The sequence below is a fragment of the Nocardioides luteus genome, from assembly GCF_000960475.2.
Classification (GTDB): domain Bacteria; phylum Actinomycetota; class Actinomycetes; order Propionibacteriales; family Nocardioidaceae; genus Nocardioides; species Nocardioides luteus_A.
The window spans coordinates 112,758-167,934 of record NZ_JZDQ02000010.1; the positions used below are offsets into that span (position 1 = coordinate 112,758).

Annotated in this window: 51 protein-coding genes and 1 tRNA gene (1 of these 52 running past the window's edge); 34 read left to right on the plus strand and 18 right to left on the minus strand. The window is 71.1% G+C overall.

Annotated features, from left to right (window positions below):
• The 16 genes from ald to der all read left to right on the plus strand — a co-directional run.
• Nucleotides 1-1,015 carry the 3' portion of an alanine dehydrogenase gene (gene ald / locus UG56_RS09015; RefSeq protein WP_045551482.1) on the plus strand. The gene continues 101 nt to the left of window position 1, outside the view, so only the last 1,015 of its 1,116 coding nucleotides appear in the window; its start codon lies beyond the left edge, outside the window; its stop codon occupies nucleotides 1,013-1,015.
• Nucleotides 1,016-1,208: 193 nt separating this feature from the next.
• A complete protein-coding gene (xerD, locus tag UG56_RS09020; protein WP_045551481.1) occupies nucleotides 1,209-2,105 on the plus strand; it encodes a site-specific tyrosine recombinase XerD in 897 nt (298 codons plus the stop codon).
• A complete protein-coding gene (locus tag UG56_RS09025) occupies nucleotides 2,102-4,708 on the plus strand; it encodes a DEAD/DEAH box helicase (RefSeq protein ID WP_045551480.1) in 2,607 nt (868 codons plus the stop codon). Before xerD ends, UG56_RS09025 begins: the two co-directional genes overlap by 4 nt.
• 30 nt (nucleotides 4,709-4,738) lie before the next feature.
• Nucleotides 4,739-4,885, plus strand: a complete 147-nt coding sequence (locus tag UG56_RS28295) for a hypothetical protein (protein ID WP_160146579.1) — start codon at nucleotides 4,739-4,741, stop codon at nucleotides 4,883-4,885.
• Between the two features lie 303 nt (nucleotides 4,886-5,188).
• Nucleotides 5,189-6,127, plus strand: coding sequence for an AAA family ATPase (locus UG56_RS09030; protein ID WP_442756962.1), 939 nt, complete (start codon nucleotides 5,189-5,191; stop codon nucleotides 6,125-6,127).
• On the plus strand, nucleotides 6,109-6,480 hold the full coding sequence (locus UG56_RS09035) for a hypothetical protein (RefSeq protein ID WP_045551719.1): 372 nt from the start codon (nucleotides 6,109-6,111) through the stop codon (nucleotides 6,478-6,480). Before UG56_RS09030 ends, UG56_RS09035 begins: the two co-directional genes overlap by 19 nt.
• Nucleotides 6,481-6,491: 11 nt before the next feature.
• Nucleotides 6,492-7,376, plus strand: coding sequence for a segregation and condensation protein A (locus UG56_RS09040; protein WP_045551720.1), 885 nt, complete (start codon nucleotides 6,492-6,494; stop codon nucleotides 7,374-7,376).
• Entirely contained in the window at nucleotides 7,369-8,052 is a 684-nt protein-coding gene (gene scpB, locus UG56_RS09045; RefSeq protein ID WP_045551721.1) for an SMC-Scp complex subunit ScpB, read from the plus strand. Before UG56_RS09040 ends, scpB begins: the two co-directional genes overlap by 8 nt.
• Nucleotides 8,049-8,816 (plus strand): pseudouridine synthase, encoded by a 768-nt coding sequence (locus UG56_RS09050; protein ID WP_084100769.1) that lies wholly within the window; start codon nucleotides 8,049-8,051, stop codon nucleotides 8,814-8,816. Before scpB ends, UG56_RS09050 begins: the two co-directional genes overlap by 4 nt.
• 200 nt (nucleotides 8,817-9,016) lie before the next feature.
• Nucleotides 9,017-10,249 carry a threonine--tRNA ligase gene (thrS, locus tag UG56_RS09055; protein ID WP_045551722.1) on the plus strand — a complete coding sequence of 411 codons (1,233 nt, stop codon included), beginning with the start codon at nucleotides 9,017-9,019 and terminating at the stop codon, nucleotides 10,247-10,249.
• Nucleotides 10,250-10,439: 190 nt separating this feature from the next.
• The gene (locus UG56_RS09060) at nucleotides 10,440-11,222 is read left to right on the plus strand and encodes a helix-turn-helix domain-containing protein (protein WP_071326975.1); all 783 of its coding nucleotides are present in this window, start codon (nucleotides 10,440-10,442) and stop codon (nucleotides 11,220-11,222) included.
• A gap of 16 nt (nucleotides 11,223-11,238) precedes the next feature.
• Nucleotides 11,239-11,622 (plus strand): VOC family protein, encoded by a 384-nt coding sequence (locus UG56_RS09065; protein ID WP_045552211.1) that lies wholly within the window; start codon nucleotides 11,239-11,241, stop codon nucleotides 11,620-11,622.
• A 103-nt stretch (nucleotides 11,623-11,725) separates the two neighbouring features.
• Nucleotides 11,726-12,826, plus strand: a complete 1,101-nt coding sequence (locus UG56_RS09070; RefSeq protein WP_071326976.1) for a prephenate dehydrogenase — start codon at nucleotides 11,726-11,728, stop codon at nucleotides 12,824-12,826.
• Nucleotides 12,827-12,836: 10 nt separating this feature from the next.
• The gene (gene cmk / locus UG56_RS09075) at nucleotides 12,837-13,556 is read left to right on the plus strand and encodes a (d)CMP kinase (RefSeq protein ID WP_084100772.1); all 720 of its coding nucleotides are present in this window, start codon (nucleotides 12,837-12,839) and stop codon (nucleotides 13,554-13,556) included.
• On the plus strand, nucleotides 13,553-14,263 hold the full coding sequence (locus UG56_RS09080) for a lysophospholipid acyltransferase family protein (RefSeq protein WP_045550454.1): 711 nt from the start codon (nucleotides 13,553-13,555) through the stop codon (nucleotides 14,261-14,263). The genes cmk and UG56_RS09080 overlap by 4 nt, the downstream gene beginning before the upstream one ends.
• Nucleotides 14,256-15,641, plus strand: a complete 1,386-nt coding sequence (der, locus tag UG56_RS09085; protein WP_045550455.1) for a ribosome biogenesis GTPase Der — start codon at nucleotides 14,256-14,258, stop codon at nucleotides 15,639-15,641. The genes UG56_RS09080 and der overlap by 8 nt, the downstream gene beginning before the upstream one ends.
• Before the next feature lie 77 nt (nucleotides 15,642-15,718).
• Here the strand turns inward: der and UG56_RS09090 are convergent, their stop codons facing one another.
• Nucleotides 15,719-16,210 (minus strand): MarR family winged helix-turn-helix transcriptional regulator, encoded by a 492-nt coding sequence (locus UG56_RS09090; protein WP_045550456.1) that lies wholly within the window; start codon nucleotides 16,208-16,210, stop codon nucleotides 15,719-15,721.
• A 122-nt stretch (nucleotides 16,211-16,332) separates the two neighbouring features.
• On the opposite strand from UG56_RS09090, the gene UG56_RS09095 reads away from it, so the two are divergent.
• Nucleotides 16,333-16,827 carry a VOC family protein gene (locus tag UG56_RS09095; protein WP_045550457.1) on the plus strand — a complete coding sequence of 165 codons (495 nt, stop codon included), beginning with the start codon at nucleotides 16,333-16,335 and terminating at the stop codon, nucleotides 16,825-16,827.
• Between the two features lie 44 nt (nucleotides 16,828-16,871).
• Here UG56_RS09095 and UG56_RS09100 read toward each other — a convergent pair whose 3' ends face one another.
• From UG56_RS09100 to UG56_RS09110, 3 genes are all read right to left on the minus strand, one after another.
• Nucleotides 16,872-17,468: a hypothetical protein gene (locus UG56_RS09100; protein ID WP_143054964.1), complete on the minus strand. Its 597-nt coding sequence runs from the start codon at nucleotides 17,466-17,468 to the stop codon at nucleotides 16,872-16,874.
• A gap of 81 nt (nucleotides 17,469-17,549) precedes the next feature.
• On the minus strand, nucleotides 17,550-18,938 hold the full coding sequence (locus tag UG56_RS09105; RefSeq protein WP_045550458.1) for a GntP family permease: 1,389 nt from the start codon (nucleotides 18,936-18,938) through the stop codon (nucleotides 17,550-17,552).
• Complete coding sequence (locus tag UG56_RS09110; protein WP_045550467.1) at nucleotides 18,935-19,435, minus strand: gluconokinase; 501 nt, start codon at nucleotides 19,433-19,435, stop codon at nucleotides 18,935-18,937. Before UG56_RS09110 ends, UG56_RS09105 begins: the two co-directional genes overlap by 4 nt.
• Nucleotides 19,436-19,558: 123 nt before the next feature.
• On the opposite strand from UG56_RS09110, the gene UG56_RS09115 reads away from it, so the two are divergent.
• Nucleotides 19,559-20,278, plus strand: a complete 720-nt coding sequence (locus UG56_RS09115) for a FadR/GntR family transcriptional regulator (protein ID WP_256206519.1) — start codon at nucleotides 19,559-19,561, stop codon at nucleotides 20,276-20,278.
• Between the two features lie 77 nt (nucleotides 20,279-20,355).
• Nucleotides 20,356-20,429: transfer RNA gene (locus UG56_RS09120), tRNA-Pro, on the plus strand.
• Between the two features lie 71 nt (nucleotides 20,430-20,500).
• Here the strand turns inward: UG56_RS09120 and UG56_RS09125 are convergent.
• The 3 genes from UG56_RS09125 to UG56_RS09135 all read right to left on the minus strand — a co-directional run bounded on the left by UG56_RS09125 (nucleotide 20,501) and on the right by UG56_RS09135 (nucleotide 22,928).
• Entirely contained in the window at nucleotides 20,501-21,217 is a 717-nt protein-coding gene (locus UG56_RS09125) for a hypothetical protein (RefSeq protein ID WP_045550460.1), read from the minus strand.
• A 71-nt stretch (nucleotides 21,218-21,288) separates the two neighbouring features.
• Nucleotides 21,289-22,470 (minus strand): FAD-dependent monooxygenase, encoded by a 1,182-nt coding sequence (locus UG56_RS09130; protein WP_045550461.1) that lies wholly within the window; start codon nucleotides 22,468-22,470, stop codon nucleotides 21,289-21,291.
• On the minus strand, nucleotides 22,467-22,928 hold the full coding sequence (locus tag UG56_RS09135) for a GbsR/MarR family transcriptional regulator (protein ID WP_218145172.1): 462 nt from the start codon (nucleotides 22,926-22,928) through the stop codon (nucleotides 22,467-22,469). Before UG56_RS09135 ends, UG56_RS09130 begins: the two co-directional genes overlap by 4 nt.
• A 461-nt stretch (nucleotides 22,929-23,389) precedes the next feature.
• Between UG56_RS09135 and UG56_RS09140 the strand changes: the two genes are divergently transcribed.
• Nucleotides 23,390-24,283, plus strand: a complete 894-nt coding sequence (locus UG56_RS09140; protein ID WP_143054965.1) for a hypothetical protein — start codon at nucleotides 23,390-23,392, stop codon at nucleotides 24,281-24,283.
• Nucleotides 24,284-24,429: 146 nt separating this feature from the next.
• Here UG56_RS09140 and UG56_RS09145 read toward each other — a convergent pair whose 3' ends face one another.
• A complete protein-coding gene (locus tag UG56_RS09145) occupies nucleotides 24,430-26,523 on the minus strand; it encodes a HelD family protein (RefSeq protein WP_045550463.1) in 2,094 nt (697 codons plus the stop codon).
• 186 nt (nucleotides 26,524-26,709) lie between these two features.
• Here UG56_RS09145 and UG56_RS27850 point away from each other — a divergent pair, with 186 nt between their 5' ends.
• Nucleotides 26,710-27,234, plus strand: coding sequence for a hypothetical protein (locus tag UG56_RS27850; RefSeq protein WP_045550464.1), 525 nt, complete (start codon nucleotides 26,710-26,712; stop codon nucleotides 27,232-27,234).
• Complete coding sequence (locus UG56_RS28300) at nucleotides 27,234-28,229, plus strand: ArsR/SmtB family transcription factor (RefSeq protein WP_045550465.1); 996 nt, start codon at nucleotides 27,234-27,236, stop codon at nucleotides 28,227-28,229. Before UG56_RS27850 ends, UG56_RS28300 begins: the two co-directional genes overlap by 1 nt.
• Nucleotides 28,230-28,251: 22 nt before the next feature.
• Here UG56_RS28300 and UG56_RS09160 read toward each other — a convergent pair whose 3' ends face one another.
• The 3 genes from UG56_RS09160 to UG56_RS09170 all read right to left on the minus strand — a co-directional run bounded on the left by UG56_RS09160 (nucleotide 28,252) and on the right by UG56_RS09170 (nucleotide 31,541).
• Nucleotides 28,252-29,871, minus strand: coding sequence for a helix-turn-helix transcriptional regulator (locus UG56_RS09160; protein ID WP_071326986.1), 1,620 nt, complete (start codon nucleotides 29,869-29,871; stop codon nucleotides 28,252-28,254).
• A gap of 32 nt (nucleotides 29,872-29,903) precedes the next feature.
• On the minus strand, nucleotides 29,904-31,004 hold the full coding sequence (locus tag UG56_RS09165) for a flavin-containing monooxygenase (protein ID WP_045551867.1): 1,101 nt from the start codon (nucleotides 31,002-31,004) through the stop codon (nucleotides 29,904-29,906).
• A gap of 96 nt (nucleotides 31,005-31,100) precedes the next feature.
• Complete coding sequence (locus UG56_RS09170) at nucleotides 31,101-31,541, minus strand: hypothetical protein (protein ID WP_045551868.1); 441 nt, start codon at nucleotides 31,539-31,541, stop codon at nucleotides 31,101-31,103.
• A 65-nt stretch (nucleotides 31,542-31,606) separates the two neighbouring features.
• On the opposite strand from UG56_RS09170, the gene UG56_RS09175 reads away from it, so the two are divergent.
• The 6 genes from UG56_RS09175 (at nucleotide 31,607) to UG56_RS09200 (ending at nucleotide 38,073) form a co-directional block, all read left to right on the plus strand.
• Nucleotides 31,607-32,704, plus strand: a complete 1,098-nt coding sequence (locus UG56_RS09175) for a threonine aldolase family protein (protein ID WP_177191447.1) — start codon at nucleotides 31,607-31,609, stop codon at nucleotides 32,702-32,704.
• 88 nt (nucleotides 32,705-32,792) lie between these two features.
• Nucleotides 32,793-33,017 carry a heavy-metal-associated domain-containing protein gene (locus UG56_RS09180; RefSeq protein WP_045551870.1) on the plus strand — a complete coding sequence of 75 codons (225 nt, stop codon included), beginning with the start codon at nucleotides 32,793-32,795 and terminating at the stop codon, nucleotides 33,015-33,017.
• An 18-nt stretch (nucleotides 33,018-33,035) separates the two neighbouring features.
• On the plus strand, nucleotides 33,036-34,214 hold the full coding sequence (locus UG56_RS09185) for an aminotransferase class V-fold PLP-dependent enzyme (RefSeq protein WP_071326977.1): 1,179 nt from the start codon (nucleotides 33,036-33,038) through the stop codon (nucleotides 34,212-34,214).
• A 3-nt stretch (nucleotides 34,215-34,217) separates the two neighbouring features.
• On the plus strand, nucleotides 34,218-35,432 hold the full coding sequence (locus UG56_RS28655) for a hypothetical protein (protein WP_045552125.1): 1,215 nt from the start codon (nucleotides 34,218-34,220) through the stop codon (nucleotides 35,430-35,432).
• Nucleotides 35,429-36,793 carry an alanine racemase gene (locus UG56_RS09195; RefSeq protein ID WP_071326978.1) on the plus strand — a complete coding sequence of 455 codons (1,365 nt, stop codon included), beginning with the start codon at nucleotides 35,429-35,431 and terminating at the stop codon, nucleotides 36,791-36,793. Before UG56_RS28655 ends, UG56_RS09195 begins: the two co-directional genes overlap by 4 nt.
• A 2-nt stretch (nucleotides 36,794-36,795) precedes the next feature.
• Nucleotides 36,796-38,073: a pyridoxal-phosphate dependent enzyme gene (locus UG56_RS09200; RefSeq protein WP_045551772.1), complete on the plus strand. Its 1,278-nt coding sequence runs from the start codon at nucleotides 36,796-36,798 to the stop codon at nucleotides 38,071-38,073.
• Between the two features lie 10 nt (nucleotides 38,074-38,083).
• Here UG56_RS09200 and UG56_RS09205 read toward each other — a convergent pair whose 3' ends face one another.
• The 5 genes from UG56_RS09205 to UG56_RS09225 all read right to left on the minus strand — a co-directional run bounded on the left by UG56_RS09205 (nucleotide 38,084) and on the right by UG56_RS09225 (nucleotide 42,927).
• The gene (locus tag UG56_RS09205; protein WP_045551771.1) at nucleotides 38,084-38,686 is read right to left on the minus strand and encodes a DUF5134 domain-containing protein; all 603 of its coding nucleotides are present in this window, start codon (nucleotides 38,684-38,686) and stop codon (nucleotides 38,084-38,086) included.
• Between the two features lie 165 nt (nucleotides 38,687-38,851).
• On the minus strand, nucleotides 38,852-39,109 hold the full coding sequence (locus UG56_RS09210) for an HPr family phosphocarrier protein (RefSeq protein WP_045551770.1): 258 nt from the start codon (nucleotides 39,107-39,109) through the stop codon (nucleotides 38,852-38,854).
• Nucleotides 39,110-39,152: 43 nt separating this feature from the next.
• Nucleotides 39,153-41,207: a PTS fructose transporter subunit IIABC gene (locus UG56_RS09215; protein WP_218145177.1), complete on the minus strand. Its 2,055-nt coding sequence runs from the start codon at nucleotides 41,205-41,207 to the stop codon at nucleotides 39,153-39,155.
• Nucleotides 41,204-42,163 (minus strand): 1-phosphofructokinase family hexose kinase, encoded by a 960-nt coding sequence (locus UG56_RS09220; protein ID WP_071326979.1) that lies wholly within the window; start codon nucleotides 42,161-42,163, stop codon nucleotides 41,204-41,206. The genes UG56_RS09215 and UG56_RS09220 overlap by 4 nt, the downstream gene beginning before the upstream one ends.
• Entirely contained in the window at nucleotides 42,160-42,927 is a 768-nt protein-coding gene (locus UG56_RS09225) for a DeoR/GlpR family DNA-binding transcription regulator (RefSeq protein WP_045552145.1), read from the minus strand. Before UG56_RS09225 ends, UG56_RS09220 begins: the two co-directional genes overlap by 4 nt.
• 121 nt (nucleotides 42,928-43,048) lie before the next feature.
• On the opposite strand from UG56_RS09225, the gene UG56_RS09230 reads away from it, so the two are divergent.
• Together UG56_RS09230 and UG56_RS09235 are read left to right on the plus strand one after the other, a co-directional pair.
• Entirely contained in the window at nucleotides 43,049-44,725 is a 1,677-nt protein-coding gene (locus UG56_RS09230) for a putative PEP-binding protein (RefSeq protein ID WP_071326980.1), read from the plus strand.
• 24 nt (nucleotides 44,726-44,749) lie between these two features.
• Entirely contained in the window at nucleotides 44,750-45,184 is a 435-nt protein-coding gene (locus UG56_RS09235) for an SRPBCC family protein (RefSeq protein WP_045551792.1), read from the plus strand.
• Here the strand turns inward: UG56_RS09235 and UG56_RS09240 are convergent.
• On the minus strand, nucleotides 45,181-46,356 hold the full coding sequence (locus tag UG56_RS09240; RefSeq protein ID WP_045551791.1) for a L,D-transpeptidase: 1,176 nt from the start codon (nucleotides 46,354-46,356) through the stop codon (nucleotides 45,181-45,183). The genes UG56_RS09235 and UG56_RS09240 overlap by 4 nt on opposite strands.
• 99 nt (nucleotides 46,357-46,455) lie before the next feature.
• Here UG56_RS09240 and UG56_RS09245 point away from each other — a divergent pair, with 99 nt between their 5' ends.
• From UG56_RS09245 to UG56_RS09255, 3 genes are read left to right on the plus strand one after another with little or no spacing between them, the layout of a single operon-like run.
• Entirely contained in the window at nucleotides 46,456-47,979 is a 1,524-nt protein-coding gene (locus UG56_RS09245; protein ID WP_045551790.1) for a DUF3375 domain-containing protein, read from the plus strand.
• Nucleotides 47,972-48,712, plus strand: a complete 741-nt coding sequence (locus UG56_RS09250; protein WP_045551793.1) for a DUF4194 domain-containing protein — start codon at nucleotides 47,972-47,974, stop codon at nucleotides 48,710-48,712. Before UG56_RS09245 ends, UG56_RS09250 begins: the two co-directional genes overlap by 8 nt.
• 2 nt (nucleotides 48,713-48,714) lie before the next feature.
• The gene (locus tag UG56_RS09255; protein ID WP_256206523.1) at nucleotides 48,715-52,071 is read left to right on the plus strand and encodes an ATP-binding protein; all 3,357 of its coding nucleotides are present in this window, start codon (nucleotides 48,715-48,717) and stop codon (nucleotides 52,069-52,071) included.
• Between the two features lie 8 nt (nucleotides 52,072-52,079).
• On the opposite strand, the gene UG56_RS09260 is transcribed toward UG56_RS09255, so the two are convergent.
• The gene (locus tag UG56_RS09260) at nucleotides 52,080-53,201 is read right to left on the minus strand and encodes a calcium:proton antiporter (protein WP_045551389.1); all 1,122 of its coding nucleotides are present in this window, start codon (nucleotides 53,199-53,201) and stop codon (nucleotides 52,080-52,082) included.
• A gap of 66 nt (nucleotides 53,202-53,267) precedes the next feature.
• Here UG56_RS09260 and UG56_RS09265 point away from each other — a divergent pair, with 66 nt between their 5' ends.
• On the plus strand, nucleotides 53,268-55,058 hold the full coding sequence (locus UG56_RS09265; RefSeq protein WP_177191448.1) for a gamma-glutamyltransferase: 1,791 nt from the start codon (nucleotides 53,268-53,270) through the stop codon (nucleotides 55,056-55,058).
• Nucleotides 55,059-55,177 lie beyond the last annotated feature (119 nt).

Genomic DNA, 55,177 nt, shown 5'->3' on the forward strand with positions numbered 1-55,177 from the left:
CGTCGAGGCCGGCGCCGGTGTCGGCTCCTCGATCTCGGATGGTGAGTATGCCGCGGTGGGCGCCAAGATCCTGGGCGATGCGGATGAGACCTGGGGTAACGCCGAGATGGTGTTGAAGGTCAAGGAGCCGGTGGCGGAGGAGTACCACCGGCTGCGGGAGGGCCTGACGCTGTTCACCTACCTGCACCTGGCCGCCGACAAGCCGTTGACGCAGGAGCTGTTGGCCAAGAAGGTCACCGCGATCGCCTATGAGACGGTCGAGCTGCCCAACCGGGCGCTCCCGTTGCTGTACCCGATGTCCGAGGTCGCCGGCTGCCTCGCGCCCCAGGTCGGCGCCTACAACCTCCTCAAGGCCCAGGGCGGCCGGGGCACCCTGATGGGCGGTGTCGGCGGTGTCGCCAACGCCAAGGTCGTCATCATCGGCGCCGGTGTCTCCGGCCAGAACGCCGCCAACATCGCCCTCGGCATGGGCGCCGATGTGACGCTGCTGGACACCGACCTGGAGAAGCTGCGGATGTCGTTCTGGCGCTACTCCAACCAGGTCCACGGGCTGGCGTCGAACAAGCTGGCGCTGGAGGAGCAGGTGCTCCAGGCCGACCTGGTCATCGGCGCCGTGCTGATCCCCGGCGCGGCGGCACCGAAGCTGGTCACCAACGACCTGGTCTCGCGGATGAAGCCCGGTTCGGTGCTGGTCGACATCGCCATCGACCAGGGCGGCTGCTTCGAGGACTCCCACGCCACCACCCACGCCGACCCGACCTACCAGGTCCACAACTCCACGTTCTACTGCGTGGCCAACATGCCGGGCGCGGTCCCGAACACCTCGACCTATGCGTTGACGAATGCGACCATGCCGTACGCCGTCGCGCTGGCCAACAAGGGCTGGAAGCAGGCCCTGCGTGACGACGCCGCGCTCGCCAAGGGCCTCAACACCCACGCCGGCGAGCTGACCAACGCCCCGGTCGGTGAGGCCGTGGGCATCGACTCGGTCGCCCTGGAGACGGTTCTCGGCTGATCGCCTCAGGGGTCACAGGAGTCACAGCGCTCAGGTGTTTCCTGCACTTCTCGGGTGTTGCAATGCCCGACAAGTGCAGGAATACCCGGTTCACCGGGTATTCCTACCCGTCGGCGTCCACCACCCCTGGTTGGATGGACCCGTGACGGCTGCATCGGTTGCTTCAGGGTCCGCCCCCGCGGTGGAGCACGCGATGCGTACCTATCTCGACCACCTGACCGTCGAGCGGGGCCTGGCGGCCAACACGCTGTCGTCCTACCGGCGCGACCTGAGGAGGTACGCCGAGTTCCTCGCGCAGCAGGAGGTCGACGACCTCGCCGGGGTCTCCGAGGCGACGGTGTCGGCGTTCCTGGCCCACCTGCGCGAGGGCAGCGAGGAGCATCCGGCGCTGAGCGCGACCTCGGCGGCTCGGACGGTGGTCGCGGTGCGCGGGTTCCACAAGTTCGCGGTGGCCGACGGCCTGGTCGAGGCCAACCCGGCCGGCCACGTGAAGCCGCCGCGGGCGGAGAAGCGGCTCCCGAAGGCACTCCCGCTGGCCGACGTCGAGGCGATCCTGGAGGCAGCCGGGGCGCCCGGCACCCCGCTCGCGCTGCGTGACCGCGCGCTCCTCGAGGTGCTCTACGGCACCGGCGCCCGCATCTCCGAGGCGGTCGGCCTCGACGTCGACGACCTCGACCGGGTCGACCACGTCGTGCTGTTGCGTGGCAAGGGCGGCAAGGAGCGGATCGTCCCGGTCGGCTCCTACGCGATCGAGGCGGTCGAGGCCTACCTGACCCGCGCCCGTCCCGACCTGGCCTCCGCCCGATCAGGAGGCGCGCTCTTCCTCAACGCCCGCGGCGGCCGGCTCTCGCGCCAGTCGGCCTGGACGGTCCTGACCCGCGCCGCCCAGCGCGCCGGGATCGACAAGGACGTCTCGCCCCACACCCTGCGCCACTCGTTCGCCACCCATCTGCTGGACGGGGGCGCGGACGTACGTGTGGTGCAGGAGCTGCTGGGCCATGCGTCGGTCACGACGACGCAGATCTACACTCTTGTCACCGTGGACAATCTCCGAGAGGTCTTCGCGACCGCGCACCCGAGGGCCCTGTGACCGACACCAGCTGGATCCCGAAGGTCGGAGCGAGCCCTGACGACGTCTACGAGGCGATCGTGGAGTGGGCCGAGGCGAGCGGCCGCAGCCTCTACCCCCACCAGGACGAGGCGATCATGTCCATCCTGGCCGGCGACAACGTCATCCTGGCGACGCCGACAGGCTCGGGGAAGTCGCTGGTCGCAGCGGGCGCCCACGCGGCGGCGCTGGCCGAGGACAAGGTCTCCTTCTACACCGCGCCGATCAAGGCCCTGGTCAGCGAGAAGTTCTTCGACCTGGTCGAGACCTTCGGCGCCGAGAACGTCGGCATGCTCACCGGCGACGCATCGGTCAACGCCGACGCCCCGATCATCTGCTGCACCGCCGAGGTGCTCGCCAACCTCGCGCTCCGAGAAGGCAGCCACGCCGACGTCGGTCTCGTCATCATGGACGAGTTCCACTACTACGGCGAGCCCGACCGCGGCTGGGCCTGGCAGGTGCCGCTGCTCGAGCTCCCGCAGGCACAGTTCCTGCTGCTCTCCGCGACCCTGGGTGACACCAGCGCCCTCGCGAAGGACCTGACCAGGCGAAACGGCCGCGACACCGTGCTCGTCGATCAGGCGGAACGACCCGTTCCGCTCACCTTCGACTGGCGGCTCACGCCGCTCCCGGAGACGCTCGAGGAGCTCGTCACCACCGGGCAGGCGCCCGTCTATGTCGTCCACTTCACCCAGAAGGACGCCGTCACCCACGGCACGTCGCTGCTCAACGCGGGCTGGCTGAAGCTCTCCACCGAGGAGAAGGACCAGATCGCCCAGCGGCTCGAGCCGGTCCGCTTCGCCGCCGGCTTCGGCAAGACGCTGGCCAAGCTGCTGCGCAAGGGCATCGGCGTCCACCACGCCGGGATGCTGCCCCGCTACCGGCGACTCGTGGAGCAGCTGGCCCAGGCCGGCCTGCTCAAGGTCATCGCCGGCACCGACACCCTCGGCGTCGGCATCAACGTCCCGATCCGCACCGTGCTCTTCACCGGCCTCGCCAAGTTCGACGGCCGCCGCCAGCGCATCCTGCGCACCCGGGAGTTCCTGCAGATCGCCGGGCGGGCCGGCCGGGCCGGCTTCGACACGCAGGGCTACGTCGTCGTCCAGGCGCCCGAGCACATCATCGAGAACGAGAAAGCCAAGGCGAAGTCCGAGGAGCGCCGCAAGGCCGGCAAGAAGAACTCCAAGGCCCAGCTCAAGAAGCCCCCCGAGGGCACGGTCGTGTGGACCGAGGCGACCTTCACGAAGCTCGTCGACGGCGCGCCCGAGCCGCTGCAGAGCCGGATGAAGGTCGACAACTCGATGATCCTCAACGTGGTCGCCCGCGACGAGGACGCGTTCGCGGTGATGCGCCGGATCACCATGGACAACCACGAGGACCGGCGCACCCAGCTCAAGCTCGCCCGCCGGGCCCTGCGCCTGACCCGCTCACTGGTCCACAGCGGGGTCCTCACGAGGTTGGAGACACCCGATGCGTACGGGCGCCGTTATGTCCTCACCGAGGACCTTCCCGCCGACTTCGCGCTCAACCAGCCGCTGGCCCACTTCGCCCTCGCGGCTCTGGACACGCTCGACCCCGAGTCGCCCGAGCACACCCTCGAGATCGTCTCGGTGATCGAGTCCGTCCTCGAGCCGCCGCGCCAGATCCTCTTCGCCCAGCAGCACGAGGCACGCGGCAAGGCGATCGAGAACCTGAAGGCCGACGGCGTCGAGTACGACGAGCGGATGGCGCTCATCGAGGAGATCACCTGGCCCAAGCCGATGGCCGAGCGGCTCGAGGCCCTCTTCGAGGTCTACCGCGGCACCCATCCGTGGCTGCCCGAGGACGCCCTCGACCCGAAGTCGATCCTGCGCGAGATGTACGAGCAGGGCATGACCTTCACCGACGTCGTACGCCGCTACCAGCTCGCCCGCTCCGAGGGCCTGGTGCTGCGCTACCTGACCGACGCCTACCGCACCTTCCGGCACACGGTCCCCGAGACCTACAAGAGCCCCGAGGTCGAAGACCTGATCGAGTGGCTGGGGGAGACCATCCGGCAGACCGACTCGAGCCTGCTGGACGAGTGGGAGGCGCTCTCCGACCCCGAGCACATCCCCTCGGCGGTGGCCCACCACGAGGCGCCGCCGCCCCCGCGCTCCCTGTCGCAACAGCTTCGGGCCTTCGAGATCATGGTCCGCAACGCGATGTGGGCCCGGGTCGACGCGGTCTCGCGCGACGACCTCGACGGCCTGATGCGCCTCGAGCGCGCGGCCGCGGACCGGTTCGAGCCCGCGCGCGAGGTGGTGATGACCCGGTCGCGCTGGGACGACGCCCTGGAGGCCTACTTCGCCGAGCACGACGACGTCGGCATCTCCGCCGACTCGCGCTCCCCGAAGCTGCTCACCTGGACCGCCGAGCGCGGCGCTCCGGCGGGCGTGGACGAGGACGACGAGACCTATGACGACACCCGGATCTGGCGGATCACCCAGACCATCGACGACCCCGCCGGCGACCACGACTGGGTGATCGAGGCGGTGGCCGATCTGGATGCGAGCGACGAGGCCGGCGAGCTGGTTATGGCGACCGTGTCGATGCGTCGGCTGTGACGGGTTGCTTGCTTCCGCTAGCGTTGGGGCGTGCGCAAGCTACTGAAGAACCCGGTCGTCGTGGCGGCCATCGCCAAGATCGCCGACGAGGCTCGCAAGCCCGAGAACCAGAAGAAGATCAAGGACGCTGCGAGCAAGGCGTACGACCAGTTCCAGAAGCGCCGTCGGTCGCGCTGAGGGCGGCCGATCGAGCGGAGATCCGTCCACAGGTTTCTCCACATCGAAGGCCGGTCCTGTGGGCTTGGCACGGCGCCAAGTGCACAGGTCATCAACAGATTCGGATCGCGTAGCAGAATCACCAGGATTTGCCTTGTGACACGCCCGGCGCGGCTCCTAGAGTCGCGCAGATCTGGGTCTTAGAGTCGCCGTGTCGACATATAGACCCGCATGCCGTGATCGTTCCAGGGCCGCGGCAACTGAACCGGGGGTGGAGGAATGGAAGACAGCTATTTCGGAGCAGGTGGTGCGACCGCGCCGCAGATGCCTCCGCAGACGTCGGCACCGCCGGCCTATCCGCCGTCGGCCCGGCTGCGCGCCAACGCCCCCGAGCCCGACGCGGGCGACTCCCCGGGCAAGAACAAGCTGGGCCCGACCGGCCGGCCCTGGCCCCACCTCCCCGAGCCCGGCCCCGCGACCGGCGGCCCGGCGCGTACGGTCGCGATGGTCAACCAGAAGGGTGGCGTCGGCAAGACCACGACGACCATCAACCTGGGCGCCGCGCTGGCCGAGCACGGCCGCAAGGTCCTCCTCGTCGACTTCGACCCGCAGGGGTCGCTCTCGGTCGGTCTCGGGCTCCAGCCCAACGAGATCGAGCTGACCGTCTACAACCTGCTGATGGAGCGTGACATCACGCTCGAGGACGTGGTCGTCCCCTCCGGCATCGACGGCGTCGACCTGCTGCCGGCCAACATCGACCTCTCCGCCGCCGAGGTGCAACTGGTCCAGGAGGTCGCTCGCGAGCAGACCCTGGCCCGCGCCCTGGCTCCGGCCGTCGCTAACTACGACGTGATCCTGATCGACTGCCAGCCGAGCCTCGGGCTGCTGACCGTCAACGCGCTGACCGCCTCCGACTCCGTGGTCGTGCCGCTGGAGTGCGAGTACTTCGCGCTGCGCGGCGTCGCGCTGCTCAAGGACACCATCGACAAGGTTCAGGAGCGGCTCAACCCGCGTCTGAAGATCGACGGAATACTGGGCACGATGTATGACAGCCGCACCATGCACAGCCGCGAGGTCATGGAGACCCTGGTCAATGGCTGGGGCGACCGGGTCTTCCACAGCGTCATCCGTCGCACCGTGAAGTTCGCCGACTCGACCGTCGTCGGTGAGCCGATCACCGAGTACGCCTCGAGCTCGACCGGCGCCGACTCCTACCGGATGCTCGCCAAGGAGGTGCTGGCCCGATGGCAACGAGGCGAGTGAGGGTTCCCGCCGCTGACGACCTCTTCCGGCGTACGTCCGACGGTGCCGCCCCCTCGGCGGCTGCCGAGGCGAAGGCCCGCCCGGTGCACGCCGTGCCCGAGCCGGCCGAGGAGGCCCCGGCCGCGAAGAAGCGGTCCAGCGGCCGCGTACGTCATGACGAGAAGATGACGGTCTACATCACCTCCGAGGAGCTGCTCGACCTCGAGCACGCCCGGCTCAACCTGCGCGCCAAGCACAGCATCGCGGTCGACCGTGGCCGGCTGGTGCGCGAGGCGCTCGCGATCGTGCTGGCCGACCTGGAGGAGTACGGGGACGACAGCGCCCTCGTGCACCGGCTCGCCGATCCACGGTGACGGCCACACAGATGACACAAGCCCCGGACGGGGCCGAGGAGCAGGAGTCGAGCGGCGCCGGAGGATTCGAGGTGCGCCTCGAGAACTTCGAGGGTCCCTTCGACCTGCTGCTCAGCCTGATCGCCAAGCACAAGCTCGACATCACCGAGGTCTCGCTGGCCACGGTGACCGACGAGTTCATCGCCTTCGTCAAGAAGGGCGCGGGGGAGGAGGGCACCTGGGACCTCGAGCAGACCTCCAACTTCCTGCTGGTGGCGAGCACGCTCCTCGACCTGAAGGCGGCTCGGCTGCTGCCGCAGGGAGATGTCGAGGACGAGGAGGACCTGGCGCTGCTCGAGGCGCGTGACCTGCTCTTCGCCCGGCTGCTGCAGTACAAGGCGTTCAAGCAGGTCGCGGCCGTCTTCGGCGAGCGGCTGGCGAAGGAGTCGAAGCGTCATCCGCGCTCGGTGCAGCTCGAGCCGCGCTACGCCGGCCTGCTGCCGGAGGTGCTCATCGGGATCGGGCTGGAGCAGTTCGCCCAGCTCGCCGCGGCGGCGATGGCGCCGAAGCCTGGGCCGCCGGAGATCGGGCTGGCCCACATCCACGGCTCGAAGGTGTCGGTCAAGGAGCAGGCGGCCCTGGTCATCGAGCGGCTCCGCGCCTCGGGACAGGTCACCTTCCGCAGCCTGTGCTCCGACTCGCCCGACACGCTGACCACCGTGGCCCGGTTCCTCTCGCTGCTGGAGCTCTTCCGTGAGGGTGCGGTCGCGTTCGACCAGGTCACCGCGCTGGGCGAGCTGACCGTACGCTGGACCGGCGACGAGGCGCTCGATGTCGACGAGCTGATCCAGGACGAGTTCGAGGGGCAGCCGCCCGCGGAGGACGGCGCCGAGGATGGGGAGAAGGACGATGACTGAGGTCTCGACAGGCTCGACCGACGATAGCGAGACGCTGCCGATCGAGCTCGCCGACCTGCGGCCCGCGCTCGAGGCCGTGCTGATGGTGGCCGACGAGCCGCTCGAGGCGTCCGCGCTGGCCTCGGCGGTCGCTCATCCGACGGCCGCGGTGGTCGAGGCCCTGGAGGGTCTCTCCGCCGAATACACCGAGCAGGGCCGCGGCTTCGACCTGCGCAACGTCGCCGGCGGCTGGCGGTTCTACACCCGCGAGGAGTACGCGGACGTCGTCGGGGGCTTCGTCCTCGAGGGCCAGCAGGCCCGACTCACTCAGGCGGCCCTGGAGACGCTCGCTGTGGTGGCCTACAAGCAGCCCGTCTCGCGCGCCCGGGTCTCCGCCATCCGCGGCGTCAACGTCGACGGCGTGATGCGCACACTGCTCACCCGCGGTCTCGTCGAGGAGGCCGGCCAGGACCACGAGACCGGCGCCAACCTCTACCGCACCACCGGCTACTTCCTCGAGCGGATCGGCATCACCGACCTGGGCGAGCTGCCCGAGCTGGCTCCCTACCTGCCGGACCTCGCCGACATGGAGGAGGAGCTGACCGAGCAGGTCAGGCAGGAGGCGCTCGCCGCGCAGCCCGAAGAAGCTGCGGCGAATGGGCCCGACTCCGAGGATGCGGGAGAATCGAATCCGTGAGCGACCTACCTGAGCGAGACGACCTGCCGCTGGACGACGAGGGCCTGATCCGGCTCCAGAAGCTGCTGGCCCTGGCCGGCATCGCGTCGCGCCGCGGCAGCGAGATCCTGATGCTCAACGGTTCGGTCGAGGTCAACGGCGAGGTCGTCACCAGGCTCGGGACCAAGGTCGACCCCGCCAAGGACGTCGTACGCGTCGACGGCAAGCGCCTCCCGCCGATCTCCGGCAAGGTCTACCTCGTCCTCAACAAGCCGCGGGGTGTGGTCTCGACGATGAGCGACCCGGAAGGCCGGCGCAACCTGTCGGACCTGGTCGCCGACCGCCCGGAGCGGCTCTTCCACGTCGGCCGGCTCGACACCGACACCGAGGGCCTGATCATCCTCACCAACGACGGCGACTTCGCCCACCGACTGGCCCACCCCAGCTACGAGGTAGACAAGACCTACGTCGCCGAGGTCAAGGGTGAGATCTTCCCCAACGTACGCAAGCGGCTCCTCGCCGGCGTCACCCTCGAGGACGGGCCGGTCACCGTGACCAAGGCCCGGATCATGGAGACCCGCAAGGACAAGTCGATCATCGAGCTGGTCATCCACGAGGGCCGCAACCGCATCGTGCGCCGCCTCCTCGACCACGTCGGCCACCCGGTCACCCGCCTGACCCGCACCCGGATCGGTCCCGTCCGGCTCGGCACGATGAAGCCGGGCGAGATGCGCGACCTCTCCCGCGAGGAGCTGGGCGAGCTTCTCGACAACACCGAGCTCTGAGACTCGGATCCTGGATGCGTACGCCATCGTGAACCGCTAAGGTGAATGACATGCAGCAGCGCGCGATGAGCACGACGACGCCGGACCCACTCCGGCGCTGACCTGCTGTCACCTCTTTCGCAGACCGTCCCGGAGCAGTGCTCCGGGGCGGTTCTTCGTCTTCGGTGGCGGTGCTCCGGGCTTCACCCCAAGGAGCACCCATGAACCTCGATCATCGCGACCTCAACCGTGCCCTCGACATCTTCGCCACCGACCCGCTGGCCGGCTCCGGGCTGCCGTTGTGGCTGCCCGACGGCGCCATCGTCTTCGCCGAGTTGGAGCGGCTGGCCGCCGAGCTGGCCAGGGCCGACGGCTGCGTACCGGTCAAGACTCCGGTGCTCGGCAAGCGCGCCCTCTTCGAGCGCTCGGGGCACTGGGCGAAGTTCGCCGACGACATGTTCCCGCCGATGGTGGTCGCCTCGGGGGCAGGGGAGGAGGACGACCTGGTTCTTCGTCCCGCCAACTGCCCGCATCATGCGCTGGTCTACAAGGCGCGCCCGCACTCCTACCGTGAGCTCCCGCTCCGCCTCCACGAGCTCGCCCCGATGTTCCGCGCCGAACGGTCCGGTGTGCTGTCCGGACTGAGCCGGGTGCGCCAGATCAACCTCGACGACACCCATGTCTTCTGCCGGCCCGACCAGGTCGCCGAGGAGGCGGGCAAGGCGTTGCGCTCGGCGCTGAAGGCGCAGCGGATCCTCGGGCTGCGGGTCGACTACGTACGCCTCTCCCTCCGCGACTCCTCCCCGTCCTACCTCGGCTGCGCCGAGCAGTGGCGCGACGCCGAGGAGGCACTGCGGAAGGCTGCGTCCGAGGCCGGCGTCGAGGTCGTCGAGGCACCGGGCGAGGCCGCCTTCTACGGTCCGAAGCTCGACCTCCAGGTCGGCGACCCGCGTGGCCACGAGGAGACCATCGCCACCGTCCAGGTCGACTTCAACCAGCCCGAGCGCTTCGACCTCACCTACGATGCCGCCGACGGCTCCCGGCAGCGGGTCGTGATGGTGCACCGCGGCACCGTCGGCTCCATGGAGCGCGTCACCGCAGCGGTGCTCGAGCGCTACCAGGGCCGCCTCCCGCTCTGGCTCGCGCCCGTCCAGCTCGCCGTCCTGCCCGTCTCCCCGGCTCAGGACGACGCTGCCCGGGCGCTCGTCGACGCACTCGTCGCCGAAGGCCTCCGCCCGCGCTTGGACCCCGACGGCTCGCTCGGCGCTCGGATCCGCGACTCCCGCCGACGGCGCGAACCGCTCATCGCGGTCATCGGCGCGAGCGAGGCGGAGACCGGGGAGGTCCAGGTGCGCGACGTCGCGGCCGGGGCCGAACGCCGGCTCGCGGTTGCCGGCCTGGTCGCGGCGATGAAGGAGGCCTATGTCTCGCGAGCGGGTGAGGTCTCCTGGTGAGCCCCGCCGCCGAGACGTCACCTACGTCGGCCGAGACGTCACCTACGTCGGCCGAGCTGGCAGTCACGTGCCCACTCGGCCGACGCAGGTGACGCCTCGGCATGCCTACCGCGCAGCGCTATCGCACACCGGATCCGCCGCCGGCGATAGTGCATGGGCAACCGCCAGCGACCGTGGGACGATCGAGAACATGACCGTGCCGGAGGTCCTGCGGCCCTACGTCACCTCGCTGGTCGCCTACGACGTGGAGTTCGGGGCGCCAGGGGTGCACCGCGGGATGCCGTCGACCGAGATCACGTTCGTGCTGCCGGTCGACGAGCCGCTGGTCACGTCCTGGGGGAGCGGGACCGAGCCGGTGACGGCGTGGTCGCTCGTCTCGGGGCTGCACACCAGGCCGGCAACGATCCATCACCGCGGTCACCAGCGCGGCGTGCAGCTCGGACTGACCACCGCCGGCGTGCGCGCGTTGTTCGGGATGCCGGCGGCGGCCTGGCGCGGTGAGCTCCTGGCCCTCGAGGAAGTGACGGCACCCGGCGGCGTACGTCATCTTCCGGAGAGACTGGCCGAGGCCGATCCGCGGCAGTGGGAGCGGCTGGTCGTGACCGGCCTGGTGGATGCGCTGGCGCGCCACGGCGCGGCCGGGCCGAGAGCCGAGGTCGGGCGGGCGCTGGCGCTGCTGACCGGGGGAGCGGGGGTGCAGGAGGTGGCCGACGACGTCGGCTACAGCCGCCGGCGGATCAGCGACCTGGTGCGCGCGGAGACGGGGGTCGCGCCGAAGCAGTTCCAGCGGCTGGCGCGCTTCGACCGCTCCCGCGGCCTCGTCGGGCGGATGCCGCTGGCGCAGGCGGCGAGCAGCTGCGGCTACGCCGACCAGGCGCACCTGACGCGCGAGTGGCAGGAGTTCGCCGGGTGTACGCCGACGACCTGGCTGCGGGAGGAGTTCCCATTCGTTCAAGACCTCGCCGACCGCTGAGCGGTTGACTCGAGGCATGAACGAGGTAGCGAAGATCAAGTACTGGCAGTCGATGGCGTTCCAGGACGCCGAGGCGATGATGACGTGGCTGAGCGCGGTCGGCTTCGTCGAGCACGCCACCTACCGCGAGGACGGCATCGTGGTCCACGCGGAGTGGCTCTGGCCGGGTGGGGGCGGGCTGATGTTCGGGCAGGTACGCGAGGACGGCGCGATCAAGTCCACCGGCGGCTCCTCGGCCTACCTGATCGACGACGACCCCGACGCCGTCTTCGACAAGGCGGTCGCCGCCGGTGCCACCGTGGTCCGGCCGATGGTCGACCAGGACTACGGCGGCCGCGGCGGCACGGTGGCCGACCCGGAGGGCAACTCGTGGTCCTTCGGCAGCTACCAGCCCTCCTGATCGCGGGGCGATATCGCACACCCTGGTCGTCTGTCGCAATAGCGCACCAATCACCGCTGAGACGAAGAGGGTCTCGCCCGAGCGACCCTTTAGCCTTGGACGCATGAGAACGACCGGGGACGCAGGGGGAGGGCAGTCGGCTCTGACCGGCCCGGTCGAGGTCGTCGGGGTCGGACTGCTCGGCACCTCGGTGGCACTGGCGTGCGCGGCGGCCGGCATCGACGTGCTGCTCAGCGACTCGGTCGCCAGCCACGTACGCACCGCGAGCGGCCTCGGCGCCGGCCGCCGCCGCAAGCCGGGCGACACGCCGCAGCTGGTCGTCGTCGCGGTCCCGCCGGCGCACCTCGGTGAGGTCATCACCCGAGCCCTCGCCGACAGCCCGGACGCGGTCGTCACCGATGTCGGCAGCGTGAAGGCCTCGCCGCTGGCCTACGTGCGCGAGCACAGCCCCGACGACGTACGCCGCTACGTCGGTGGCCACCCGATGGCCGGCAGCGAACGCTCCGGGCCGCTGGCCGCGACCGCGACCCTGTTCGAGGGCCGGCCGTGGGCGGTGACGCCGCATCCCGAGGCCGATCCCGCAGCGACCGCGCTCGCCGGCGAGCTCGCCGCTGTGTGCGGAGCCGTCCCGCTCACGCTCAGCCCGGAGGAGCACGACCAGGCGGTCGCCCGCACCTCCCACGTGCCGCACCTGATGGCCGCCCTCGTGGCCGGCCGGCTCGCGGTGGCGCCCGAGGGACATCTCGGCCTCAGCGGCCAGGGGGTGCGCGACGTGACCCGGGTCGCCGCAGGTGACCCCGGGCTCTACGGCCAGATCGTCGCCGGCAACGCCCGCGCCGTGACCGAGCTGCTGACCGAGGTGCGCGCCCAGCTCGACGAGATGATCACGGCCGTCGGCACCGGTGACGCGGCCACCCTGGACGTACTCCTCAAGGAGGGGCAGGCCGGCACCCGGGCCATCCCCGGCAAGCACGGCGGCCCGCAGACCGCGCAGGCGACCATCTATGTCACGGTCCCCGACGAGCCCGGCAACCTGGCCCGGCTCTTCGCCGACGCGGGGGAGAGCGGCGTCAACATCGAGGACGTACGCATCGACCACGACCCCGGCCGCCCGGTCGGTGTCATGGAGCTGATCGTGGCCGACGACGCGGCCGACCGGATGCAGGCGGTTCTGGAGTCCCGGGGTTGGGTCGCTCACCGGTAGGCTCCCGCCCGTGAGCAGCAGCAACCCGACCAGTGACCCCGCCCGCATCGTCATCGCCGTCGACGGCACCTCCGGCTCCGGGAAGTCGAGCACCTCGCGCGGGGTCGCCGACCGCCTGGGAATGCGCTACCTCGACACCGGCGCGATGTACCGGGCGATGACCTGGTGGATGCTCAGCAACGACATCGACGTGCACGACGCGGACGCGGTCGCCGCCGCGACCGGCAAGCCGGTGATCACCTCCGGCACCGACCCCCTCGGCCCGACGATCGCCCTCGACGGCGCCGACGTCTCGGTCGAGATCCGCAGCGACCGGGTCAACGCCGCCGTCTCGCCGGTCGCCACGGTTCCCGAGGTCCGCGCCCGCCTGATCGCCCTCCAGAAGCAGGAGATCGAGCAGGCCCTCGCCGCCGGCAACGGCATCGTGGTCGAGGGCCGCGACATCGGCACCGCGGTCTGGCCCGAGGCCGAGCTGAAGCTGTACGTCACCGCCGATCCCGCCGCCCGCGCCGCGCGCCGTGCGGCCGAGGAGGGCGGCACCGACGCGGAGGCCGTCCGCGCGTCGCTGGAGAACCGCGACAAGATCGACTCGACCAAGGGCGGTGCGGCGGTGCCGGAGGGTGCCACCCACCTCGACACGACGCCCTACACGCTGGAGGAGGTCATCGAGTCGGTGGTCGAGCTCGTCGAGACCACGGTTCGTGCAACAGCCGAGAAGGCGGGGGAGTGAGAGACCTTCCAGACACGGATGGGGTCCCGCACCCCACCCGGTGGCCGCTCTACCACCTCAACGTCTACGCCCGGTGGCTGATCCGGCGCCGCTTCGACGTACGGCTGCACGAGACGGGCAACATCCCGGCGACGGGGCCGGTCGTCTTCGCGTCCAACCACATCGGCATCATCGACGGCCCGTTGCTCGCGATCTTCACGCCGCGGCCGGTGCACGCCCTGACCAAGCTGGAGATGTTCGAGCACTGGTTCCTCGGCCCGTTCCTGCGCTGGGCCGGCCAGGTGCCGCTCTACCGGATGGGCAGCGACCCGGCGGCGGTGAAGATGACGCTGCGCGTCCTGCGCGACGGCAACGCCGTCGGGATCTATCCGGAGGGCCACCGGGGCGCGGGCGACCTTGCCCGGTTCAAGCGAGGGGCGGCCTACTTCGCGATGGTCTCGGGCGCCCCGGTGGTGCCGGTGACCATGCTCGGCAGCCGCGACCCGGGTGGCGGCGTCTCGTCGCTGCCGCACAAAGGTGCCCGGATCGACATCGTCTATGGCGAGCCTTTCCACGTCGAGCGCGTAGGCTGGCCGCGTACCAGGGAACAAGTCGGGCATGTCTCGGGTTTGCTCCAGAAGCACATGCAGGTCCAACAGGACCATGCCCTGGCGTTGACCGGTCGCGAGCTGCCCGGTCCGCTACCTACCGAGGAGAACGATGACTGACCCCGACGTTTCGTACGAGGACGTGCGAGACATGACCGAGACCGACGAGACCCCGACCGGCCCGCTGCCGGTGCTGGCGGTCGTCGGCCGCCCGAACGTCGGGAAGTCGACTCTGGTCAACCGGATCATCGGCCGCCGCGAGGCGGTCGTCCAGGACGTACCGGGCGTGACCCGCGACCGCGTCTCCTACGACGCCGACTGGAACGGCAAGGCCTTCACGCTGGTCGACACCGGCGGCTGGGACCCCGACGCCCAGGGCCTGGCCGAGCGGATCGCCGCCCAGGCCGAGATCGCGGTCTCCCTGGCCGACGCCGTGCTCTTCGTCGTCGACGCGACGGTGGGCATCACCGACGCCGACGAGGCGGTCGTACGCATCCTGCGCAAGTCAGGCAAGCCGGTCGTCCTCGCCGCCAACAAGGTCGACGACCTGCGCACCGAGGCCGAGGCCGCCGCGCTGTGGAACCTCGGGCTCGGTGAGCCCTGGCCGGTCTCCGCGCTGCACGGCCGCGGCTCGGGCGATATGCTCGACGCGATCCTCGAGGTGCTGCCCGACCCGCCGCCGCTCCCCGAGGGCACCGAGATCGGTGGCCCCCGTCGGGTCGCTCTGGTCGGCAAGCCCAACGTCGGCAAGTCGTCGCTGCTCAACAAGCTGGCCAAGGAGGAGCGGGCGGTCGTCGACAACGTCGCCGGCACCACCGTCGACCCGGTCGACGAGCTGATCGAGCTCGGTGGCCGCGAGTGGCGCTTCATCGACACCGCGGGCATCAGGAAGCGGGTCAAGGAGGCCTCGGGCCACGAGTACTACGCGTCCCTGCGCACCACGACCGCGATCGACCGCGCCGAGGTGGCCGTGCTGGTCATCGACGGCGGCGAGAAGATCTCCGAGCAGGACATCCGCATCCTGCAGACCGTCCGCGAGGCCGGTCGCGCCCTGGTGATCGCCTTCAACAAGTGGGACCTCGTCGACGAGGACCGCCGCTGGCAGCTCGACCGCGAGATCGAGCGCGACCTCGTGCAGGTGCAGTGGGCGCCGCGGATCAACATCACCGCGCGCACCGGCTGGCACGTCGACCGCCTGGTCCCCGCTCTCGACAAGGCCCTCGAGGGCTGGGAGACGCGGATCGGCACCGGCGCGCTGAACTCGTTCCTCGGTCGCCTCGTCGCCGAGCACCCGCACCCGGTCCGGTCGGGCAAGCAGCCGAAGATCCTCTTCGGCACCCAGCCCTCGACCGCGCCGCCGACGTTCATCCTGTTCACCAGCGGCAAGCTCGAGGCCTCCTACGAACGCTTCATCGAGCGCCGCCTGCGCGAGGAGTTCGGATTCGTCGGCACCCCGATCGTGCTCCAGCAGCGGGTCCGGGAGAAGCGCAAGCGCTAGCCGGCAGCGCAACGGAACAGGCCCGCAGGGCACCGATGGTGACCTGCGGGCCTGACGTACGTCTGGGGCTAGCCGGGCTACGCGGCGGAACCGTCCGCGGCGACCTCGGGGGCCTTGACCTCGAGGCGCTCCAGCACACCCTGGTAGAGCTTCGTCAGCGCCGCGACCTCTTCGGGGGTGAACGCGTCGAACATGACCCGGCGGATGAGCTTCACGTGCTCGGGAGCGGCGGCCTCGATGGCCTCGAGCCCGGCCGGGGTGAGGTCGACGTAGGCGCCACGCCGGTCGTCGAGGCACTCGCGGCGCTCGACGAGGCCGCGCGCGGCCATCCGCATCACCTGGCGCGAGAGCCGGCTCTTCTCCCACTGCAGCTTGTCGCCGAGCTCGTACATCCGCAGCGACCGGTCGGGGACGTCGGTCAGGTTGACCAGAACGTCGTAGTCGGCGAGGGAGAGGCCGTTCTTGGCCTGGAGGTCGCGGTTCATCCGCGCGGTGAGCTGTGCGTTGACGGCGAGCCAGGAACGCCATGCCACCTGTTCGTCGTTGCTGAGCCACTTGACCTCGTCCATGAGGTACACCTTACCGATTCGTAACTGCTGGTTCAGCAGCACCGGGCACCGGCCCGGGAGCGTTGGCTGCTTAGGCTAACGGTTGATGCAGAAACTAGACTGTTCTCCATGAGGAGCGCACGATGAGCATCGACATGGACTTCATCACGAAGGACCGTGAGCGGATCAAGAAGGAGTACCTCCGCGAGGAGGGCGCCCGGCCGGCCAGCACGGCCCGGGGGATCCACCACACCGCGCTGCTCTCCTCCGACGTACGCCGGTCGATCGACTTCTACCAGGGGCTTCTCGAGTTCCCGCTGACCGAGATCTTCGAGAACCGCGACTACGCCGGCTCCGACCACTTCTTCTTCGACGTCGGGGCGGGCAACCTGCTGGCCTTCTTCACGCTCCCCGGCCTCGACCTGGGCCCGTACGCCGAGGTGCTCGGCGGGCTGCACCACATCGCGATCTCGGTCACCCGGGAGAAGTGGGACTACCTGCGCGCCAAGCTCGACGACGCCGGCATCGACTACATGGTCGAGTCCAAGTCGTCGATCTACTTCAAGGGACCCGACGGAGAGCGGCTCGAGCTCCTCGCCGACCCGCTGGGGGAGATGTACGGCACCAAGGTGCTCTGAGGTTCAGGTGCATCCGGGACGGGGTGAGCCCGTCCCGGATGCCCTCAGGGACGGTCGAACGGGTCCTCGGGCACCTCGAGCTCGAGCTGCTCCTCGTAGACCTGCTCCTCGGCCCGCCGGTCGGCGAGCCACGCGGTCAGCGCCACCACGACCAGCTGCGAGCGGGACTCCGCGGCCATCTCGTGGACCATGGCATCGAGGACGTCGACGTTCGTGGCCAGCAGGCGCAGGGGCATCGTGACGTACGGGTCCTCGAGGCGCTTCGGCTGCGGGACGGTGCGCAGGAAGGTGCCGTCGGAGACGGGCCTGGTCTTCTCGCGCAGCGCGGCCTGGTGGGCCCGCAGGAGGACCGGGAGCCGGGGGCGGGTCGCGGCGACGGCGTCGAGCATCACGTCGACCAGCGAGCGCGGGACCTCCTGGCTGTAGGTCTTCCACTGTGCGGCCAGGGATGCCGGCACGGAGAGGCTGATCGCCTGCACCGGCATCCCCTGACGGCGCCCAGCACCCTCCCGCTTCGACCGCGTCCGGTGGGCAGGGGTGCCCTTGCGGGAGATCGGGTCGAGCTTGCCGGAGGGCGCTGGGCTGGTGGTCTCTTCGGTGCTGTTCGGGGCTGTGTTGGATGGGGAAGGTGTATCCGACACGGTGTGCTCCTGTGGTGGGTGTGATCCATGTGTCAGGAGTGATTGTGTCGGACAGCACCGACAGTTTCGTGAGGGTGGGTGTCAGATGACCAGGCTCAGCGCCAGGACGAACACCAGCCCGGACACCGAGAGCACCGTCTCCATCAGCGACCAGGACTTGATCGTCTGCACCACGTCGAGGCCGAAGTACTCCTTGACCAGCCAGAACCCGGCGTCGTTGACGTGGGAGAAGAACACCGAGCCGGCGCCGACGGCCAGCACCACGAGCGAGACCTCGGCGGTGGGCATGTTGGCGACCAGGTCGACCACCAGCGAGGAGGCGGTGATCGTGGCGACGGTCGCTGAGCCGGTGGCGAGACGGATGAGGACCGCGAGCACCCAGGCGAGGAGGATCGCGGAGACGCCCGAGCCCTGCGCCCACTCGGCGAGCTGGGTGCCGATGCCGGTGTCGATCAGCGACTGCTTGAAGCCACCGCCGGCGGCGACGATGAGCACGATGCCCGCGATCGGCGGGAGCGACTGCTCGACGGTCTTGGCGATCTGACGGCGGTCCATCCCGGCACCGCGGCCGAGGGTGAACATGGCGACGATCACCGCGATGGTCAGCGCGACGAGCGGGTAGCCGATCACGTCGAAGACCTGCTGGACCTGGTTCTCCGGGTCGTTGATCACGATGTCGACGATCGCCTTGGCGAGCATCAGCACGAGCGGCAGCAGGACGCTGAACAGGGTGATGCCGAAGGAGGGACGGCGGGTGCCGGCGGAGCCCTCGGTCACCGGCGCGGCGTCGAAGGTGTGGGGCGCGTCGACGACGACCCAGCGGCCCGCGAGCCGGCCGAACAGCGGACCGCTGACGACGATGACCGGGATGGCGACGAGTACGCCGAGGGCCAGTGTCGTGCCGAGGTCGGCCTGGAGCGCGCCGATGGCGGCGAGCGGACCCGGGTGCGGCGGCACCAGGCCGTGCATCGCGGAGAGACCGGCGAGGGTCGGGATGCCGACCGTGATCAGCGAGACCTGGGCCCGACGGGCGACCAGGTAGATGACCGGCATCAGCAGCACCAGGCCGATCTCGAAGAACATCGGCAGGCCGATGATCGCGCCGACGAGCGCCATCGCCCACGGCAGCGTACGGACCGACGACTTGCCCACGATGGTGTCGACGATCTGGTCGGCGCCGCCGGAGTCGGCGAGGAGCTTGGCGAACATCGCGCCCAGCGCGATCAGCAGGCCCACGCCGGTGGCGGTCGTGCCGAAGCCGTTGCCGAAGGAGGTGATCACGTCCATCACGTTGCGCCCGGACAGCACGCCGACCGCGATGCCGCCGAGCAGCAGCGCGAGGAACGGGTGCAGCTTGACGTAGGTGATGAGGACGACGATCAGCGCGATCGCGGCCAGGGCGGCGGCGAGCAGCACGCCTCCTGAGGCGACCGGAGCGACCGGCTCGATCGCGGCGGCGAGGATGTTCATGCGGATTCCTTGGTCAGGTTCGAGGTGGGGTCGATGGTGGCGAGGTAGCGGTCGACGATCGCATCGATGTCCTGATCGATGTCGATGGTCGTGCCCTGCTCGTCGGGAGCGAGGGGCTCGAGGGTGGCGAACTGCGAGCGCAACAACGAGGGTGGCATGAAGTGCCCCGCGCGGGCGGACAGGCGCGCCTCGACCACCTCGGGGGAGCCGCTGAGGTGGAGCAGCCGGACGCCACGGGCGCGGCGGTGGAGCAGGTCGCGATAGCTGCGCTTGAGCGCCGAGCAGCTCAGCACCGCACCCGTGTGCTCGTGCTCGGCGAGCCAGCCGCCGAGCGTGTTCAGCCAGGGTTGCCGGTCGTGATCGTCGAGCGGACGGCCCGAGGCCATCTTCGCGATGTTCTCCGGCGGGTGGAAGTCGTCGGCGTCGGCGAAGGGGACCCGGAGACGCTGGGCGATCGCAGCGCCGACGGTCGACTTGCCGGAGCCGGAGACTCCCATGACGACGAGGAGGGGGTTCTGTGTCACGCGTCACAGCGTGCATCAAAAGGCATCCGTTTGGCAAGGCGGCGTGTTGTAAAGGATTCCGATTGCGCTGCGCTGAGGATGTGCGACGATGCCGCCGTGACGACTTCCAGCGGCGAGGCCGCGCACCGATTGCACCAGAGCGTGAGGGACGCGCTCGGGCGCCAGATCGTGTCCGGAGAGCTGTCGACGGGGGCCGTTCTCACGCTGGAGGGGATCCAGGCGACGTACGAGGTCTCGCGGCCGGTCGCCCGTGAGGCGGTGCGGGTGCTGCAGGCGATGGGCATGGTCGCGACCCGGCGCCGCGTCGGCATCACCGTGCTCCCGCGCCAGGAGTGGAACGTCTTCGACCCGCTCGTCATCCGTTGGCGGCTCGACGGCGAGGGCAGGCGCGAGCAGCTGCTCTCGCTCTCCGAGCTGCGCCGCGGCTTCGAGCCGATCGCGGCCCGGCTGTCGGCCGAGCGCGCCCAGCCCGAGCACCACGGCGCCCTCGCCCGAGCCGTGGCCGACATGGTCGTCCACGCCGCCGCGGGTGACCTCGAGGCCTACCTGGAGGCCGACACCGTCTTCCACCGCGTCCTCCTCAGCGCCTGCGGCAACGAGATGCTCGCCGCCTTCGGCGATGTCGTCGCCGAGCTCCTCGCCGGACGTACGCACCACCACCTGATGCCCGCGACACCGAACCCGACGGCCATCGAGCTGCACGAGAAGGTCGCGCTCGCGATCCGCAACGGCGATCCCGACACGGCGGAGGAGTCGATGCGCGCCATCATCGACGAGGCCGCCGAAGCCCTCGCTGCCGCCGACGACCCGCCGTAGGGGTACCGATTGGAGGCCATGCGCCGCCGTGCGGTAATGTTCGGATCGCTTCGAGCGGAGAAATCCACTCGCAGTTTCGGGCTGTGGCGCAGCTTGGTAGCGCACTTGACTGGGGGTCAAGGGGCCGCAGGTTCAAATCCTGTCAGCCCGACCGAAACGAACTGGCTCTGACTTGGCAAACAAGTCAGAGCCAGTTTGGTTTTGGGACGCCTCGGACCCTGCTCAGTGGCCACGCGCCCTCAGATATCGCAGGCCCTGCTTCATGTAGGCGCGGGGATTCGTGTCCAGATGCGCCGCCCATGCGGGGGCGTGCTCGCCACGAGAGTGAGCGACGTACGCCAAGGCGTAGCCGAGGAGCTGCTCGCCCAGATACCCGAGGCGCTGAGTGCGCCAGCCGGTGCTGTCCTGGTGGTAGTCGAACGCTGCGTTGGCGGTGAACACGCCCAGACCGAAGACGACGGTGATGAGATCGGTGAGCTGCTCCTGGTCGTACTGGTCGGGCGCGATCCGGCTCTCGCCGAGGAGACGGACATGACCGACCTCGTGCGCGAGCGTCGCCGTGAGCGAGACCGGAGATCTCAGCTCGCCGCGGCTGACCGCGACCACGAACCGATCGCCGTCGCGGCGGTAATGACCGGCCTCGCCGCTCCACCGGCTGGCCAACGGCACTGTTCCACCGAGGCCCGGGTCGGCCTGGTCCTCGGTGATCTGCAGATCGATCGAGACGCGTGGCGCATGCATCCGGGCGCAGATCAGCTCCAGCACTCGCTCCGCATCGGTCAGCTCATTGCCCGACCACAGGGCGAGGACGGAGCTCGGCAAGAGCACCTCGCCGAACAGAGCGGCGTCGCCGAACTCCGCGCGCAGCCAGTCGACCGAGGTCTCGACCCAGTCACGGGCCTTCTCGGAGACGGGGCACTTCGGACTGAGGAACGACACCCTGGCAGGATCCCGCACCTGGCCTTGATGCGCCTCGCCAAATTGAGCTGAGGACCAGGTCGACAGTCATGTCATTCGCCCTTCTCTGCGTTCTCGCGACGGCTGGGCGGGCTCCAGTCCCAGAGACGGGCGGTCTTGCGGGCCGCGACACCGCCGCCGGCAAGACGGGTGAGGCTGGTCATCAGGCCGTAGGTGAGCGGGTTGGTGGACAGGCTGATCTTCGGGTCCTGCCGGGCCATCCGCGCCACCATCTGGCTGCGGGGGCGCCGGGCCTGGTCGTAGCGTGCCAGAGCGGCGGGGATGTCGGTGGCGTCGGCGAGCTCGGCGGCCAGGACGGTCGCGTCTTCCAGTGCCTGGCATGCGCCCTGGGCGAGGAACGGAGTCATCGCGTGGGCCGCATCGCCGAGCACCGCCACCCGTCCGTCCACATAGGAGGCAAGCGGGTCGAGGTCGAAGATGTCGTGACAGAGCACCGAGTCCGCCGGGGTCGCTGCCAGCAGGGCCGGGATCGGCTTGTGCCACCCTCCGACACGGCGGAGGACCTCGGCGAGGTCGTCGTGATAGCGGACGCCGGGGTCGTCCTGGCGGATGGTGAGGAACCAGAACACCCGCTGGTGGTTGAGCGGGTGCGCGCCGAACCGTGCGCCGCGCCCCCAGGTCTGGAACCCTTCGACGGGCCACACCGCACCCGGTTCGGTCACGCCGCGCCAGCACAGGATCCGCTGGAAGACCGGCGCGGGAGTGTCCGGCCACACCGCCTGGCGGACCGCACTGTGAATCCCGTCCGCCCCGACGAGCAGGTCAGCCTGGGCCGACCGTGGCCCGGCCGGGGTCTGGTAGCTGACGGTCACCCCACGGGGAGACTGCTCGACACCGGTCACCTCGGCGGCGGTACGTACCACCTCGGTCGGCAGCTGCTCGACCAGCACGCGGTGCAGGTCTGCACGATGGTTGGCCAGCAGCGGAGCATCGCGCTCGTGCCGGAACCGCATGAGGTAGTCACCGGCCGGGGTGCGCAGGGTTGCTCCGGCCTCGGTCGGCACCGAGACCGCCCGGAACTCCTCACCCACACCCAACGCGTCCGCCGCACGAACCGCGTTCGGCGCGAACGACCAGCCCGCGCCGACCTCGCGGAGTTCGCTGGGGCGTTCCAGCACGGTCACCGTCCACCCGGCCTGCCGCAGGCCGATCGCCGCGGCGAGCCCGCCGATTCCACCGCCTGCGATCAGCGCCGTCTTGTCCCGTGTGGTCACGGCTGCTTCCTCGTCCTCGGGCGCGGTGTTTCCGTGAAGAGCTTGGCCATCCAGTCGTAGACGTCGTGCGCCACGCGTAGCCGTTCGGCGCGGCCGCTACCGGTCCCGGCCAAGTCGATCCCGTCAGCGGCGAGGTCACGGAACTCGGTCAGGCTGGCGACACGTCGCCGGATCACGGTCTCCCACGCGTCGTCGTCCACGCGGTAGTAATTCGTCCGCTCACCCGGACGGGTGCGCCGGCGCACGAACTTCGCGTCCGTCAACACCCGCATGTTCGTGGCCAACGATGCCTTGCTCGCCCCGATTGCCGCCGCGATCTGGCCCGCGGACTGCTCTGGCGGGTCACAGATCATGAGCCATCCCAGGATCCGGCCTGCGATCGGAGGCACCCCGTACTCCTCGGCACAGAACATCGCCATCCGCTCGACCCAGTCGAGCACCTGCTCACGCTCCGCCACGCGAACCGCCTTCCATCATCGTCCAGGAAGTTCAGTATGTTCTGAACTAGCTATCCATAGCAAGCCTGTGGCTGGGCGAAGGCCACGGCGGAGTGGGAGGGCGGTGTGCGCATCGACGTACTCAACGGGCCACAGCCTTGCGACGAGGCTCACGCAATCGTGGATCGATGCTGCGCCCATCGGGTGAGACGGACGGTCGGTTGCCGCCGCGAGGTCGGGCCGGTGAGGCCCCGCGGCGTGGCTCGGGTCCGGGTGATCCATTGAGGTAGGTCAGGGGTGCGCCCACCTGCCAGGTGTGCCGGCCTTCGACCTCGGCACGGGTGTCGCCCAGGCAGTTGCGGGTGGTGCCGGCGAAGAGCGCGAAGTTGCGGGCGCGGTGGCGCCCTGCGGGGCCGGTGTCGTGGCACTGTTTGCGTGGACACCAGAGGTGATCCAAGAACGTACTCGGATCGGGGACACGGATGAGACTCATGCTCGGGGTTGGGGTCGCAGGCTTGGTGCTGGGTCTGTCGGGGTGCGGGCCGTTTGATCGGGACGCGGCCTTGGAGAAAGACCTCCTGAAGATGGCCGGAGTCGAGGCGGTTGATGTCGATGACCGGCGGGTGGAGTTCTCTGAGGTCAAGGAGAGCGACCTGAAACCGGTCGCTGATCGGATCGCCAAGTGGGAAGACGACGGCGGCTTCACGGCCAGGGTGGATGGCTGGGATCTGAGGAGCAACGGCGTGGTCGTCGGCTCTGATGTGGCGCAGCAGGAACTGCCCAACGAGGCCGTTGCCGGGTTCGTGGAGTTGGCGGGTCTCGACCTCGGTCGATACACCTCAGAGGAGATCAAGCCGTTCGGTTCGGCGGGGATCGATGACTCGTTCTGGGTGTCGCTGGAGGGCGTCGAGGACCCGATGGGCGTCACCGTCACCGTGCTGAAGGCCCTGGGAGATCATGCGACTCGTTACGGCACGCTCTCGGTCGAGGTTCCGGGAGGATCTCGTGTCCTGGTGGGGATGGACAAGCTCGACGCGAGCCTGATCGGCAGCGTCGTGACGGACCTCGAAAGCCTGCCGGACTGGAGCGCCTATGACGGTGCGTCGGTGCAGGTCGGCGGCTTCAACGAGAAGCCGAACAAGATCGGGCTCCACTTCAATGTTCCCTTGGCCGACACGGTCGATGCCAACAGGTCGGCTCTCGCCGCGCAGGCGAAGCTGGTTAACCCGAACGACCTCTTCGTGTCGGTCACCGACGTGCCTTCTGCTCTTGGTGATGGGCAGCATCGAGGAAGTCGAGAGCGAGGTTGCGATCCTCGAAGGGCTGAAGCATTCGCCGATCGCGAGCGTCACCTACGTCGGCGGCGGGGCCGATAGCTGGTTGGTGCTGACCGTCAAGTCACGGGCTGACCTCCTCACGGTCGCACAGGACGCGGAGCGAATAGGTGTCGGCAGACTCGACATGTCGATCGAAGGACAGGATCCGCTCGGTGACAAGGTCGCAGGCACGCCGGCGGAGTTGATCAAGCAGCTGAGCCGCTAGGGGATGCGTCTCCATCGCGGCCCGTGGTGGACGGTTGCAGGCTCAGGAGCCGCTTTGTCGCACGGGTCATGGCGACGTAGAGGTCGCGCGGGCCGGCGTCCCCGGCGGCTCGGACGCCCGCGGGGTCGACGATGATCACGGTGTCGAACTCCAGGCCGCGGGCGTCGGGCGCGGCGACGATCGTCCCGCCCGCCTTCGCGACCTCGGCCTCCAGAGCGTGCGACCGGTCGGTGGCGGCGATGACGCCGATCAGCTCACCGGGGTGCTTCTGAGTCACCTCGGCGATCAGGCTGCCCAGCGTCGACGGGAGGGCCTCGTCGGTCACGCCGAGGACCCGTGGCTGGTCGCCGTGGCGGATCGATCTGGAGAGCTGCTGATCGGGAGCGATCTCGGCCAGCAGCGGCTCGGTGGCGAGCAGGATCTCGGTCGTGGTGCGGTAGTTGACCGTCAGCCGGTGGTGGACGAAGCGCTCCTCGACGTACGGGCTCAACGCGTCGTCCCACGAACGGAGGGTGGTCGAGGGGCCTGCCTGGGCGAGGTCTCCGACGATCGTCATCGAGCGGCTCGGGCAGCGGCGCATCAGCGCCCGCCACTCCATCTCGGAGAGCTGCTGGGCCTCGTCGACGACGATGTGTCCGTAGCTCGTCTCGGACGCACCGTCGACGAGGGCGCGCGCCTCGTCCAGGAGGGCGAGATCCGCGCTGCTCCACCCGTCGCGAGCACCGAGGAGCGCGAGATCGTCGGCGGTGACAACGGGAAGAACGGCGGCGAGTACGTCACGGCTGCTCAGCAGCCCGCGGACGAGATCCTCAGGAGAGAGCCGGGGCCAGACCCGGGCGATCGCGCGGTCGATGGTCGGGTCCTCGAGGAGATCCTCACGGATGCTGTCCCAGTCGATGTCGAGCTCGTCCTGCGAGGCTTCGCCGTCGACACCGGCGAGCCGGTCGAGATCGATGCCCAGCAGTGCCTCAAGCTCCTCCTCGAAGTCGGACATCTCCGTCGTGGTGCGCCGTTCCAGCTCGCTGACCAGGTCGTCGACGACGTACTCGGTGAAGAGGGCGCGGGCGCGGTTGTGTCCGACGTCGCCCTGCAGGGCCTGGCGGCGGGCGGCGTCGACGACCTCCGGGGCGAGGGTCACCGTGTCGTGGGTGGTCTTCAGCTCCAGCGGTACGCCGTGCGGCTGATGGCTCCGCACCAGACGCGCGAGGCCGTCGGCGAGCGCCGAGCGGCCCTTGATCCGCGCGATGTGGTCCGGCTCGGCCCGGGTCGCCTCGACATCCACCAGATCCGGCATCGTCGCCAGGACGACGTCGTTCTCGCCGAGCGACGGCAGCACCTCGGAGATGTAGGTGAGGAAGCGCCGGTTCGGTCCGAAGACGAGCACGCCCCGCTCGGCGATCGAAGGGAAGGCGTAGAGCACGTACGCCGCGCGGTGCAGCGCGACGATGGTCTTGCCGGTCCCCGGGCCGCCGTCGACGACCATGATCCCGCGATGGGGCGACCGTACGATCTCGTCCTGCTCGGCCTGGAGGGTCGCGGCGGCCTCGTGCATCCGGCCGGTCCGGGCCGTGCTGAGCGCGGCGACGAGCGGGCTGTCGCCCACGAGGTCCACCGCGGTCGGCGACGTACCGTCGAGGATCTCGTCGTTGACGTCTATGACCCGGCCCCCGTCGAGGCGCAGGTGGCGACGCCGGCGCACCCCCATCGGCGCGGCCATCGTCGCCGCGTAGAACGGCCGCGCGGCCTCGGCCCGCCAGTCGATGAGCAGCGGTTCGCCGGCCTCGGAGCGCAGCCCGATCCGGCCGATGTGCAAGGACTCGCCGTCCTCGGCACGGTCGATCCGCCCGAAGCACAGGGCGTGCTCCGCTGCCTGCAGCTGTCGGATGCTCTCGGTCAGCTGGGCGACCTCCAGATCCCTGGCATAACGCTCGGCTGGCCCGTCGACGGGCGCCGCGATCGCCCGCTCCTGCGCTGTGCGCCTCGCGCTCACCTCGGCCTCGAGGAGCGCATGCATCGCGTCCACCGACCGCTGCTCCTCGTCGACCTGCCCGGCTCTGTCGAGCTGCTCGCCCACGTACCCGCCTTCCGTTGGAGGACGTCAACTATGGGTGGCGATCTGGGTAAAGACAACGTTGATCTTTTCCCGGATCCGTGGCCTCACCTGCGGCTGAGCTTTCGGTCTGGATCTAATCGTCGCCGCGCTCGAGGTTGCTCTCCACGATGAGGCATGTCCGAATTCCTCAGCATCACAGGAGCAACCATGAACAAGACCGTGCGACGGCTGGTACCGATCGGTGCGGCGGTGGTGGCGGTGAACGCCATCGTCCCGGCGGCACTCGCGGATCAGGGAGGCAGCTCCGGGTGGGAGCAGACCTTCACGCCACCGTTCCACCTCGCGGCGGGGGAGAGCTGCACGTTCGAGCTGCAGGCAGACGTCCTGTACGACCACGAGATCACCCGGGTGGCGGAGACGTTCCCCGACGGCTCACCGCGAGTGGTCGACACCCAGGGCTCGCTCGGGTTCCGCTTCACCAACGTCGACAGCGGCGAGTCGATCCGACGCGACACCTCCGGCACCCTGCGCGCGACGATCAGCGAGGACGGCAGCATCGACTTCCGCTTCCACGGCAACGGGCTGGCGGTGATCCGGGTGCCGAACGCGCTCACCGCGCCGGGCGTCTACGTCGTCTCCGGGAACGTCGACTACAGCCGGCATGCCGACGGGCAGCGGGAGTTCACGGAGATCGATGGCACCGTCGAGGACGTGTGCCAGACTCTCGACTGATGATCCAGCTGCGGCTCAGCTCCGCCGTGCTCGCCCGGACACGCTTCGCGTTCTCGCCGTTGGCCGAGGCCGTGAAGAGCTTGTACGCGGCCCATTCCGGCGTCATCCATCCGCTGCACCGCGGCTGGTACGACCGAGCGCGTGGCGAGCTGCGGCGGACCGACAGCGACCTGCTCCGGGCGATCGTGCCGCCCGGGGGACACGTCGCCGAGTTCCTCTTCGTCGGCGCGACCAGCACGGAGACCACCATCGAGGAGCAGCTCCAGCTGGTCGCGGGCTGGCCGCACGAGCACCTCCTGCTGGAGCTGGAGCAGGCCTGGCGCGGGGTCGGGGTCACGCCGGACGTACGCCGGGTCCTCGAGGACGCCGACGCTCCGCAACGGGTCGCGGCAGAGCTCGAGCGCTACTGGCACCAGGTGCTCGCGCCCTACTGGCCCCGGCTGCGCGGGGTCCTCGACGCCGACGTGGCCTACCGTCTGGACCGGCTGGCGCGTGGTGGCATGGCCTCGCTGCTCTCGGACCTGCACCCCTCGCTGCAGCTCACGGATCAGGCGATCCGGATCAACAGCGCCACCGACAGCGACATCGACGGCGGAGGCCTCACCTTGGTCCCGAGCGTCTTCGTCTGGCCGAGGATGTGGGTCGAGCTCGGTCTCCTCGGTGAGCCGAGCCTGACGTACGGCGCTCGTGGCATCGGCACTCTGTGGGCCGACCGGCCGCTGCCGGTGGAGCGCGACGATGCGCTGGGTGAGCTGCTGGGCCGGAGCCGGAGCCAGATCTTGATGACCCTGCAGGTGCCGCGGTCGACGACCGATCTGGCCCGGGAGATCGGACTCTCGGCCGCGACCGTGAGCTCCCATCTGTCGGTACTGCGCCGCACCGGCCTGGTCACCTGCTGGCGCAGCGGCCGGCGGGTGCTCTACCAGCGCACCGCGCTCGCGTCCGTGATGGTCGACGCCGGTCTGGCCGACGTGCGGGACGAGGCACACGGCTGAGCACCGGTCCAGACGTCAGGTCTCAGACCACGCCGTGCTCGAAGGCGAAGGCCGTGGCGGCGGTGCGGGAGCGTACGTCGAGCTTGGTGAAGATGTTGGAGAGATGACGGGCGACGGTCTTCTCGCTGAGGACCAGGTCGGCGGCGATCTGGGCGTTGCTGCGGCCGGAGGCGACCAGGCGGAGGACCTCGGCCTCCCGGGCGGTGAGGCCAGCGGGGAGCGCGGCGGGGGCGAGCAGGGCGTCGGCCTCGTCGGCGGCGGGGCGGGCGCCGATCTGCCGGAAGACCGTACGCGCCGCCTCGAGCTCGCGGCGCGCGGACTCGGTGTCGCCGACCCCGGCCAGTGCGCGGCCGGTCAGCAACCGCGCCCGGCTCCGTTCATAGGTCGCCTCGGCGCGGGCCCACAGCTGCTGCGCCTTGCGCAGGTAGGGGAGGGCGCCGGCGGCATCGCCCGCGGCCAGCTCGACCGCGCCGTGGGCGTGCGCGGCGGCGGCCTCGAGCCAGACGCAGCCGAAGTGCCCGGCAAGGCCGTCGAGCTCGGCGGCGACCTCGCGGGCCCGGTCGATCTCGCCGGCGTCGAGCAGCACCTCGACGGCGGCAGGCAGCAGCCGGCAGCGCTGCACGGGACCGTTCGTCTCCGCCAGCAGCCGGTCGACCGCGGCCAGCGCCGCGGCGCTCTGCCCGCGGGAGAGCCAGAGCAGCGCGAGGCCGGGCTGCGGGTCGAAGCCGCGGTCGGCCGCCCGCTCGTAGGCGGCGTCCGCCTCGGCGAGCTCGCCGCGCAGGCGGAGCACCTCGCCGGCCTCGTACGCCGCCAGCCCGACCGCGTCCGGAGCGTTCACCTCCTGGTAGCGGCGGGTGGCGTGCTCGAACTCCTCCAGCGCCTGCTGCCACTCGCCGTGCAGCCGCAGCAGCTGGCCGCGGTGGACCGCGCACTGGCCGGTGAACGCCAGCAGCCCGGGCTGAGCGGCGCACCAGCGCTCCAGGGCGGCGGTCCACTCCGCGACCCGGCCGAAGTCGCTGATCTCCTGACAGCCCTCGATCGCGGTGCAATAGACGTGCCCGGCCACGACGGGGGATGCCTCGCCTGCGATCACGCGGACCATCGCCTCGTCGAGCCGCGCCAGGCCCTCGACGACCCGCCCGGAGTAGAGCGCCATCCGGCCCTGCGCGCAGAGCCCCAGCGCGGTCAGGTCGGGCTCGGCGAAGCGCCGGCCGCGCTCGGCCACCTCGTCGGCGCAGCCGCCGGCCGTGGCGAAGTCACCCGCCTCCAAGGCACGGAACATCCGCAGGAAGTCGACCCACCCGCGCTCCACGCCATCGACCTCGGCGACCAGGCTCTCCGCCCGCGAGGTCCAGCCGCGCGCGAGCGCGCTCTCCCCGTGGACGTACGCGGTCATCGTGATCCGGAACGCGCAGCGGACCGAACGGCCGAGGTCGGAGGTCTCCTGGCTCCGGCGGAAGGCGCGGTGCAGGGCGGTCACGGTCTCGTCGTGGTGGCCGGTCAGCTCGGCGGCGACGGCGAAGTCCTCGAGCTCCTCGGCCGAGAGCGTGTCGGCGTCGGCGCCCGACCAGGCGGCGTACGCCGCGGCCCAGTCACCGCGCGCGTAGGCGGACCGAGCGCTCTCCAGCTGGATGTCGGCCACGGCAGGCACCTCCACCGGAGAGCGTACTCGGTTCAGGCGGCCGCGGAGACCCGTGCGCCCTGTCGCATCCGGGACGTGATCCGGTCGGCGACGAGCGCCGCGTCGCGCCCGGCGCCGGTGAGGAGCATCGAGCTGAAGGCGTACTGGAAGCTGAGGCCGCAGAAGAACAGCCCGTCGGCCTCCGCCACCACACCGCGCATCTCCCGCGGCCAGCCGTCCTCGTCGAGCACCGGCAGGTGGATCCAGTCGAAGGCCTGCCGGAACCCGGTGGCCCACACGACGTTGGCGACCTCGCGCGGGGTGCCGTCGACCACGGGCAGCCCGTCGCGCACCTCCTCGATCCTGGAGGTGACCCGCTCGACGCCACGGGCGGCCAGGTCGGCGCGCTTGACCCGCAGCATCGGCCCACCGTGGCGGCGGATCTCGGGCATCTCCTTGCGGCCGATCGGGGTACGCCGGGTCACGATGTGCCGCCAGGCGAAGAGCAGCATCGGGAAGACCACGTGCATGATCGGCGAGTCCAGGCGCGGCGGGATCTGGCCGCAGTCGCGCCCCGCCAGGATCGTGGGCCGCGACTCGGCGACCTCGTAGGCGATGTCGCACCCGGAGTGGCTGGCGCCGACGACCAGCACAGGGCCGTCGCGCAGCTGCCCGGGACGGCGGTACTCGCTGGAGTGGAGCTGCAGGATCGACGGGTCGAGCTCCGCCGCGATGGCGGGGACGTTCGGCGTACGCCCGAAGGTGCCGGTCGCGACCACCACGTTGTCGCAGGTCCAGGTGCCGCGGTCGGTGGTCACCCGGAAGCCGTCGCCGTTCCGCTCCAGGCCGGTGACCCGGGTCTCGAGCCGGATCGGGAGGTCGAAGGTGCGGGCGTACGTCTCGAGGTAGTCGCCGACGTCGTCCTTCCCGGGGAACGACCATCTCCGCGCGGGGAAAGGGAGTCCCGGGAGGCTGTCGTACTGAGCCGGCGAGTAGAGCCGGAGCGAGTCCCACTGGCGCCGCCAGTTGTCCCCGACCCGCGCGTTCGCGTCGAGGATGACGAACGGGCGGCCGCGTCGTCGTAGGTGGTAACCGGTCGCCAGGCCGGCTTGGCCGGCGCCGATGATGATCGTCTCGATGTGTGTGGTGTCCATGCTTTCGACGCTAGGTCCGCGCGGCGGCGCTTCGCGTCGGTCGTACGGCGCATCCGGTCGCGGCCCGGGATGGGTCGATCTACCCACGGCGGGAGGTCACAGCACGAGCAGGAGGCCGAGCGCGGCCAGCAGGTCCCAGATCCAGCACATGTGGACGTACCACGGCGGGATGCCGCGGAGCCCGAGGACGTGGCGGTCGTGGTGGTGCAGCAGGTCCCAGACGCCGTGCAGCGCCCAGCCGAGCGCGAGCCAGCGGCCGGAGACGGTGACGGCGAGCGCGATGCTGACGACCGCGGCGCCCAGGAAGGCCCACTCCGTCAGTCGCTCGGCGCGGGTGCCCCAGACGAGCGAGAGGGCCGGATAGACGCTGTAGAGACCGACCACCGACAGGCAGCCGAGGACGAGGCCGACCTGCGGCCAGCCGGCGACGACGACGGTGAGCAGGGCGCCAGCCACACCGAGGTAGGTCGCGGCACGGAGGGAGAGCAGGTTCTGGAACCTCGAGTCAGGCCGGGTGAGGTCCGCCGACAGCTTCATGGGACCAGGGTAGGGCCGCGGAAACCCGGATGCCCGAGGTCGACGCGCTCACTAGGGTGAGCTGCGTGGACGAGCCTGAGAAGTCAGTGGAGGAGCGGCTCCGGGCCGCGACGACCGCCTGCCGCGAGAGCTTGTTCGCGGCGTACCGGGGGCCGGCCGAGGTCTTCGACGGGCTCGCCGAGGCGTGCCGAGAGATGGGCATCGACGAGTGGGACTTCTACGCCGAGCGCGGGCCGGTGGCGCGCCTGGAGGCGGAGGTCGCCGAGCTGCTCGGGAAGCCGGCGGCGTACTTCCCCTCGGGGACGATGGCGCAGCAGGTCGCGCTGCGGATCCACGCCGACACGGCGGGCAACCGTCGCGTCGCGATGCCCGACCTCTCCCACCTGCTCGTCCACGAGGACGACGGGCCGAGGATCCTCCAGGACCTGCGGATCGAACACCTCACCACGGGGCGCGAGACCCCGACGAGGGCGCACCTGAACGCGATCCCGGGCCCGCTGGCGGCGTGTCTTGTCGAGCTTCCGCTGCGCGAGGCCGGCTGCGTACTGCCGACCTTCGACGAGCTCGCCGAGCTGGCGCAGGGATGCCGCGAGCGGGGGATCGCCTTCCACATCGACGGCGCCCGGATCTGGGAGTCGCAGGAGTGGTTCGGAAAGCCGCTGACCGAGATCGCGGGCCTGGCTGACACCGTCTACACCAGCTTCTACAAGGGCCTCGGCGGCCTCGCCGGCGCGGCGCTGCTCGGAGACGACGACTTCGTCGCGCAGGCACGGCTGTGGCGGCACCGGATGGGCGGCACCCTCTACCGCTCCACCGCCGAGGCGGTCGCCGCGCTGGTCGGCCTCCGCGATCGGCTCCCGCACATCGGCGAGTGCGTGACCTGGGCGCGGACCCTGGCAGCCGCGCTTCCGGACGAGATCACCGTCCAGCCGCCGGTGCCGCACACCAACACCTTCCTTCTCTACGCAGCCGGCGACCCGGACGAGATCAACACCCGTCTCCTCGCCGCACTGGAGGAGCACTCGCTCGCGTTCAGCAGACCCTGGACCGCGGCCGAGGAGCCGGGTCGTGTGGTGACCGAGGTGACCGTCGCGCAGGGCGCGCTCGAGCTCGACCCCCAGACCGTCGCCGACCACCTCGGCGCTCTCGTGCTCCGAGACTGAGGCGGGAGACCGGTCCAAAGCGGGCACGCGGGCGCGCGGCCGGTGATATTTTCGAACAACCAGCGAAGTCCTACTGAAGGGCAGCCTCATGTCGGTTCAGTTCGAAGTGCGCATCGATGGAATGACCTGCAACCGCTGTGTCGAGAGCGTGACCAACGCTCTGGGTGATCTCGACGGGGTCCACGGCGTCGAGGTCGATCTGAACCCGGGAGCCGTCTCGAGCGCCCGCGTCACCGCAGACCAACAGCTCGAGCCGAGGGTCCTCAGATCAACGCTCGCCAAGGCCGGGTTCTCGATCGCCCGCGAACCCTGACCGGCGGCGGATTCGTCCGTGCTCGGCTCCCGCCGGGACTTCCCGGCCCTCACCGCCGAACCCGATCTCGTCTACCTCGACGCCGCCTCCGGCACCCCGTGCCCCGAAGCCGTCATCGCCCAGCTCACCGCCGAGCTGCGTGGTCCCGCCGCCAACCCCGGCCGGGGCGGGCACCCGTGGGCACGCGACGCACTGCGCCGCCTCGAGGAGGCCCGCGCCGCCGTTGCCGCGTTCCTCGGCGCCACCTTCCCCGACGAGGTCGCCTTCAGCCGTGGCGCCACCGGCGCGATGGCGTTCCTGGCCGACCGGTGGGGTCCCACCGCGCTCGCGGACGGCGGCGACATCCTCTACTGCCCCGGCGACCACCTCTCGACGGTGCGGCCCTGGCTCCGGCTCGCCGAACGGATGAAGAACCACGGCGTGCGGGCGGTGCCCTACCGCCGTGACCGCCTGGGCCGCATCGACCCCGACGACTTCGCACGAGCAGCGAGCGATCGCACCGCGGTCGTCGTCGCCACCGACGTCCACAACCTCCACGGCACCCGGACCGACCTCGACGCGCTGGCGATCCCGCCGGGAGCGACGGTCTGCCTCGACTGCTCCCAGACCGCGGGACGGCTGCCGCTGCGGCTGGCCGAGTCGCGCGCCGAGCTCGCGGTCGTCTCCGGCCACAAGATGTTCGGACCTCCCGGCACGGGCACCGTCTACGTACGCCGTGGTCAGCATCGCCGGATCGCGGTCGACCGGGCGGCGGCACGGAGCGGTCCGGCGCGCCACGTCTCGCCGCTCACCGACGCCGCCGAGGAGGGCAGTCTCGACGGCGCTGGGGCGGCGGCACTGGCGAGCGCCACGGCGTTCCTCGACGGCATCGGCATCGACCGCGTCGGCGGCCATCTGGCCGGCCTCGCCGCCCGGTTCGCCAACGGTGCCTCCCGGATCGGAGGGGTCACGCTCCTCGGGCCCCCGGTGGAGGCGGGCGGCCCGCACAGCGGCATCGCCGCCTTCGCCCTCGACGGCCAGGCCGGCGACGACGTGGCCTTCGCCCTCGAACGCCGCCGCATCTACGTACGCGCGGGCGACCACTGTCTCGACGGCCCGCGGGAGGACGCGGTCCGGGTGAGCTTCCACCTCTACAACGACGAGAACGACGTCGACCGACTCCTGCAGGGCCTCGCCGCCGCTGCCGAAAGGGACTGACACGTGGAGAACGAAGGCATCCGGTACGACCGTGCCGCCGCCGCCCGCATCCTGGCCGAGGTCGCCGGCGCCGACTTCCTGGCCGGCCCGGCACCGGCCGTCGGTGCGGTCTCGGTGGAGTACCGCCTCGAGGAGCTCCGGCCCGAGCCGGGGAGCGCGCTCACGACGGGGCAGCGCCGCTACCTCGAGGCCTACATGCGGCCGTGCCGGCCCGAGCAGATCGTCACCGCCACGCACCGGGTCACCTGGCGTGACTCGCGCGGGATCGCCAACAGCGGCCACATCGGGCCCGGACCGCTCGGACCGATCCTGCCGATCGCCGCCCGGGAGGCCGTGATCGCGGTCGGCGACGCGATCGCCGGCGCGGAACCCGTCACCGCCCGCTCGGACGCACTCGGCGACGACGATCTCGACACGCTCGCCGACACCACCACCGACCAGGAGCCCGCCGAGATCTTCCGCGTCGGCGCCGAGGCCGCCGGTCGCGCGCTCGTCCAGCACGGCATGCTCGCCGGACAGGTAGGCATCGACGACCCGGTCGAGTTCGCCGAGGCGATGCTGGCCTCCGGGTTCTACGGCACGGTGGCCTCGACCTGGTTCTGGGAGCTGCAGGCCTCCACCTACCGCCGGGGCATGATCCCCGCGAGCCTCGAGGGATCCGGCGGCCGGCTGCGCTACACCGCCGACACCGTCGCGCTGCTCGCCGAGATGAAGCGCCGCACCATCGCCGACGCCCACGAGGTGATGGACCGGGCGCGCGAGGAGGGCCTGGGCGTGCGCGCCGCCATCCAGCGCTACCACGTCGAGCTCGACCAGATCTCGCGCCAGTACGCCCTGCTGCCGGTCGGCGAGCGCCCGGTCTGTCTCGGGCAGCGCGTCCACCAGGTCGATGGGGCACGCGTCCAGCCGCTGGCTGCTGTCGCCGAGGCGCTGACCGGCGCGTTCCGGTCCGCGGTCGGGTCCGTGCGGATCGCGGACGCTCCCGCCCCCGCAGGGGATGCCCGGTTCGCGGCGGGGGAGCAGGAGTTCGGGGTCCCGGACATGACCTGCCGGCACTGCCGGGTGACGATCACCGCCGTCTTCGACGCCCAGGCCGCCGAGCTGATCGAGGTCGACCTGCACGGGAAGCGGGTGCGGGCCAGGTTCACCGACGCCGACCAGCGCGACCGGGTCTTCGCCGACCTGCGCGACTGCGGCTACACGGTGGCCGAGGGGTGAGTCCCCGCTATCCGCTCCCAGCGGCGCGCCACCCGATCGCCGAGCGCCTCCTGGCCGACGGTGACGCGGTGCGTGAGGCGATCGAGCGGTTCGGGTCCCCGCTCCATCTGGTCTTCCCCCAGGTCATGGCGGAGAACGCGGCTGGGCTCGCGGCCGTGCTGGAGCGCCACGGGGTGCCGTACAACATCTTCTACGCGCACAAGGTGAACGCCTCGCACACGCTCCTCGGCCGAGCAGCGGCCGCCGGTCTCGGGGCGGACGTGACCTCCGAGGCCGAGCTCTCCCGCGCTCTTGCCGCAGGATTCCCACCGGACCGGATCGAGGCCACCGGGCCGAAGTCGCGGGCCTTCATCGAGCGGATCGCGGCGCTCGGGGTCACCGCCAACGCCGACGACCTCTGGGAGCTCGACCGGCTGGCAGCCGCGGCGCGGGCCGGCAGCACGGTCCCGGTGCTGCTGCGGCTGTCCGGCTTCGCCTCGCCGGTGGTGCCGCCGTCCCGGTTCGGCATCGACCTCGCCGACGCCGACGCCGCCCTCGAGGCGGTACGCCGCGCGCCCGGCCTCGACCTGCGTGGTGTCGCGTTCCACCTCGACACCGCCGACCCGGCCGCCCGGGTGGACGCGCTGACCGAGTCGATGGCGGTCGTGGCCGCCGCGCACCGGAAAGGTCTGCGGCCGTCGGTGATCGACATCGGCGGCGGGTTCCGGCAGCGTTTCGTCGAGGACCCCGAGCCGTTCCAGCGCTATGCGCGGGCGCTCGCCGCCGCGGCGCCGGGCGAGCTGGCGTGGCCCGGGCACGACCTCGGAGTGCCGGCCGCGCACAAGTACGGCAACCACCGCCCGGCCACCGAGGTGCTCGAGCGGTTCCTGACCGCCGAGATCGAGCGGCGACCGGTCGCCGAGGTGCTGCGCGAGTGCCTGCTCACGTTGTGGATCGAGCCGGGGAAGGCCCTGGTCGACCATGCCGGGATCACCGTGGCCGAGGTGCTCTACCGGAAACGCGCGGCCGGGCGCGATCTGGTCGTGCTCGACCTGTCCCGCAACCAGATCACCCCGGCCGACCAGGAGGTCCTGCTCGACCCGGTCCTCGTCGACGGCCGCGGCGACCCACTGGAGGAGGGAGTGTTCCTGGCCGGGCGGCTGTGCCTGGAGTCCGACCTGGTCAGCCGCCGCAAGGTGTTCCTCGACGCCGAGCCGGCCAGCGGCGACGTACTCGCGTTCGTCAACACCGCCGCCTATCAGATGGACCTGTCGGCGTCCGCCGCCGGCGGGCATCCGCCGCCGCGCAAGATCGCGGCGATCCTGGACGGTGACCGATTCACCTTCGCCGCCGACACCTCCGACGACGACCACGGGAGCTGACCATGCGTTACGACAGCGTGCTGGACATGATCGGCGACACCCCGCTGCTGCGGCTCGACCCGGCCGGCCACGGTGTCCCCGAGGCCGAGATCTTCCTGAAGCTGGAGTCGGCCAACCCGTTCGGCTCCGTCAAGGACCGGGTCGCCTGGGCGCTGCTGCGCGACCACATCGACGGGATCGTCGCAGACGAGCAGGTCGTCCTGGAGGCCTCCAGCGGCAACACCGCCAAGGCGCTCCAGATCATCGCCTCGATGCACGGCGTCGGGTTCCGCGCCTTCACCAACCGGGTCCGGGTGCGCGAGGTCCGCGAGATGCTCTCGCTGCTGGGCGCTGACGTGACCGAGATGCCCGGCCTCTCGGAGTGCCCGGACCCGACCGCGCCCAACGACGTGTTCGGGGTGATCGGCGATCTCATGGAGCGCGAACCCGGCCGCTACCACCACACCTCGCAGTACACCAACGAGGACAACCTGCGAGCCCACTACGAGGAGACCGGCCGCGAGATCTACCGCGACGCCGGCCCGGTCGACCTGCTCGTGGGCGGGCTCGGGACCACCGGGTCGACCCGAGGGGCAGCGACGTACCTGCGTGAACGCAACCCTGACACAGCCGTGGTCGGCGTCGTCGCCGCCGAGGGCGACTTCATCCCCGGCATCCGCTCCGCGGCGGAGATGTGGGAGGTCGGGCTCTTCGAGCCCGGCTTCTACGACGCCATCGCCGCCGTCGACTCCGCCGACGCCATCACCGCGAGCCTCGAGCTCGCGCGGCGGCACGGGGTGCTGGCCGGGCCGACGACCGGGGCGGCCTACGCGGCGGCACGGGAACGGCTCCTGTCCGGGCCCGGGGGGCCGGTCACCGCGGTCGTGATCGCGTGCGACCGGATGGAGCCGTACCTCTCCTACTACCGCCACCGCCGCCCCGACCTGTTCGGCGCGGCCCGATCCGCCACCCAGGACGCCGCACCCTCGGTCGCTCCTGAGCAGATGGAGGCATGGAGCGCGGCCGGTGAGCACGTGGTCGTCGTGGACGTACGCACCGCCCTGGCGTTCCAGGCGGGCCACATCCCCGGCGCGATCAACCTCCGTGACGACCTGCTCGAGCAGGTCATGGAGGCGGGAACGCCGTTCTCCGAGGCCTCCCGGGTGGTCTTCGTGTGCCCGACGGGGGACCGGTCGGCGCGGTTCGCGGCCCGGGCCGCCGCGACCGGGTGCCGGGCCTACAACCTCGAGGGAGGCGTCCTTTCCTGGCGCGACAGCGGGCGTCCGCTCGCCGGCATGTGAGGTCCCCGCATCACGCGGGCATGAGGAGGAGCATCGTGCCCATCCCGCTGGCCATGAGTCCGTGACCGAGGGCCGGCAGACGGTGCTCGCGCACCGCGGCCGCGCGCAGCAGCCACCAGATCACCCCGGCCGCGCACGCCGTGATGAACAGCGCGTTGACCGCGATCGCCCAGCCCGGTGCATCTGTGGCTGCGGCCGCGGTCGGCGGGAGCGCAGCCGCGGCGCCGCCGTGGCCGGCATGACCTGCGGTGTGTGTCCCCGCTGCATGGGCATCCGTCATGAGCAGCGGCATCGCGGCGAGCATCCAGATCATCGCGGCGTTGAGCGCGAGATGTCCGACCAGGTCGGCACGCCGCGCCCGGCCGCTCGTACGGCGCAGGGCCGGCAGCAGCGCCAGCGCGAGGATCACGAACAGGCCGACCTGAACCCAGACGGCGACATCGCGGACGACCACCCAGATCATCAGGATCATCGCAGCGCTCATCACGGTGTGGTTGACGTGAAGCACGGTCTGCCCACCGGACCCGGGACAGACCACGAGGGTCCAGATGCCTGCGGTGCCCGTGAGCACGAACGCCACGGTGAGGAGGAGGTCCCAGGGAGGATCGACCACCCTGCCAACGTACCGTTGCCACACCTTGCACGAGGCCGGTTGCCGTGATCGGTGCCGCAGGCCGGAAAACCCAGCCGAGGCGTCAGGCAGGTCGGCCGAGTGGGCACACGTGTGCCCACTCGGCCGACGTAGCTGACGCCTCGCGCGACGGGGGTGACGCCTCGCTCAGGCGTCGAGGTCCTGCGCGACGAGCGCCGCGATCGTGTCGACGGCGGCCTGGTCGGGCCCGGTGACCTCGACCTTGTCGCCGTTGCCGGCGCCCAGGGTCATGATCAGCAGCGACGAGCCGGCGTCGACGGGCTCGCCGCCGGGTACGGCGAGAGTGATCTCGGCGCCGAGCTCCTCGACCTTCTCGGAGATGATCGCGGCGGGGCGGGCATGCAGGCCGACGGCGGAGCCGACGGTGACGGTCTGGGTGGGCATGATGCTCCTTAGATCGACGGTTCGGTTGATGGGAGGTACTGCGTCAGCTGGTGGCGGCGGCCGGGACCGGGGCGCGACCGACGGACTTGAGGGCGATCACGGTGGCGGCACCGACGACCACGCCGGCGGCGAGGGCGATCAGGTAGCCGAGCACGTTGGTGACGGCGAAGAGGACGAAGATGCCGCCGTGCGGTGCGCGGACGCCGACCTCGAAGAGCTCCGAGAGGCCACCGGTGACCGCGCTGCCGACCATGATGGCCGGGATGACGCGCATCGGGTCGGCCGCGGCGAACGGGATCGCGCCCTCGGTGATGAACGAGGCGCCGAGCAGCCAGCCGGCCTTGCCGTTCTCGTGCTCTGCGGTGGTGAAGAGCTGGGGACGTACGACGGTGGCCAGCGCCAGCGCGATCGGCGGGACCATGCCGCTGAGCATGACCGCGGCCATGATCCGGAGCTCGGGCGCGTTCGCGGCGAGCGAGGCGGCCCCGACGCCGGTGGCGGCGAAGGAGTAGGCGACCTTGTTGAGCGGGCCGCCCATGTCGAAGGCCATCATCAGGCCGAGCACGGCGCCGAGGGCGACGGCGCTGCTGCCGTCGAGGGCGCCGAGCCCGTCGGTGAGCCGCTCCATCAGCCAGTTGATCGGCTTGCCGAGCACCACGATCATCACCAGACCGGCCAGGATCGAGGTCACCAGCGGGATCACCAGCACCGGCATCAGGCCGCGCGCCCAGCTCGGCACCCGCCAGCCGCTGACCCAGTGGGCGATCACACCGGCGAGCACACCGCCCGCGATCGCGCCGAGGAAACCGGTCGCCGGCGCGGAGACGCCGTCAGCGTTGGCGACGCCGAACAGGTTGGCGGCCAGCGCACCCATGATGAAGCCGGGGGCGATGCCGGGGCGGTCGGCGATGGCGTACGCGATGTAGCCGGCCAGGGCGGGGATGAACAGCATGAACGCGGTCTTGCCGATGACGAAGAAGAGCGCGCCGAGGTAGACGGCGAGGCCGCTGTCGAAGAGCGCGTGCTCGAGTCCGAGCCCCTGGGCGTCGGGCAGGTTCGTGATCGTGTTGTCGACCATCACCGCGCCGTAGACGTTGGTGATGTCGTAGCCACCGAGCAGGAAGCTCAACGCGATCAGCAGGCCGCCGGCGGCGACGAACGGGATCATGTAGGACACGCCGGTCATCAGGATCCGACGGGTGCGGCCACCCCAGCTCTCCGAGGCGGTCGAGGCGGACTCGGAGGACTCGCCCCTGCCGGACTCGACGCGTGCCGCGTTCGGGTTCTCGGCGGCGGCGAGCGCCTCGGCGATCATCGCGTCGGCGTCGTCGATCGGACGCTTGACGCCGGAGGAGACCAGCGGCTTGCCGGCGAACCGGCTCCGGTCACGGACGCCGACGTCGACGGCGAAGATGGCCGCGTCGGCCTTCGCGATCGTCTCGGCGGGCAACGGCGTCGCGCCGGCCGAGCCCTGGGTCTCGACCGCGATCTCCACCCCGGCGCGCGCGGCCGCGGCCTGGAGGGCCTCGGCAGCCATGTAGGTGTGCGCGATGCCGGTCGGGCAGGCGGTCACGGCGACCAGGGAGCGCTTCTGCGTGGGAGCCGCCTCGGGAGCAGCGGCCGGCGTCTTCTGCTCGGCGGGCGCGTCGCTGACTGCGTCCAGGATGGTCCGGGCGGCCTCCTCGGCAGACTCCGTCTCGCGCAGCTTCCGGCCGAACTCGGGACGGGCCAGGGCGCGGGCCAGCTTGGTCAGGATCGTCAGGTGGGTGGCGTCGCCGCCCGCCGGTGCGCCGATGAGGAAGGCGAGGTCGGCCGGGCCGTCCTTGGCGCCGAAGTCGACCGGCGGCGAGAGCCGGGCGAAGGCCACCACGGGCTCGTCCACCCCGGACGTACGGCAGTGGGGGATCGCCAGGCCGCCGGGGAGCCCGGTGGCGGAGATCTCCTCGCGGGCGAGCGCGTCGGCGACGAGCGCGTCGAGGTCGGTGGCGCGGCCGGCGTCGGTCACGCGCTGGGCCAGGGCACGGATCACGTCGTGCTTGTCAGGGCCGAGGTCGGCGTCGAGGGCGACGAGCTCGGGGGCGATGAGTGCGGACATCAGAGTCCTCCGGTGATGGGGTCGAGGTCGCGTACCTTCACGAGATCGGCGCGGACCTGGGGTGGGGTGGGGAGGGTGGTGCCGGGGAGGCCGGCGGCTGCACTGCCGTACGCGACGGCGAGCCCGAGACGTTCAGGCGCGGGGAGTCCGCGCAGGTCGGCGAGGAGATAGCCGAACAGCGAGCTGTCGCCGGCACCGACCGTGCTGACGACGGCGGTGGGCGGCGGGGTGGCGTGCCACGTACCTTCTGCGGAGACGAGGACGGCGCCGTGTCCGCCGAGGGTCGCGAGCACGGCGGTGACCCCGCGCTCGACCAGGGTCCGGGCCGCCGCGGCGGCAGCGGCCGGGTCCTCGAGGGCGGCCGGCTCGGCGCCGGTGATGGAGGCCAGCTCCTCGGCGTTGGGCTTGAGCAGGTCGGGGGCGCTGCCCGGGAGCCCGGCGGCGAGCGCCTCCAAGGGGGCCTCGCTGGTGTCGACGGCGATGCGGACGCCGGTGGTGCGGAGTGCCCTCACGACCTCGGCGTACCAGCCGGCCGGAGCCTCCGGCGGCAGCGAGCCCGCCAGGACGACCCAGGTGGCGTGCCCGGCCTCCTGAACGAGCCGGGCTGCCAGGGCGTCGAGCAGCGCGGGAGTCGCGGTCGTGCCCGGCCCGTTGAGCTTGGTGGTGGTGCCGTCGGGCTCGGTGACGGTGGTGTTGATCCGTGGCCGGCCCGCCGGTCCGACGGTGACCACGTCGAGTCCGGAGGCCCGCAGCTCGGTGACCATCGGGTCGAGGTCGGGGCAGGGCAGCACTGCGCGCGTCGGCACCCCGGCGGCGTACGCGGCACCTGAGATGTTCACACCCTTGCCACCGGGCTGGGAGCTGGTGGTCGCGGCGCGCAGCACCTCGCCGCGGCGCAGCGGGCTGGTGAGCATCACGGTGTGGTCGATGCTCGGGTTGGCGGTCAGGGTGACGATCATGCGATCACGACCTCCAGACCGCTCTCGCGCAGCTCGTCGGCCACGTCGTCGTCGATGTCGCTGTCGGTGACGAGCACGTCGACGTTGCCCAGGGCGGCGAAGCGCAGCGTGGTCTCGACGCCGATCTTGCTGGAGTCGGTGAGGCACACGACCCGCCGGGCGGCGTTGACCAAGGCCCGTTTCGTCGCGGCCTCCTCGTGGTCGGGCGTGGAGAGGCCGTGGGCCAGCGTCAGTCCGTTGGTGGCGACGAAGGTGACGTCGACCCGCAGCCGGCTCAGCGCGTCCACGGTCTCGGCGCCGACCGCGGCCTGGGTGGCCGGGCGTACGCGGCCGGGCAGGAGGTGGAGCTCGATCTGCGGGCTGCCGGCCAGCTGGGCGGCCACCGGAACGGCATGGGTGACGACCGTGAGCTGGTGATCGCGGGGGAGGGCGTGGGCGAACCTGCTGGTCGTCGTGCCGGCGTCGATGGCGATGGTGCCACCGGCGGTGGGGAGGAGGTCGAGCGCGGCCTGGGCGATGCGGTCCTTCTGGGCGGTGAAGGTCTGCTCCCGCTCGCCGAGCGCGGACTCGAGCACGGCCATGGTCTCCACCGGCACCGCGCCGCCGTGCACCCGGCGGACCAGGCCGCGCCGCTCCAGGGTGGAGAGGTCTCGGCGCACCGTCTCGGTGGTCACCTCGAACCGCTCGGCGATGTCGGCCACGGATATCCGCCCGCGCTCGGCGACGAGACGGGCCGTCGCGATCTGTCGCTCTTCGGCGTACATCGTGGCCTCCTTCAGGATCGGTGTGGTTTCGAGTGGGTTTCGGCCTTGTGAATGCCCACATATGTTGTTTTATGCCCGAATGTGTTGACTCGTCAAGGGGTTAGGGCAGATATTTGTGGCCATGGTCACGTCTCACTCATCTGTCCTCTCCGGCACTCCGGTGGTCCCCGGGATCGTGCTGGCGCCCGTCCACGTGGTGCGGACCGAGGTCGACCCGCTGGCGCTGGCCGCGTTCGAACGACGCGGCTTCGAGCACCCGGAGGACGCCCTCGCGGCCTACGAGGCAGCCGCCACCGCCGTCGCCGACGGCTACGCGCGCCGCGCCGAGACCGCCTCGGGAGCCGCCGCCTCCGTCCTGAGCGCGAGCGCCGGCCTGGCCCGCGACAAGGGGCTGCGTGTCGCCGTGGAGAAGCACCTGCGTGCGGGGGAGGGCCTGGTCGCCTCCGTCGGGGCGGCGGTCGAGCAGTTCGCCACGCTGTTCAGCGGGATGGGCGGCCTGATGGCCGAGAGGGTCACCGACCTGCGCGACATCGAGCGCCGGGTCCTGGCCCATCTCGCCGGTGAGCCCGAGCCCGGTGTGGACGTGCCCGAGGGGACGAGCGTGCTGGTCGCCGCCGACCTGGCGCCCTCCGACACCGCCGCCCTCGACCCGGCCCGGGTGGTCGCCCTCGTCACCGAGCGAGGCGGCCCGACCAGCCACACCGCGATCATCGCCCGCCAGCTCGGCATCCCGTGCCTGGTCGGGGTGGCCGGTGCGACCGGCATCGCCCCGGGCACCCTCGTGCTCGTCGACGGCCAGGCCGGCATCGTCGACCTCGAGCCCGGACCGGACGCCGCCGCCCGCGCCGACGCCGACCTCGCCCGGCGGCAGGCGGTGGCCGCCTGGACCGGGCCCGGACGCACCGCCGACGGCCACCCGGTCGCGCTCCTCGCCAACGTCGCCGACGGCTCCTCGGCACGCGACGCGGCCGCCGGCCAGGTCGAGGGCGTCGGCCTCTTCCGCACCGAGCTCTGCTTCCTCGACCGGCGCGAGGAGCCCGCCGTCGCCGAGCAGGCCGACGTGTACGCCGAGGTGCTCGCGCCCTTCGCCGGCCGCGGCCATGTGGTCGTGCGCACCCTGGACGCGGGCTCCGACAAGCCGATCGCCTTCGCGACCCATGAGGGGGAGGAGAACCCCGCCCTCGGTGTACGCGGCCTGCGGCTCGCCGCGGACAACCCCGGGCTCCTGGAGCGCCAGCTCGACGCCATCGCGATCGCCGCCGAGCGCACCGGCGCCGACACCTGGGTGATGGCGCCGATGGTCGCCACCGTCCAGGAGGCGGCCGACTTCGCCGCGCTCGTCCGCGCCCGCGGGCTCAAGCCCGGCGTCATGGTGGAGGTGCCGGCCGCAGCGCTGATGGCCCACCGGATGCTGGAGGTCGTCGACTTCCTCTCGATCGGCACCAACGACCTGACCCAGTACGCCATGGCCGCCGACCGGCTGGCCACCGACCTCGCCCACCTCACCGATCCCTGGCAGTCCGCGGTGCTGCAGCTCATCGCGATCACCGCCGAGGCGGGGCGTACGGCCGGCAAGCCGGTCGGGATCTGCGGCGAGGCCGCCGCCGACCCGCTGCTGGCGCCGGTCCTGGTGGGGCTGGGGATCACCTCGCTGTCGATGGCACCCGCCGCCGTCCCGGCCGTCGGCGCCCGGCTCGGCTCGGTGACCGCCGGTCTGTGCGACGGCGCCGCCGAGGCCGCGCTCGGTGCGCTCTCGCCGGCCCAGGGTCGCGAGGCGGTCGCCAAGATCCTGGAGTGACCGACGCCGGTGCACACTGGGCGCATGCCCGCGCACTACGCGTTCTCCGAGACCTGGGAGCTGCCGTTGTCGCCGGAGGCGGTGCGGGAGGTGCTGGTCGACCTGGAGCGCTACCCCGGGTGGTGGCCCCAGGTGCGGGCGGTGGCGAAGCTCGGGGACGACGATGCCCTGCTCGTGTGCCGGTCGGCGCTTCCTTACGACCTGGAGATCGCCCTGCACGCGGTCAGCCGCGACCTGCCGACGCTCGAGGTGCGGATCGGCGGCGACCTGGACGGCTTCGCCCGGTGGACCCTGACACCGGCGCGGAGCGGGAGCCGCATGGTGTTCGAGCAGGAGGTCGACGTACGCGGCCTGCTCGGCCTCGCCTCGGTCGCGCTGCGGCCGGTCCTTGCCTGGAACCACCGGCAGATGATGCTCGGCTGTCGCCAGGGGCTGGTCGCCGCCGTCGGCGCGGTCTAGAGGGCCGAGCCCTTCTGGTATTCGGCCCAGGAGAGGTTCCAGTCGCCGAAGCCGTTGTCCCACTCCATCTTCCGGTCGGTGCCGGTGGTCTCGACGACGTCGCCGATGCGGGCCAGGCCGTAGAGCCAGGCGGCGTTGTCGGTGGAGATGCCGGTGCAGCCGTGGGAGACGTTGGCGTAGCCCTGGGAGCCGGTCGACCACGGGGCGGCGTGGATGAACTCGCCGGAGTTGGTCAGGCGCATGGCGTACTCGACGTCGTCGAGGGAGTAGTAGTCGCTCGAGCCCTGGTCGGAGATGCCGATGGTCTCCGAGCGCATCTCCTTGATCCGGTGCTTCTCGGAGATGACCTTGATGCCCGAGCGGGTGATGAAACCGGGCTTGCCGGTGGTCGCCGGGATCGTACGCAGCAGCTTGCCGTTGCTGAAGACCTTCATCCGGTGGGTGCGCGCGTTGACCCTGATGATGTGCGCGTCACCGACCTTGTAGGTGGCGGTGCGGCTGTGCTGGCCGTAGACGCCCGCGCCGGCGGAGGCGCCGTTGAGGTCGAGGTCGACCTTGATGGTGGTGCCGGGCTTCCAGTAGCGCTGCGGGCGGTAGCGGGCCTCGGTGTCGGAGACCCAGTACCAGGACCCGACCTGGGCCGGGGTGGCGGTGACGTGCATGCGCTTCTCGAAGGAGGCGTGGTCCTTGACCGGGACGTCGAAGTAGGCCGCGACCGGCATCCCGACGCCCACCTCGGACTTGTCGACGGGGACGATCGTGGCGAAGGTCTGCTGGGCCAGCGAGAGCGAGCGGGTGGTGAAGCTGCTGGTAACCTTGCCGGTCTGACCGGTGGCGGTGACCGTGTAGCGCAGCGCCGGGTCGAGCAGCTCGTTGGCGGTCCACTTCTTCTTGTCCGCCGAGAGCGAGCCGGGCAGGGTGCGGCCATCGGGCTTGGCGACCTTCACGCTCGTGAACTCACCCGAGGTCGCGGTCACGGTGACGGTGCTGTCGACCGAGACGTCCTTGGCGCCGTCGGCGGGGGAGATCTCGGCGGCGAGAGGCTCCGGGGACGGGGAGGAGCTCGACTCGCCCTTGGCGCCCGATCCCGGGGTCTCGGGGACCTCGGCACAGCCGGAGAGCACGAACAGGGCCACGGCGGCCACGACGACAGGGAAGGAACGAACCCGCATGGGATAACTATGCGGTAGGCGGCAACCAAATTGTCGGCGTGTCCGCGCGTGTGACAAAGGTTGTGCTCTTGTCGGTGGCGCCACGTACGGTATCTGCCGATGAGTGACACTCGCGTCGAGGCGGCGTACGCCGGGGCTCTGGCCGCCTTCAAGAACCCGATGCTCGACCTTCTGCACGGCCGGTTCGCGCCGTTCGTGGTGGCGGTGCTCTCGGTGACCTTCACCTCCGAGCGGGCCTCGGTCCCGGTGGTGGACGCGCACGCCGAGATCGGCGACATGCTGGACCGGCTCCGAGCAACCGGCCACGCCGAGGGCGAGGGTGGCGAGGTGATGCTCCCGGTCGGCACGGCCCGCGAGCTGTGCCGCCAGTGGGTGCGCGCCGGCTGGCTGCTGCGCCAGATCGAGGGCGAGGACGAGGTCTACCGGCTCTCCGCGCACGCGGTGGGAGCCCTGGAGATCGCCGGGAGGGCCAGCGGGTCGCGGGCGCGGGTCTCCGAGTCGCGCGTGCGGACGCTGCTGGAGGCGGTCGAGCGGCTCGCTCAGGACGCCGACCCTGATGTGCTCACCCGGGTGGCCCGGCTGACCGAGGAGATCGCCGAGCGGCGCGCCGAGATCGCCCGCCTGGACCGCACCGGGGTCGTCGACACCGTCGAGGACGACACCCTGCTCGAGCAGGCCGAGAACATCCTCCACCTGACCCGCGAGCTCCCGGCCGACTTCGCGCGCGTGGTCGAGTCGATCCGGGCGATGCAGCGCGACGTGGTGACCGACCTGCGCCAGGACGTACGCCCGGCCGGCGAGGTCCTGCGCGAATACCTGCAGCGCGGCAAGGACGTGATGGCCTCCACGCCGGAGGGCAAGGCGTTCGCCGGTGCGCTGCGGATGATCGGCGACCCCCGTCGCCTCGACGACCTGGCGGCCAACCTGCGCACGGTGCTGCGCCACCGGTTCACCACGGCGATGGGGCCGGCCGAGCGGGCCGAGCTCGCGGCCGTCGGGAGGCGGATCGAGACCGGCGTCGCCGAGGTCCTCGCCGCCCAGCAGACCGCGTCCCACGTGATCACCACCCAGGTGCGTACGCACGACCCGGCGCGCGACCGGCAGGTCGACGACCTGCTGCGCGATGTCATGGTCGGCTTCCAGGCGTGGATGCCGACCTCGCGGCCCGCCGAGGCCGTCGAGCCGCTGCGCCGGCTGCCTCTCGCCGACCTGGGCCACCTGCGTCAGTCGGTCAGCGAGCTGCGGCCGCCCGAGCCACCGGCACCGCTGGCGGACTGGGGCGACGTGGAGAGCGCGGTCGAGGACACCAAGGCCTGGGGCGGACCCGGCTACCGGGCGATCGAGGCCCATCTGGACGCCTATCTCGCCGCTCACGCGGGTGAGGGGCCGGTCGACGTGGCCGAGGTCTTCGCGGCAGCGCCGGAGGAGATCCGGCGGCCGGTCGACCTGCTCGGCCTGCTCGAGATCGCTCACCGCCGCGGCATGGCCGAGACGGGTGAGATCTCGACCATCGAGGCGGTCCGTGCGGACGGGGTGCGCCGCAGGTTCGCGTTCGGCGGGGTGAGGATGACGGATGGCGATGCAACTGGCGAAGGAACTGGCGAAGGGGCCGACGTTGACTGAGACCGAGACCGAGGCGGTCGCCTACGGGAGCGAGCCGGAGGGCTTCATCGAGCCGGTCTCGATGGAGGACGACCCGACCGAGCTCTTCGTCGGCGACCGCGGGGTCCTGGACGCCGACGTACGCCGGGTGCTGGTCCAGCTGCTGCGCCGGCGGTTCATCACCGCTGAGCGGAGCCCGCGCCAGTGGCGTACGTTGCTCGACCATCAGGCCGTCATCGAGTCGCGGCTCCATGACCTGTTCGTCCGGCTCGTGGTCGACCACGACCGCGGGATCGCCTACAAGCGACAGGTGCGCTCGGAGGAGCTGGACGTGCCCGTGCTCCTCAAGGACGACGCCTACTCCCGGGCCGAGACGCTCGTGCTGGTGCACCTGCGCACCGTCTTCCAGCGCGAGCGCGGCGCCGGGGAGAGCTCGGCACGCGTGGACGCCGACGAGCTGGAGCAGACCGTGCTCACCTACTTCGACGTCGCCAGCGGCGACGCCGCGCCGCGCCGCGAGATCCGCCGGGCGGTCGAGCGGCTCGCCCGCGAAGGCCTGATCGAGGAGGAGTCCGAGGATCGTTACCGGATCACGCCCCTGGTCGAGATCGTGCTGAGCGTCGAGAAGCTGACCGAGCTCAAGGCGTGGCTGAAGGACCCGACCGGTACGTCCGGGGTCGAGGTCATCGGCGACGACGCGGATGATCCGGATGGTCCGGAGAGCGACGACGAGGCGGAGGAGACCGAGCGGTGAACATGATCGACAGCCTCTTCGGCCTCATCCCGGCCCGCTCGACCGGCCGGCAGTGGGTCGCGAGCGAGCTGCAGCTGGTCAACTGGGGCGGCTACGACGGCGCCCACCGGATTCGCTTCTCGCCGAGCGCGACACTGCTCACCGGAGGCTCCGGGTCGGGCAAGTCGACGCTGATGGACGCCTACATCGCGCTGATCATGCCGCACACGACGCCCTTCAACGGCGCCTCCAACGGCGGCGTGGTGGGCCGGCCACGCGGCCAGGACCAGCGCAACATCCTCTCCTACGCCCGCGGCAAGATCGACGAGGCGAAGACCGCCGAGGGCACCAAGATCCGGGTGCTGCGCGGCGACGGCCGCGACACCTGGTCGGCGATCGCGATGACCTGGGCCGACCAGACCGGCGCCCGCTTCACCGCGGTCCGGGCCTGGTACGTCCCCGCGTCCGCCAAGAACCTCGACGACGTGACCAAGCTTCGTGCCGTGGCCGAGGCGGGCTTCGACGTACGCGACCTGGAGCCGGTCGCCGCCCACCGGTTCACCCGCACCGCGGTCTCCGAGATCGGGCTGACCCCGATCGACACCGACCGCGACTTCACCGCTCGGATCCACTCCGCGCTGGGGATCGGCGCCGCCGGCGACGGCGAGAAGGCCGTCAACCTGCTGGGAAGGATCCAGGCGGGCCAGCAGATCACCACCGTCGACGACCTCTACAAGAAGATGGTGCTCGAGGAGCCCGAGACCCTCGCCACCGCCGACGGCGTCGTGGCCCACTTCGACGAGCTCTCCGCGACCCGCGACCGGATGGTCACCGCGCAGCAGCAGGTGCGGGCGCTGACGCCGATCCGCGAGCACCGGGCGGCCATCGAGGACGCCGCGTCCCGGCTCGAGGTCATCGACGGGATCGGTGTCTTCGGCGACGAGGCGACCTCCGCCGGGCTGTGGCGGGCCGGGAAGCGCGTCGACCTGCTGAGCGAGCTCGAGGCCGACCTCAGCTCCCGCAGGGGCGCCGCGGAGAAGGCGGTCGCCGAGAAGCAGGCGCTCATCGACGCCGCCGAGTCCGAGCGCGACGGCCTCGCCGTCACGGTCGCGGCCTCCGGTGGTCGCCGCCTCGAGGAGGCCACCCGCGAGATCAAGTCCGCCGAGAGCCGGGCCGATCAGGTACGCCGCGCCCGCGAGGCGCTCGAGGCCGAGCTCGAGGTCCTCGGCGCCACGGTGACGACGCAGGCCGAGTTCGAGGCGCTCCAGACGACCGCGCGGGAGGCGCTGGTCGACGACGACGCCCGCACCACCGCCCTCAACGTCTACGCCGCCGCGCGGTCCGCCGAGTCCGAGGCGATCAAGCTGGTCGGCCGGCTCGAGGACGAGCTCGCCGACGCCGAGAAGACGAAGAACAACATCCCGGAGCCGCTGCGTGCGGCCCGGGCGGTGCTGGCCGAGGCGGCCGGGCTGAGCCCGGCGGAGATGCCGTTCGTCGGCGAGCTCGTCGAGGTACGCACCGAGCACGAGGCCTGGCGCGAGGCGTTCAACCTGGCGCTGGGCGGCTTCGCGACCACGATGCTCGTCGACGCCGCTCACGTCGGCGCCTTCCGGGCGGCGATCGACTCGGTGCGGCAGCGCACGCGGATCCGCTACGAGGCGGTCCCCACCGGGACGAAGGACACCACGATCCTCGACGAGGGCACCCTGCCGGGACGCCTCGACTACCGCCGCGGCGTCTTCACCGGATGGCTCAAGAAGCGACTGGCCGAACGACACGGCTACGTCTGTGTGCAGACCCCCGCGCTGCTCGGCCAGCACCGGATGGCGCTGACCGTCACCGGTCAGGTCTCGCAGGGTTCGCGCGGTGCTCACGGCGGCCAAGGCGCCGGCAACGTGCTCGGGTTCACCAACACCCGACGCGTCGCCGAGCTCACCGAGCTCCTCGAGGCCGCCCGCCAGGACGCCGAGAGGGTGAGGAAGGCGGTCGGGGAGGCCGAGCGCGCCATCAAGCAGCTCGACCTGCGGCGTACGTCCTTCAAGGCGGTCTCCGCGCTGACCTGGGACCAGGTCGACGTCGCCGGAGCCACCGCCGAGCGCGACCGGTGGGCCGCGGTGATCGAGGAGGTCACCGCCGACAACCCCGAGATCGCGACGCTCCAGCAGCGGCTGAAGGAGGCTCGGGCCAAGGTCGACGCGCTGCGCGAGGGGATCGGTGCCGCCAAGAGCACCTTCAAGGAGCTCGACGAGCGGTGGAGCGACGTCGTCGAGCAGGTCGACCGGGCCAAGGACGCGCTGGAGGACGCGGCCGCCTCGGGCACCGAGGTCGCCCCGGCCCAGGCCGACTATCTCGAGCAGCTCTTCAAGGCGGCCGGCGGCGAGGAGGCCGGCCGCCGCGAGGACGCGCTCGCCGAGCTCGACGCCGTCTTCGCCCGCGCCGGGGAGAGCCTCGACACCGACCGCGCCGGTGCCCAGGAGACGATCGGCGCCGCCCGCATCCAGCTGCAGCAGACCTTCGAGTCCTTCCTGGAACGCTGGCCCAACCCGAACCTCCACACCGACCCCGACGCCTCCTACGCCGACTTCGACCGGCTCCTCGACGAGCTGCAGACCAGCGGTCTGCACGAGCTCGAGGTCGAGTGGCGCGACTCCCTGCTCAACCTGTCGGGCAATGACCTGACCAACCTCGACTCGACGTTGTCGCGGGCCGCGCGGGAGATCCGCGACCGGATCGACCCGATCAACCAGATCCTCGGCGAGCTTCCGTTCAACGACGATGCCCACCGGCTCCGGATCGACACCCAGGAGGGCCAGTCGGCCGTTCGTGGCCGGTTCCGTCGCGAGCTGCGCGCCGTGCGCGACCTGATCGAGAAGGCGACGACCAACGAGAACCGGGAGCAGGCCTACACCCGGATGTCCCGCCTCATCGACCGGATGCGCCGCACGGCCCCCGACTTCGCCGACCTGATCGACGTACGCAACCACGTCCGCGTCAGCGCCGAGAAGGTCACCGCCGACACCGGCGAGCACGTCGCCCTCTACGACCACATCGGCGAGAAGTCCGGTGGCGAGTCGCAGGAGCTGGTCGCCTTCATCGTCGGTGCCGCGCTGCGCTACCAGCTCGGCGACGCCGGGGCCGAGCGGCCGCGCTATGCGCCGGTCTTCCTCGACGAGGCGCTGATCAAGGCCGATGCCCGCTTCACCGGCCGTGCCATCGGGGCCTGGCGGGGTCTCGGCTTCCAGCTCATCATCGGCGCCCCCAACGACAAGCACAGCGCCATCGAGCCCCACGTGGACGTGCAGTACACGGTGCTCAAGGACGCCGAGGGTCACTCGTTCCCGAAGCTCGAGGTCGGGCTCGAGGAGATCGCGGCCGGCTGACCAGCTGCCTAGGGCTGGATCGACAGGAACAGGAACGACGCCAGCAGGACCAGGTGGACGAACCCCTGGAGGGCGTAGACGCGGCCCTGGACGACGGTCAGTCCGGTGACGAAGACGGTGATGACCAGGAGCACGATCTGGGTGGGCTCGAGGCCGAGCACGAGGGGGCCGCTGAGCCAGATCATCGCGACGGCGATGGCGGGGATGGTGAGGCCGATCGAGGCCATCGCCGAGCCGTAGGCGAGGTTGAGGCTGGTCTGCACGTGGTCGCGCGCCGCGTTGCGGACCGCGGCGATGGACTCCGGCGCGAGGACGAGAAGGGCGATCACGACGCCGACGACCGCGTAGGGGAACCCGAGCCGCTCGACGGTGCTCTCGATCGTGGGGGAGAGGACTTTGGCCAGGCCGACCACCGAGACCAGCGAGATCAGCAGCAGAGCCAGGCTGAGGCCGGCCTCGCCGGCCGAGGGCGGGTCGGCGTGGCCGTCCTCGTCGAGGTCGACCAGCCCGGTCATCCGGCCGTGCTCGTCGCTGGTGACGGGGAGGAAGAAGTCGCGGTGGCGGACGGTCTGGGTGAAGAGGAAGGCGACGTAGAGCGCCAGCGACGCGATGGCGGCGAAGGCGAGCTGCGAGGGTGAGTACTGGGGGCCCTGCGCCGACGTCGTGAACGTCGGCAGCACCAGGGTCAGGCCGGCGAGCGCGATGACCGTGGCGACGGCGGATCCGGTACCGGCGGCGTTGAAGCTGACCAGACCGTGCTTGAGGGCGCCGACCATCAACGAGAGCCCGACGATGCCGTTGAGGGTGATCATCACCGCGGCGAAGACGGTGTCGCGCGCATAGGTGCTGGTGTTGTCGCCGCCGCTGGTCATCAGCATCACGATCAGGCCGACCTCGATGACGGTGACCGCGATCGCGAGGATCAGCGAACCGAACGGCTCACCGACCTTGTGGGCGACGACCTCGGCGTGGTGGACCGCACCGAGAACCGCTCCGATCAGCACCGCCGCCACCACGGCGAGGACCGCCCAGTGGTCGTGGCGGAACCACGCGAAGACCAGCACCACCACCGCGAGGATCGGCACGACCACTGACCACTGCAGGCGGCCCCGGACCGCTGGTGCGCTCATGGAGCGACCCTAACCCGGCGTGGGCCCGCTGCCGGGGTGCCCGACACGCGCTCGTAGCCTGAGGACGTGCCCTCCACCTACACCCCTCCGGCCGCGTTCAAGACCCGTCCCGACCTGCTGGGGAGGTTCGGCATGGTCGGCTCGACACACTGGCTGGCCACCGGCACCGCCCAGGCGGTGCTCGAGCGCGGAGGCAACGCCTTCGACGCCGTGGTGGCGGGCGGCTTCGTGCTGCACGTGGTCGAACCGCACCTCAACGGGCCTGGCGGTGACCTGGTCGGCATCTTCGCGCCCGCCGGCGGCGAGGCGACGGTGCTGATGGGCCAGGGGCCCGCTCCTGCGGGGGCGTCCGTGGAGCACATGCGTTCCGAGGGCCTCGATCTGGTCCCGGGCTCGGGTGCACTGGCGGCCGCGGTGCCCGGTGCGGTCGAGGCCTGGCTGATGCTGCTGCGCGACCACGGCACCTGGGAGCTGGGCGACGTGCTCGCCTATGCGGTCGACTACGCCCGCAACGGTCATCCGATCCTGGGCCGGGCGGTCTCCACGATCGCCACCGTGGCCGACCTGTTCCGCGACCACTGGCCCACCTCGGCCGCGCACTGGCTCGTCGACGGCGAGCCGCCGGCACCCGACACGATGGTGCGCAACGAGGCCTACGCCACCGTGCTCGACCGCCTCGTGGCCGCCGGTGACGGCGCCGCGACCCGCGAGGAGCGCATCGACGCGGCGCGTGCCGCCTGGGGGAGCGGTTTCGTCGCCGAGGCGGTCGAACGGTTCGTACGCACCCCGCACCGGCACTCCTCCGGAACCGATCATTCCGGGGTGATCACGGCGGCCGACATGGCCGGGTTCTCGGCTGCGTACGAGACGCCGGTGACGACCGAGTTCCGTGGCCACACGATCGCGAAGGCGGGACCGTGGACCCAGGGGCCGGTGCTCCTCCAGACGCTCAACCTGCTCGAGCCGCTCGACAATGCGCTGCTCGACCCGAGCAACCCCGAGGGTGCGCACACGATCCTGGAGGCGACCAAGCTCGCCTTCGCCGACCGCGACGCCCACTACGGCGACAACGCCGATCCGGAGGTGATCGAGACCCTCCTCTCGAAGGAGTACGCCGCCACCCGCCGCCCCCTGATCGCCGACGTCGCCTCGACCGAGGTGAGGCCCGGTCTGGGCGCGACGGCCTTCCCGCCGCTGCGCGAGACCTACGACCCGGCCGCGGTCGCGTCCGGGGTCGGCGAGCCGACGGTCTCTCGCACGGGCGAGACCCGTGGCGACACCTGCCACATCGACGTCGCCGACCGCTGGGGCAACATGATCGCGGTGACTCCGTCGGGTGGGTGGCTGCAGTCCTCGCCGACGATCCCCGAGCTCGGGTTCTGCCTCGGCACCCGGCTGCAGATGACCTGGCTGGAGCCGGGGCTTCCCTCGACACTCACCCCTGGGCGGCGGCCTCGCACCACCCTCACCCCGACCCTCGTCCTCCGCGACAGGCACGCCGTCGCTGCGCTCGGGTCGCCCGGTGGGGATCAGCAGGACCAGTGGCAGCTGCTCTATCTGCTGCGCACTCTTGTCGGTGGCTATTCACCGCAGGAGGCCATCGACGCACCCGCGCTCCACTCGACGTCGTTCCCGGGCTCGTTCTGGCCGCGCACCTGGGTTCCTGCCGGTGCGGTGCTCGAGGATCGGCTTGGTGCTCGCGTTGTCGAGGGGTTGCGATCTCGAGGTCACGTCGTGGAGCTCAGCGGGGACTGGTCTCTTGGTCGGCTCTCGGCGGTCACGCGGGATCCTGGGACCGGCACGCTCTCTGCTGCTGCTAATCCTCGGGGGGCGCAGGGGTACGCCGTCGGGCGGTAGGGTCGCTCGTCGGGCCGCCGGAGCTGCTGGGCGGGGGCGTGTCGAGACCCTGTGCGCCGGTGGTTGTCGAGACCACCCTTGAGGAAACCTCGGTTGGCGACTGTGTTTTCGGGTCAGGG

Coding starts and splice junctions, on each gene's coding strand:
- UG56_RS09040 (WP_045551720.1), top strand. CDS start 6,492: ATGACACAAGCCCCGGACGGGGCCGAGGAGCAGGAGTCGAGCGGCGCC.
- UG56_RS09240 (WP_045551791.1), bottom strand. CDS start 46,356: ATGCGGGTTCGTTCCTTCCCTGTCGTCGTGGCCGCCGTGGCCCTGTTC.
- UG56_RS09200 (WP_045551772.1), top strand. CDS start 36,796: ATGCGTTACGACAGCGTGCTGGACATGATCGGCGACACCCCGCTGCTG.
- UG56_RS09140 (WP_143054965.1), top strand. CDS start 23,390: ATGAGACTCATGCTCGGGGTTGGGGTCGCAGGCTTGGTGCTGGGTCTG.
- der (WP_045550455.1), top strand. CDS start 14,256: ATGACTGACCCCGACGTTTCGTACGAGGACGTGCGAGACATGACCGAG.
- xerD (WP_045551481.1), top strand. CDS start 1,209: ATGCGTACCTATCTCGACCACCTGACCGTCGAGCGGGGCCTGGCGGCC.
- UG56_RS09220 (WP_071326979.1), bottom strand. CDS start 42,163: ATGATCGTCACCCTGACCGCCAACCCGAGCATCGACCACACCGTGATG.
- UG56_RS09165 (WP_045551867.1), bottom strand. CDS start 31,004: ATGGACACCACACACATCGAGACGATCATCATCGGCGCCGGCCAAGCC.
- UG56_RS09035 (WP_045551719.1), top strand. CDS start 6,109: ATGGCAACGAGGCGAGTGAGGGTTCCCGCCGCTGACGACCTCTTCCGG.
- UG56_RS09030 (WP_442756962.1), top strand. CDS start 5,189: ATGCCTCCGCAGACGTCGGCACCGCCGGCCTATCCGCCGTCGGCCCGG.
- UG56_RS09180 (WP_045551870.1), top strand. CDS start 32,793: ATGTCGGTTCAGTTCGAAGTGCGCATCGATGGAATGACCTGCAACCGC.
- UG56_RS09105 (WP_045550458.1), bottom strand. CDS start 18,938: ATGAACATCCTCGCCGCCGCGATCGAGCCGGTCGCTCCGGTCGCCTCA.
- thrS (WP_045551722.1), top strand. CDS start 9,017: ATGAACCTCGATCATCGCGACCTCAACCGTGCCCTCGACATCTTCGCC.
- UG56_RS09065 (WP_045552211.1), top strand. CDS start 11,239: ATGAACGAGGTAGCGAAGATCAAGTACTGGCAGTCGATGGCGTTCCAG.
- UG56_RS27850 (WP_045550464.1), top strand. CDS start 26,710: ATGAACAAGACCGTGCGACGGCTGGTACCGATCGGTGCGGCGGTGGTG.
- UG56_RS09110 (WP_045550467.1), bottom strand. CDS start 19,435: ATGGGAGTCTCCGGCTCCGGCAAGTCGACCGTCGGCGCTGCGATCGCC.
- UG56_RS09245 (WP_045551790.1), top strand. CDS start 46,456: ATGAGTGACACTCGCGTCGAGGCGGCGTACGCCGGGGCTCTGGCCGCC.
- UG56_RS09230 (WP_071326980.1), top strand. CDS start 43,049: ATGGTCACGTCTCACTCATCTGTCCTCTCCGGCACTCCGGTGGTCCCC.
- UG56_RS09070 (WP_071326976.1), top strand. CDS start 11,726: ATGAGAACGACCGGGGACGCAGGGGGAGGGCAGTCGGCTCTGACCGGC.
- UG56_RS09090 (WP_045550456.1), bottom strand. CDS start 16,210: ATGGACGAGGTCAAGTGGCTCAGCAACGACGAACAGGTGGCATGGCGT.
- UG56_RS09260 (WP_045551389.1), bottom strand. CDS start 53,201: ATGAGCGCACCAGCGGTCCGGGGCCGCCTGCAGTGGTCAGTGGTCGTG.
- UG56_RS09060 (WP_071326975.1), top strand. CDS start 10,440: ATGACCGTGCCGGAGGTCCTGCGGCCCTACGTCACCTCGCTGGTCGCC.
- UG56_RS09210 (WP_045551770.1), bottom strand. CDS start 39,109: ATGCCCACCCAGACCGTCACCGTCGGCTCCGCCGTCGGCCTGCATGCC.
- UG56_RS09170 (WP_045551868.1), bottom strand. CDS start 31,541: ATGAAGCTGTCGGCGGACCTCACCCGGCCTGACTCGAGGTTCCAGAAC.
- UG56_RS28300 (WP_045550465.1), top strand. CDS start 27,234: ATGATCCAGCTGCGGCTCAGCTCCGCCGTGCTCGCCCGGACACGCTTC.
- UG56_RS09225 (WP_045552145.1), bottom strand. CDS start 42,927: ATGTACGCCGAAGAGCGACAGATCGCGACGGCCCGTCTCGTCGCCGAG.
- UG56_RS09095 (WP_045550457.1), top strand. CDS start 16,333: ATGAGCATCGACATGGACTTCATCACGAAGGACCGTGAGCGGATCAAG.
- scpB (WP_045551721.1), top strand. CDS start 7,369: ATGACTGAGGTCTCGACAGGCTCGACCGACGATAGCGAGACGCTGCCG.
- UG56_RS09235 (WP_045551792.1), top strand. CDS start 44,750: ATGCCCGCGCACTACGCGTTCTCCGAGACCTGGGAGCTGCCGTTGTCG.
- UG56_RS09255 (WP_256206523.1), top strand. CDS start 48,715: ATGATCGACAGCCTCTTCGGCCTCATCCCGGCCCGCTCGACCGGCCGG.